The organism is Geobacter sp. (genome assembly GCA_009684525.1).
GTDB lineage: Bacteria > Desulfobacterota > Desulfuromonadia > Geobacterales > DSM-12255 > Geoanaerobacter.
Map to the genome: position 1 here is coordinate 229350 of WKKR01000005.1, position 56601 is coordinate 285950.

The following is a 56601-nucleotide window of genomic DNA, read 5'->3' on the forward strand; positions in this document are numbered from 1 at the left end:
CTGACACTATCTTACAGCGCGCCAAAGCCATTGCAACCGAACCTCTCTCATTGGCCAATGGGAGAATATCATTGGAAAAATTTCACCACTCCTGATATAGAGCTTTACAAATCGGCAATCTATTCCACAATTCCAACAGTATCATCCCAGTGCGCGACAATGCCGCCAGCCCCCGACACTCGGACCGGCATGCGGAATCCCGGCTGGCATGAGGAGGGAAATGCGATGCGATATCTGCCCCTGGCGGCAACAGTGTTGTTCTGCACGATCCTGAACGGCTGCTCCACCCCTCAGGGCATCTACAACGGGCGCGACGATATCATGGGGATCTATGCCGTCGGGTCAGACGGGAAGGTCTTCGACCGGAGCGACAGAAACGCCCGGATCGCCCTTGCTTCCGCCAACCGAACGATCCTGGAGACAAAATACGGCACGGAGCAACAGTTCCTGAGACGGAAAGGGGTCCCGCAACTCGGACTGTCCCTGTCGGGCGGCGGTACCCGCTCGGCCTCCTTCAGCATCGGTGTGCTCAAGGGGCTGACCGAACTCGGGGTAATGTCCGGGGTCGACATGGTTTCGGCGGTCTCCGGCGGGGCCTACGCAACCTACTGGTACTTCACCCAGAACTGTTACCTCAATCTCCCCGCCGGGGGTGCAGGCGCGTTCTGCGACCCGGCCGACCGCAACGACGAGGATCTCAGGCTGCTGGAGAAGGCCAGGAACAGCTTTACCCCCGACATCATCTTCGCCGCCTGGAACGACCCGTCCAACGGCACATCACAGCAAGAACGGAGCAATATCCGCGATCCCAATGACTATCGCTTCCAGCTCGCCCTGGAGGGAAGCTCGGACATCCTCACCTACCAGAAACGGGAGGGGATCGTCGGCTCGCTGCAAAACGCCTCCCAGCAGGCCGGCAATATCTTTACCCATAGCCTGATCACCCCCTTCCACTGGCTCTTCAACGGCCTCTTCGACTGGGACGTCAACCTCAACCCCTACCGCAGGTACTACCAGAACGGTCTGGAACGGACCTACGGACTCGTCCCCCTCACCTATGACTATAACCATTATGCCAACGACACCTCCCTGGTCTTTGCCGTCAATCAGCAGTACAGCCTCTCCAACCCGAACGAGCCCTTTCAGAACAGATACGATTCCCACGCCATCCGCTTCCCCCGCATCAATGCCCAGCAGGTCCCGCTCTCCCGCATGGCCGGCTATCTCAGGGCAAAAAAGGAGGAAGGGAAACCGCTCCCCTTCTTCATTATCAACACCACCGGCGGGTTTAGTCGTGCCTTCAAGAAGTTCAGCTCGGAAAAAAACCGGGAGGTCTGCGCCGCAAAACGTGAGGTATGCAACGCCGAGCCGCCACCAAAGGCTGGGCGCTGCAGCAACTACTGCGCCGAGAGCGAGGAGGTCTGCCTGCAGCGCAGGATGAGCAACGCCCTTTTCGAGTTCACCCCGCTCTGGTACGGCTCCAACCTGGTCGGATATTACCCCGTCGATTCCGCCCCCGAGCCGGTAAGCTTCTCCCAGGCGGTTGCCATCTCCGGGGCCGCAGTGGACAGGCAACAAGAGGCGGTCGACATCGCCGGAAACAGCCAGGGCTCGTCGGCCACGGTCGAGGCGGCAATGGATCTCCTGAATGCGGACATCGGCTACCGGATCTCCAACCCCAGGACCAACGGGTTCGTCCAGGTCCTGCACAAGGTCATGCCCTTCCCCCTCTATTACCTCCTCGATGCAGTGGAAGGGGACAGCGGGGCAGCGCTCCACCTGAGCGACGGCGGGCACACCGAAAACCTGGGGGCCTTTTCCCTGGTGCGCAGGGGGGTGAAGAAAATCATCATCGTTGATGCCGAACAAGACAACCGGTCGACCTTCAGCTCGGCGCAGCGGCTCAAGGTCCAGTTGAAGAAGGAGCTGGGGCTGGAGATGTCCTTCGACCAGGTGAAAACCGTGGATGTGTTCCATACCCCTCTTGAACAAGCGGTTTTTTTGGGAAAGATCAAAGGGCTCGTGGGGGAAAATGGTGCAGAAGAAGACCTGGAACTCTTGTATATCAAGCTTTCCATGGACCGGAACAGGCTGCAGCCCCCCGGCCATAACGACTCGATCCATTACCCCTTCTCGGTAACCGGTTATCAGGTACGGGACGAGGATTTCCCCCACAACTCCACGGTGGATGTCTTTTTCAGCCCCGAGCAATACCGCGCCTACCGGGACCTGGGATACAGCATGGTCATGGGGAACCGGGAGAAGATCCGTGCCTTTGCTACCGGCGGGAAAGCCCCGTGACGACGCTGCTCCAGGAGGGATAGCCATGAGCCGGAATGAGACGAAACCGTTACTACTGGTGGCCCTGGGGGGAAATGCGCTGATCCGTCCCGGTGAGGCGGGAACCGCCGAGGAACAGCTCGCCAACCTGCAGGGACCCATGCGCCAGCTTGCTGGGCTGGCAGATCCGTTCAGGCTGATCATTACCCACGGCAACGGCCCCCAGGTGGGCAATCTCCTGCTGCAGCAGGAGTGCGCACCGGAAGTCCCCCGCCTCCCCCTGGAGATCCTGGTTGCCCAGACCCAGGGGCAGATCGGCTACATGATCGAATCGACACTCGACTCGGCCCTTGCCGAGGCAGGCCTGAAGAAAAACCTGGTCAGCCTGATCAGCTATGTGGTGGTGGACGAACAGGACCCCGCCTTTGCCGCGCCCACCAAGCCGATCGGCCCCTGCTACAGCGCCGAACGGGCAGCAGCACTCCCTTTTCCCACTGTGGCGACCCCCTGCGGCTTCCGGCGGATCGTGGCTTCACCTCAGCCGTTGACCGTGGTGGAAAAGGAGGAGATCCGCAGACTGATGGAGATGGACTTCATCGTCACCTGTTGCGGCGGCGGCGGAATCCCGGTTATCAAAGAAGGACGGGCCTTTCACGGCGTCGACGCCGTGATCGACAAAGACCTGGCCAGCGCCTGCCTGGCGGCCGAGATAGGGGTGGATATCCTGGTGATCGCCACCGACGTGCCAGGGGTGGCACTGGGGTTCGGTACGCCGGAGGAGCGCTATCTCGACCGGATGACCCTGGCGGATGCCAGGCGCCTGCTGGCGGCCGGGCTGCTCCCTGCCGGCTCAATGGGCCCCAAGGTGGAGGCCATGACCCGGTTTCTCGACAACGGCGGGAAGCGGGGGGTGATCTGCCACCTGGACCGGATCGCGGCAGCCGTGGCAGGAGAAGCGGGAACGCAGTTCATCGGAGACTGATGCGGAGGATCGACATGGAACAGGCAGGAGAGCACAAGCCCCCCCACCACGGCAACGGCGCGGACCCCACCCGGGTGATCATCATGGGCGCCGCGGGCCGCGATTTCCACAACTTCAATTGCTGCTTCCGGTCGAACGGAGCCTACCGGGTCGTGGCCTTCACCGCGGCCCAGATCCCCTACATCGACCGGCGAAGGTACCCCGCAGCACTGGCCGGGCCGCTCTATCCGCGGGGCATCCCGATCCACCCGGAAGAGGAGCTGCAGGAGCTGATCCGCCGGCACCGGGTCGAGCAGGTGGTCTTTTCCTACAGCGACATCTCCCACCAGGAGCTGATGCATACCGCCTCGGCGGTCCTCTCCTGGGGAGCGGACTTCCGACTGCTAAGCCCTCCGGCCACCATGCTCCGGAGCAGGCGCCCGGTCGTCTCGGTCTGCGCCGTCCGTACCGGCTGCGGCAAGAGCCAGGTGGTCCGCTATCTCTGTCAGATCCTGCTGGAAAAGGGGATCAAGCCGGTGGTCGTCCGTCACCCCATGCCCTACGGCGACCTGGTGCAGCAGGAGGTGGAACGCTTCGTCGAATCGGCAGACCTGGAGCGCTACCAATGCACCATCGAGGAACGGGAGGAGTACGAACACCTGCTGGAATGCGGCGCCGTGGTCTACGCAGGGGTGGACTACGGAAAGATCCTGAAGAGAGCCGAAAAAGAGGCCAGGGTCATCATCTGGGACGGCGGCAACAACGACCTCCCCTTCTACCGGCCTGACCTGGAGATCGTGGTGGCAGACCCGCTCCGGCCGGGGCACGAGACATCCTACTTCCCCGGCGAGGTGAACCTGCGCCGGGCCTCACTGATCGTGGTGAACAAGGTGAATGCCGCGCTCCCCGCCGATCTGGCGCAGGTCGAGGATGCCATCCGGAGAACGAACCCTCAAGCAACGGTGGTGCGAACGGCATCGCTGGTCTCCTGCGCTGAGGGGGAACGGGCACGGGGGAAGCGGGTGCTGGTGATCGAGGACGGGCCGACCGTGACGCACGGTTCCATGCCTGCCGGCGCCGGACTGGCCGCCGCGCGGCAGTTCGGTGCAGCCGAGGTCGTCGATCCGCGACCATGGGCGGTCGGATCGCTCAAAGAGGTCTATGCCCGCTACCCGCATATCGGCAGCGTGCTCCCGGCCATGGGCTACCGGCCGGAACAGGTTGACGACCTGTCAGCGACCATCGATCAGGTCCCGTGCGACCTGGTGCTGGCGGCAACCCCCATCGACCTGGCGCAACTGGTCACAAGCAGGGAACCGATCCTGCGGGTCGGCTACGCGATTGCGGAAATCGATGGTACCCCGTTGCGGGACGCCTTTCTCCGCTTTCTCACCGCCTGCGACCCCGGCAAAACGGCGCCGGAAGCCAGATGAGCACACCCTGTGAAGCAGCACCCGGCAAGGCTTCGCAGGGCATGCTCGTTTGACACGGACAGCGGGCAGGCGTACTATAAACATGTAAGAGTGATCATTGACAAAGCGACGGTACCCAGGCAGCGCCTGACGCGCAGTGACGGCCTCATCCGCCTGAGCGTGAAAACCTCTTCAAAAAGGTGGAACTGAAGGGCCACTCTCCGCAAGGTCCCCTAAGGAGCGTGCGGGAAGCCTCCCGATACTAACACCGGCGGATAAGGAAAGAGTGCCGAGTAGGGTACCGCCCAAAAAAGCAAAAGCCCGGAAGCGATTCCGGGCTTTTGTGCGTTTCAGGATAGGCTGTTGCCTGTTGCAGCTCCTGCCTTCTCAGCTCATCTCCCCTGCCGCGGCTGGGTGCTCCGGGAGGATGCGCCACCGCTGCGCTGGTTCGTGCCATGCTGTCGCGGCTGCTGCCCGCCACCCTTTGCCTGGCCGGGAGCAGCTCCCTTGCCGGGGAAAGAGGAGGCATTCTTCTTCGCCCCGGCCTGCTGACCACCACGCGGGGGTCTTGGAGCACGGGAGAATTCCACGTCGGAACGGGGTGCCGGAACTGCGTAGTCAAACCCTTCCAGGGTCCGCCGCTCGATGGTATCGTGCAGCAGGCGCTCGATGGCACGGACCATGGCACCGTCTTCGGCAGTTACCATGGTATAGGCGTCGCCGCTTTTGGCCGCGCGGCCGGTCCGGCCGATGCGGTGGATATATGCCTCCGGAGTATCAGGGATATCGTAATTGATCACGTGGGAAATGAGTGAAACGTCAATCCCTCTGGCCGCGATATCAGTTGCCACCAGGATCTGGTAGCTGCCGTCGCGAAAACCGTCCAGGGCCGCCTGCCGCTTGTTCTGGGAGAGGTTTCCCTGCAGGGAGGCTGCCCGGTAGCCGGCCTTTTCCAGCTGCTCGCCGAGACGCTTGGCCCGGTGCTTGGTGCGGGTGAAGACCAGCACTGATTCGGTATCGGTTTTACGCAGGATCTCCAGGAGCAGCGGGGTCTTCAGGTGCTGTGTCACAGGGTAGAGGGCATGGCTGACCGTGGTTGCCGCCGTGGTCGCCCCTACCTGGACCGTAACCGGAGCGCGGAGGATCTCCTGCGCCAACCCCCTGATCTCGGTCGGCATGGTGGCCGAAAAGAGCAGGGTCTGCCGGTCAGCGGGAAGGCGCTGCAGGATGCGCCGGATATCGGGGAGAAAGCCCATGTCGAACATCTGGTCAGCCTCGTCCAGCACCAGGACCTCAAGCCGCGAAAGGTCGATGTTCCCCTGGTTCAGGTGATCGAGGAGCCTGCCCGGACAGGCCACGACAATCTCCACCCCCCGCTTCAGCTTCTGCACCTGGGGCGAAACACCGACTCCACCGTAAAGCGTCATGCTCCGCAGGCGGGTCTCCTTCCCCAGCGCCTCGAAGGCTTGGTGGATCTGCTCTGCCAGCTCGCGGGTGGGGGCGACGACGAGCGCCCGGACCGTGCCCCGCGCCCCTTTCATCAGGCGATGCAGGATCGGCAGGGCAAAGGCGGCAGTCTTACCGGTACCCGTCTGAGCCAGCCCCATCACATCCTCTCCCTTGAGAACGGGGGGGATCGCCTGAAGCTGGATCGGGGTCGGTGTCTGGTAACCGGCAGCCTTGATGCCGGCTGCGACCCTGGGGTCGAAGTTGAATTGCTGAAAATGCATGAATCCTTCTTTCTGTGTTCCGTACGAAAAAAGCCCCGGAGATTTTCCGGGGCTTACGAATGATTGGTCGTCTTCTTCCGGGAACAGCGGTTGTAGTTGTATGACCCTATCAGCATGCAGGTACCATTGTCAAGGCATTCCTCGCGCAGTCATTTCTTCGGGTCTCCAGCCGCGTCAACGGCATGGTGCGGCACAACAGGACGATTACCCCCCGGAGAAGGCCGGACTTCCTTCAAAACCGCGCAGGCACGATTTTATGGCATCGGTGATGCTCTGCAGCTCTGTTCCGGCATAGCGGTTGCGCCCGGACTGCTTAGCCTGGTAAAGGCAGCGGTCCGCCAGCGCCACCACGTCGTTCCACCCTTTCCCCTTCGACCCCTCGGCTGCCTGGCAGGCTATCCCGCAACTCATGGTCAGCACCTTGTGGGTGCTCATCTGATGGGGGATGTGCAGTGCAGCAAGCCCCTCAAGCAGCCTGCCGACCAGGATCTCGGCCCCTGCCAAGGGGGTTTCCGGCAGGAGCAACAGGATCTCTTCGCCGCCATAGCGGTAGAGCCGGTCCGACTTGCGGATGCGGATCTGGAGATGCTCGGCGACCTTGCGCAACGCCATGTCCCCGGCCAAATGGCCGTAGCAATCATTATAGGCCTTGAAGAAATCTATGTCGAAGAGCGCCACCGAATAGTCCCTGCTGTAGCGGACCGACTGGGCGTGGGAATAAGCCAGATCGACCTCCATGGCGCGTCGATTGCCGATCCCCATGAGCGGGTCCACCATGGAAAGCGCCTTGAGCTTCTCGTTGGCCTCCAGAAGCTGCCTGGTCCGGGCGGTAATGGAGTGCTCGATGATCTCCCGCTGCTTTTCATATACCTGGAAATGCGACTTGGCGAGATCGGTCAGCGTCACCAGCCCTGACAGCTTGCCATCGCCATCCACCACCGGAACATGGCGCACGTTGCGGGAGGTGATCATGACCAGCGCATCGAACAGCGTGGTATCTTCGCCAACGGCAATCAGCGGGCGGGACATGACATCACGCACCTTCAATGCCCTGATGGAGCGATCGTCCCGTTCCGCCAGCAGCCGGATGAAGTCCCGTTCCGTGACGATCCCCACCGGGACATCCTCGTCGGTGACCACCATGCAGGAATAGTGGCTGGCGAGCATGGTCTGGATCACATCCATCAGGTCCGCAGCCGGCGGGGTAACGGCAACCTCGGTGGTCATCAGACTCTTCACGAAAATGTCTTGCATTGCAACCCTCCCAAACACAGAGCATTTCGGCTGAATTAAGCCGTCATTCCCGGAGCGGATTGCTGCCGGATTCTCAACTTATCGGTACTACCTGAAATTACAAAAGCACCATATGCATATTTTTTTTGCAGTAAAACAATTCTCCCATGCCGGGGATTCATCCTGCTGGTCGACAATGATTGCAGGAACTTGAAGCTGTTTCCGTGACACGGCAACGACCGTAGCAGGCAGAGGTGTACCTCCACGCTTACGACGCGACTTGTGTGCATAAAAAACGGCTGCCTTTGCAGGCAGCCGTCCATATCGAAACGCCTCTTTCGTGCGTTTTGGCCTTCATGCACTTACCCTATGGGATTGCCATGGGTTTCAACGTCATAGATGTTGATCAGAGTTTCGGCAGTGTAGGGGCAGACGTTGGTGCTGACGCCCGATTTACCTTCATGGACCCATTCCACATCGTCTCCCGTCTTCCCGTGCACCCTGTGAACGCGATCTCCGCTCACCCGTTTCACCTCTCCCCACATCTCGCCCATGGTCAGCAGTTCAAGGCCGCCGATCTCCTCATCATCCGCAACCTTATCGGCAAACCGGTCGATCAGGTCGTAATCGAGGAAATCGTCCTCTATCCGCCACCATTTCACGAACTCATGTTCGCTGCTCCGCCGTTCGTTCAACTCGTTCAGGATTTCTTTGCCTTTCATGGTACACCTCCTCGCGATTGCCCCCATCTCCAAGGGAGCACCGCCTCACTCACTTCGATCACTATGCTCCTGTAATAATTATAGATCAGTCGCAGGATTTTGGAAATCACTATCAGGTCGAATAATGTCCGCAGGCTGCGACGCCTATTTTCTTGATCTTGCGGCACGGAACGGCTAACCTGGCGCCTGTACCGCAACATGGGGTCCAAAACCCGGGAGGAAAACCATGTGGCAGGAGATTCTGGACAAGGTCCGTGAGGGGCAGGAGCAGCTCGACCGGATGGGCAGTGACTGGTGCAATGGCTATACTGCCGGAGGGGGGCGAATCTTCTGCGCGAAGGGATGCCGGAGCTGCTGCAATCTCGTGGTGAATGCCACCTTTCCCGAAGCTCGCCGCATCGCAGAAACCGTGACCGAACTGCAGGCCAAAAGGATCAGGACCCATGTGGAGCGTCTCCGGGCTTGCGTCCAGGGGGTCACTGACCTGAAAGCCTATCTCCGGCTGCATCGGCAGCAGATCGGCTTCTGCCCGCTCTTGGATGACGAAGGTGCATGCGGCGTCTACCTGGATCGACCCTTTTCCTGTCGCGCCCTTCTCTCCACCAAGGAGAGCCGCTGGTGCGGCGCGGACTTTGCCGCACTCTCCCCGGCGGAGAAGTCCGCATACATCGACAGCCTGGACCGGGCAGCGGTATCGTTTCCCCTCCATTACGTGGCAGCAACGCAGGATGAAGGGATGCGACAGGAATCCACCATCCTGCGGGAGATGGCGGTTCGCTTCGGGTGCTCGCTCTACGGTAACCTCCCGCTGCTCGTCCACCTCGAATACGAGCACGGGCTAAGCGAATGCCTCTCCCGTGGCGGGGATGCGGCCGAACGGCTGCTGGAAAAGGAAGGGGTTGCTTCGCCGTTTCTGCTGGTGCTCGACCATCGCCAGGACTGACGCGGGGACAAAAGAAAACGCCCCGCTGAAAAAGCCGGGGCGCCAAGAGTACATCGTCGACAGGAATAATTAGATTTTGGTGACGTTTGCCGCCTGCAGCCCTTTGGGGCCTTTGACGATTTCAAACTGAACCCTGTCGCCTTCGGCAAGGGACTTGAATCCGTTGCCCGTAATGGCAGAGAAGTGCACGAAAACGTCATCGCCCTGCTCCTGCTCAAGAAAACCGAACCCCTTGCTGTCGTTGAACCACTTTACTTTTCCTGTCGTCATGCCTCTTTCTCCTTCTGCTGCTTTGTGTAATGCACCCGTCAGGTGCGGGTGTCGCTGAAGCGCTTACGAACCGGCCAGACCCTTGTAATGCCCCGCCGGGAAAGAAATGCCCCTGGAAACTTTCAAAGTACCCCAAGGGCGAAATCTTCAAAAGATAGTGTATACTACCACACATTTTGCAATCTGGAAGCAAATAAACAGCAAGAACTCAAATATGCGACAAACAATCGACAGACTCCCCTGACTGAACCGGGTGAAATCCTCTCATGAAATGCTCAAGCAGCAGAGATACTGACTCACTTGCCAAGATCTGCCACTCTGATTATAGTGTCACTGATCGCCACCATGCGACAAGGAGGTTTGACTATGCCGGTATATGAGTTTTATTGCAGCGACTGTCACATGATCTTCAACTTTCTCTCTCGCCGGGTGAATACCGACCGGCAACCGGACTGCCCCAAGTGCGGCAGACCCGCACTGGAACGGCAGGTATCCCGCTTTGCCGTCTCGAAAAACCGGCCGGAGAATACCGGCGACGGGATGCCGGACATTGACGAGGCCCAGATGGAAAAGGCCATGCAGGCCATGGCCGGTGAAATGGAGGGGATGGACGAAAATGATCCCCGTCAGATGGCCCGACTCATGCGAAAACTGTCCGAAGCAACCGGCCTGAACCTGGGTGACGGCATGGAAGAGGCGATCAGGCGCCTGGAAAAGGGAGAAGATCCGGAAAAGATCGAAGCCGAGATGGGGGATCTGTTCGATGAGGAGAACCCGTTCGGCACGGGAGGAATCAAGGGGGTGCGCCGGAAGTACATCCCGCCGGCCCACGACGACACTCTCTATACCCTCTGAGAGCAGGAATAGGGTCGACGCATGGAAAGTTGCATGTATACCCAGCCTTGATACACTTATTCCTGAAGGCTTGCCTGACCGAAAGGAGGTTGGATCATGGCTACAACCACCAAGAGGACTGGAGAAAAAGGGAAACGGACGGCCCGCAGCACCAACCCCTACCAGGTGCAGGGAAGCGCAAAAGGGGCAACAGCCTGCATCGCATGCGGAGCAATCTACCGCAACAAGAGATGGTATCCCGTCGAAGAGGCCGGTAAGGGGGAAGGGGCCGGGACGCTCACCTGCCCTGCCTGCCGTCGGATCTCCGACAAGAACCCCGCTGGCATCGTCACCCTGAGCGGCACCTACCTGGCTGCCCATGAAACCGAGATCAACAACCTGATCAGGCACGCCGAAGCCACCACACTGGCCAAGAACCCGCTCGGCAGGATCATGACGACCTCCTCGGAAAAGGGGACCATCGTCATCTCCACCACCGAGAGCAAGCTGGCACAGAAGATCGGCCGCGACATCTTCAAGGCCCATGGCGGCGACCTGCACTACCGGTGGAGTTACGATCAGGACCTGGTGCGGGTGAACTGGTCGCGCGAGTGACGGGAAAAACGGCACATGCTATTCCCCGGCACGGTAAAGACCAAGAAACACGGCATGCTGCTGGATCAGCCTGCCGATGACGATGACCGCTGCAGAGACTGCGACGGGGCCTGCTGTAGGGCATTCCCGAGCGTCGACCTCTCATGGGGCGAGTACGAGCAGCTCAGGATGCTGGGTGCCACTCGCCTCCAGTTCTCCATCTTCGGCCCGCACAAGCTGATCATCGACAATGGCTGCGAATTCCTCGTCAATGGCAGGTGTTCCATCTACGCGCATCGCCCGGACGTCTGCCGGCGCTTCATCTGCACCGACGAATGACCGGTTCCCGCGGATCGCGCCTCTTTTCCGGGCTCTCCGGCAACGTGCTGGTGCTGGGTGTGGTGAGCTTCCTCACCGATGTCTCCAGCGAGATGATCTACCCGCTTCTCCCCCTCTTCCTTACCACGGTCCTGGGGGCCGGCCCCGCCTTTCTCGGCATCATCGAAGGGGTTGCCGAGTCCACCGCCGCATTCCTCAAGCTCTTCTCCGGGGTCGTGACCGACCGCACCGGCAACCGCAAGGGACTGGTGCTGTTCGGCTACGGGATCTCCTCCCTGGCCCGGCCCCTGGTCGCCTTTGCCGGGTCGGCCGCCGCGGTCCTCGCCATCCGCTGCACCGACCGGGTCGGCAAGGGGATCCGCACCTCGCCGCGGGACGCCCTCATCGTCGACTCCGTCACCCCCGACAGCCGCGGCCTGGCCTACGGCTTTCATCGCTCCATGGACCATGCCGGGGCCCTGGTCGGCCCCCTGCTGGCCTCCCTCATCATGTACACCCTGACCCGGGACCTGCGCACGGTCTTTCTCTGCGCCTTCATTCCCGGCATGCTGGCAGTGGCGCTCATCGCCGTGAAGGTCCGCGAGGTGCCGCGCCAGCTCCCTCTCACCAACCACCGTGCCGTGCTCTCCACCCTCCCGGCCGGCAGACTGCGGAACTACCTGGCCGCCATTGTCATCTTCACCCTCGGCAACTCCTCCGACGCCTTCCTCCTCCTCAAGGCCTCCCAGGCCGGGATGCCGGCGACGCGCATCGGCCTGCTCTGGTCCTTCTTCCACCTGGTCAAGATGGCCTCCTCCCTCCCCTTCGGCTCCCTCTCCGACCGGATCGGGCGGCAGAAGGTGATCGTCGCGGGGTGGGTGGTCTATGCCACTGCCTACGCCGGCTTCGCCCTGGCCGCGACCGAGGCGCAGATATGGCTCCTGTTCGGCCTGTACGGCCTCTTCTACGGATTCACCGAGGGGACGGAGAAGGCCTTTGTCGCCGATCTGGCCAGGGTCGAAGAGCGGGGGGCCGCGTTCGGCTGGTACCACTTCTGCGTCGGCATCGGCGCCCTCCCGGCTAGCATCCTCTTCGGCGCCGTCTGGCAGACCCTGGGAAGCCGGGCAGCCTTTGCCATCGGCGCCCTCCTGGCGTTGGCGGCCACCGTCGTCCTGGTGGCGGGGGTACGGCCGCAGCGGGACTGTACCAGCCGCTGATCGCCGCTCCCACCTCACCGCTGCCGGCCCTGCATGAAAAAAGGCCCGCGGGTGCGGGCCTTCCGGACGACAACGAAGGGAAGTGCGTCAGACGACCAGCACTCCGGCCCCGCGCAGTTGGCCGCTTCGCAGGGCATTTAGCGCCTCGTTTGCCTGCTCCAGCGGGAAGCTCTGCACCTCGGTATGCACCGGCACCCGTGGCGCCAGGGCCAGGAATTCCTCGCCGTCGCGGCGGGTCAGGTTGGCCACTGAACGCAACACCCGTTCCCCCCAGAGCAGATCGTAGGAGAAGGCCGGGATCTCACTCATATGGATGCCGCCGCAGACCACGATCCCCCCCTTGCCCACGGCCCGCAGCGCCAACGGCACCAATTCGCCGGCAGGGGCAAAGATGATGGCGCTGTCGAGCTCCTCCGGCGGCAGGGAGTGGGCGTCTCCGGCCCAGCAGGCGCCCATTTCCAGGGCAAACGCCTGGCCGTCGCGGTCGCCGGCACGGGTGAAGGCGTAGATCTCCCGCCCCTGCCAGCGCGCCACCTGGGTGACTATGTGGGCTGCCGCACCGAATCCGTAGATCCCGAGCCGGCGCCCCTCGCCGGCCATGACCAGCGACCGGTAACCGATAAGACCGGCACAGAGGAGCGGCGCAGCCTGCAGATCCGGGTACCCCTCCGGGATGGGGAAACAGAACCGGGCATCGGCAACCAGGTACTCGGCAAATCCGCCGTTGCGCTGATACCCGGTGAAGATCGCCTGGTCGCAGAGATTCTCCCGCCCTTCGCGGCACTGGCGGCAACTCTGGCAGGTCCCCCCCAGCCAGGGGATGCCCACCCGAGCACCAACGGCCGGCATTGCCGGGCCAGCCCCGCACGCAACGACCCTCCCCACCACCTGATGACCGGGGATAAGCGGCAGACGCGGTTCCGTCAACTCGCCATCGACGATGTGCAGGTCGGTGCGGCAGATGCCGCAGGCGCTGACACGAACCAGGACTTCACCAACGGCCGGTTCGGGAACCGGCATCTCTCGCACGACCAGCGGGGTACCGCTCTGCTCCATCACCATGGCTCGCATGAGGATCTCCTTCAAGGGCAACGGTTCCGGCCTCGATGCGGCCGGTACAACCCTGCTCAGCAGCAACAGGTGCAGGGATTCTATACCACCCCCCGCATCCTGCGCAACTGTTTGAATATGCGCTCATGAACGGCAACCGCAAATAATGCTTGACCATACCCACCCCGCTTCGGGTACAAAGAAACCATCACATCACTCTCGCCCCGGCAGAGTGCAACCCGGATCAACTACGGACAGTCACGATGACCACCCCCATTGCGGAAGACAACAACGAATCATTTTCCCTCTGCAGCGCGTGCGGCGGCGAATGCTGCCGGACCAAGCCGGGGATCGAGTCGCCGGAACGTTTCATCCTGAACGGCGACCTCGAAGAGGAGCTCTGCCGGGCGCTCGCATCGGGGGAATGGGTCCTTGACCGGCACATGGGGCTTCCCGTAACCGCCGAAACGGCAGGGATTCCCGACCGGATGGACCGGATCACCCTCTACCCGCGGCCGGCAACGGTCGATGAGCGGGCCAAGGGATCCGTCCTGGCCGGGGAAGGTGGCGGGATCTGCACGTTCCTTCAGGAGAACGGCTGCCGGCTCTCCTTCAGCGAAAGACCCCGGATGTGCAGGGCGCTGGAGCCGGATGGCAACTTTCACTGTACCACCGGCTGGGGCAGGCCCGACGCGGCCCTGGCCTGGTTTCCCCTGCAGGAATTGATCGGCCGTATCCTCAACCGGCTGCAGGAAGACCGCTTTCGTCAACCGTAGCGGCTTCAACCCCAAAAAGGCATGCAAACGGCCCTCTCCCGAGTGATTCCACGCAGATCGTATACACTTCATCTTGACCTTGCCCCCTCTCTGTGGTAAAACCCGTTCGTTAAAATTATCTTAAAGGAGGCAGCATCGTGAAAAAAGTATCTCTCGCACTCGCCACCGTCCTGGCAGGCGCCCTTTCCTTCGGGGTGGCCCTGGCATCTTCTCATGCACCGGCACCGGCTATCACACCGGCGGAATCGTTGCAAAAGCTCATGGACGGCAACAAGCGCTATCTCTCGAACCAGATGACCGGCGTCAAGTCCGGCGATGCGGCTGCCCGCACGAAGCTCGCCGGCGGCCAAGCACCCTACGCCATCATCCTCTCCTGTTCCGATTCCCGCGTCCCCCCCGAACTGATCTTCGATGACGGGCTGGGCGAGATCTTCGTCATCCGGGTCGCCGGTAACGTCGTCGATCCGGTCGTCCTGGGGAGCATCGAATATGCCGCCGAGCACCTGGGGACCCCCCTGATCATGGTCCTTGGCCACGAGCGCTGCGGCGCGGTTACGGCGACAGTCAATGCCAAGGGGAAGGCGGACGGCAACATCGGCTCCATCGTCAAAGCAATCGCCCCGGCCCTGAAGAAGGCGGAAGCCGCAAAGAAAGGCGCAGCAAAGGATAAGGCTCAGTTCGTGGAAACCGTCATCGACGAAAATACCAAACTGGTGAAGGCCAACCTGACCAAGCAGTCCAAGGTCCTGGCGCACCTGGTAAAAGAAGGAAAGATCAAGATCGTAACCGGGAAATACGACCTGGACGACGGCGTCGTTTCCGTTGTGGAAGGCCTCTAGCAGTCGATTGGTGGATCGCAGAAAAGAAAGGGCCTGCTCTCCGGAGCAGGCCCTTTCTACGTTTAGCAGGTTGTTCAACAACCTGTAGGCGCCGGCAGCGTGCCGGCTATCCTTTCAAACGGACACACAGGTCATCGAAGACCTTCCCCCCCACCTTCAGTTCCACCGGCTTGCCATTCTCCTGAAAGCCGATGGTAACAATCCCGCCCAACAGCTGATTCTCCATCTCGGCAAAGAGCACTGCGCGGGGGTCGAGGAACAGGTTCCCCGACTGGAGAAACCCCCTGCCGAGCAAGTCGGCGGCAAATGCTTCCTGTTCCGCCCGGGAGACCCTTTTGAACAGCTGCTTGCGGATGGCTCCGCTGTCAAACCAGGCATCGATCATCCGGCTGTCGTCGGTTACCAGGGGGTTTTCCGCAGGAGTGGTCAATTGGGCCGCCACAATCCGCCCCGTATTGATGTAGCGCATGGTTCTCTCCTTTCGCCGTATCGCTTCTGCGAACCGCTGCTGACACCGTCTGTGCAGCCAATTCTACTCTAATGAGCCCTAAATACAAGGCTTCACAACTGCCATATTATGCGGTATCTTTAACATTGCGGATATTATTCGACAAATCGTTAAATTTTTCTTCATTGGTGCCGATATGCAGTACGTACCCTCGTTCGACGACCCTTGAATACAGGCTCTTACTCCATGTCCAACGACCAAAGCTGCGAGCAACAACGATCGAAGCCGACCTTGCACCGGCTCATCAGCAGGCTGCCCATTCGTCTGCAAATGACCTGCATCATCATCACCCTCTTCCTGCCACTCCTCCTTCTCTCCACTCACCACTATATTGCCGAAATCGACCGAGTAACCGCTGAAATAGACAGATCTGCCCAGCATGCCGCCCTCGACGTCGCCACCAACCTGGAAGGCCTCATCAACGAAACCGTCGGCATCCTCAAGACGCTTGCCAATCATCCCGCGGTGATCTCCCAGGACAAAAGCGCCAGCCACAGGCTGTTCGACGGCCTGTTGCCCCACTATCCGCAAAGGCTCAACATCATCGCCTCGAACATGGCGGGAGAGAACGTGGGGAGCGCCATCCAGCAGCTCTCCCTGAACGACGGCTCCGTTTCCGGCGAGGAATGGTTCGAACTGGCCATAAGGGGTGAGGAAGAGGTCATCGGTACTCTCTATACCTGCAGCCTGTTCCGCAGGCCAGCGCTCATGATCGCCCAGCCGGTATACTCGGCCCAGGACCAGGTCATCGGTGTCCTCAGCATCCCCCTTGACCTGCAGCAGATATCCCAGAGTCTCGTCAGTTGCCTGCCTGAACAGGGCCGGTGCGATATCGTCGTGGTGGATGCGCGTGGAACCGTCATCATCGACACCTCCGCAGGGTCGTTGATCGGCAAGCAGCTCAAGGATACGCCGCTGGCGCCTTTCCGGCTCACACAGGCAAGGGGGAGCGTTACCGGCCAGGGCAGCGACGGTATCACCCGCCTGGTCGGCACTGCCGCCATCGGCGACAGCGGCTGGCGGGTTCTCGTCTCCATCCCGTCACACGTGATCGACGCCCATGTGTCTAATACCCGATCGGCACTGCTCATCAACCTGTTCGCCTGCCTTGCTGCCCTGGCGCTGGCAATCCTCCTCGGTCGCAGCATCACCGGAAGGATCGGCAGCCTGGTCCAGGGGCTCAAGGAGATCGAACAAGGGAACCTGGCGTATCGGCTGCGGCGGTCCGGCAATGGAGAGATCGACACCATTGCCACCACATTCAACGCCATGGCGAGCCGTCTCCAGGAAGGGGAACAGACCATCCAGCGAATGAAATCTGACCTGGAGCTGCGGGTGGCCGAGCGGACCGCCCAGCTCGCATCCACCAACCATGAACTGGAATCGTTCAGCTACTCCGTCTCCCACGACCTGCGCGCCCCGATCAGACACATCGATGCCTACGCCAGGATCATCCTCGAAGAACACAACGAGCGGCTCGACCCCGACGCTGCCATCTACATGCAACGCATCCGTCGTTCTGCCGGCAAGATGACCGGACTCATCGAGGCCCTCCTGAGCATGGCCGGACTGGCCCGGCTGGATATCTTCCGGGAATTGATCGATCTCTCGGACATGGCGCGGGAGATCGCCGGGGAGCTGCAGAACTCTGCACCGGAACGCCACGTGGACTTCATCATCAGCGACGGGATGACCGTCTACGCCGATGTGCGGCTGATCCGGATCGTCATGGAAAACCTGATGGGGAACGCCTGGAAATACTCGTCCAAAAAGGAACGGGCGGTCATCGAGGTGGGCAGCGCCGAACAGGACGGCAAGACATGCTTTTATGTCCGCGATAACGGCGCCGGTTTCGACATGGCCTACGCCAACAAGCTCTTTGCCGCCTTCCAGAGGCTCCACACGGAGCGCGACTTCGAGGGGATCGGCATCGGCTTGGCCACGGTGCAGCGGGTCATCCATCGCCACATGGGAAGGGTCTGGGCCGAGGCTGCCCCCGGTGTCGGCGCCACCTTCTGGTTTACCCTGAACTGAAATCTCCCCGGTACAACCATGTTGCCAGACTCAAAAAGCCCCGGACCGATGATCCGGGGCTTTTTCAATGCCATCCTTCCACTATCTCCTGCCGAAAACGGAGCGCAGCCGTTCTTGTCAACGAAGGTTTTTCCGCATGTATTCGCCACGCTGCTGTGGGGGCAGCTCCCGCATCTCGCTCCGGATCCGCTGCCGCTCCTCACGGGAAAGACCCCGCCACTTCTGGCGCAGTTCTTTACGCTCTTCGGGAGGGAGCGACTTGAACCATTGATAACGCTCCCTGATCCGCTGCTGTTCTTCAGGGGGAAGCTTGCGGAACTCGTCGTACCGTTTCTTCAGCTTCTCGCGTTGATCAGGGGGGAGTTCGCGTAATTTCCGGTAGCGCTCACGGGCTTTCTGTCGCTGTTCCGGAGGCATGCTGCGCCACTGGTCCGCGTCCCGGCGCAACCGTTCCTGACGCTGGGGCGACAGCCCCTCCCACCGGTCGGCATAGGGTTTGAGCACCTGCTGTTCCTCGCCGGAGAGGCCGTCCCAGGGGATTTTCCCCGTTTCTGCAGACGCCACGCCGCTCCAGCCGATAAACAGGGCCACGATGACGAACCTGGCAATGCTAGTCATGCTTCTGCCCTTTTTCCGCCAGCCAGAGGTAAAAGTCCAGGTCTTCATACATATCCAGGTGATCCTGGGTGCTGACGATCTCCAGATCGTCGCCCGGCAGGGTGGCCGGCTTCTCCTGGCGACCGGAGAACCAGATGGAGGAAGCGATCACCAGCACTGCCGTCGTCGCCAGCCCTCCTGTCGTGACCCAGCGGGGGATGAAGAAGGAGGGAAACCACCGCTTCTCCGCAACGCCCACCGCATGCCGGCGCGCATGTGCCAGCCGCGCCAGGACTCCCGGTTCGAGCCGCTCTGCCGCGGCATCCAGCTCCCGTACCAGACGTTCAGGGATCTTTTCGTTGTCCAATCGCTCTCCACGCATCACTGATACTCCTCCAGAACGTTGCGCAGGGCCGTGACGGCCCTAAAGTAATGGGTCTTGACACTCCCTCCCGAACAGCCCATGGCTGCCGCCGTTTCCGCCACATCCAGTCCTTCCCATGCCCGCAGCAGAAAGGCCTGTTGCTGGCGAAGCGGCAGTCCGCGAATCGCCTTGTCCAGCTTCACCCCCAGTTCCCGGTTCAACAGGAGCGAGGCAGGTGTTGTCCCGATGGGATCGGCCACCTTCTCCAGCGGGCATTCCTCCTCCTCGCCATCTTTGGACCCGAAACCGAACCAGATGCGCAGGCGGTTGCGCACCAGGCTGCGCCGGTGCCAGTCGGTGATGCGGCTCTGCAGGACACGGTGGAAGAGCGGCGGCCACTCATTCTCCGGCTTCTTCGTGTAGCGTCTGACAAAATCGAGCATGGCATCCTGCACGATATCAAGGGCATCGTCCTGGTTGCCGGTGGCGAGGTACGCCATCCGATAGGCCCGACGCTCCACGTCGGCAAGGAAACGGTTGAGTTCTACGGATGCTGCCAGCGGAAACTCCCTGTACGGCACAGAAGGTGATATGGGTGCCGATTGATTAATATAACGCAGCAGGCCCTGTCCGGTTGACAGGCATCTGGAGGGACAATCGGGAAAAGGGGGAAAATCAGCGGGTAAAGCGTCGCACCAGGTCGCTGCTCTCCGGATAGGCCCTGCAGAGTTCGTCGGCAGTGGGGAGCTCGAAATCGGCAAAATCGAAGCCGGGAGCCACCAGGCAGGCAACGAAGCTGAAACCGGCCAGGGGGCGGGCCGCCTGAACGACCGCAGCCGGCACCACTGCCAGCGGCTCGCCACCGCTGCCGACCGGTCCGAGCAGGGTCAGCTGCGGTTCGTCACCCAGCATGACCAGCTCCAGCGGGCCGCCTGCCAGGTGCAGCCACGCCTCCTCGCTCCGGACCCGGTGGAATGCGGAGAATTCGCCCGACTCCAGCAGGTAATAGATGGCCGTAAGGGCCACCCGCACGCCGGGATAGCCGTACAGAAGCCCAAGCGAATGGTTCGAGCGGTGCACCTCGCGGAACCATCCCCCCTCGGGGTGGCGCTCAAGATGATAGGCGGCGATGAGTTGGGCAGCGGTCACGGGGTTCGCTCCGATTCCTGGTTGGCCGGCTTGCAGTAGATACAACCGCCATACTTCCAGGGACTGAACTCGCCGCAGGCCAGGCAGTGGCGGAAATGGCCGGGAACCTCGGCTAGCGGCTTCTTGAAATAGAGGACAAAGACGAAGACCGGCAGGATGCTGCTGACGAGCGCCCATGCCAGAGGGTTGCGCGCCCGACGCCGGGCGAAGACCCAGGAAAGGGCCGCGGCCGTAATCCCCGGAATCCCGAATACGATGATCACGCCGAGAAATGGCTTGATGGATTCCATCATGTTGTCTGTCCTTCCGGATGATATTTCAGTCTAGAATTCCGCATGCCGTGGTGTCCGCGGAAAGGGGATGACATCGCGGATGTTCTCCATGCCGGTCAGGTACATGATGAGCCGCTCGAAGCCGAGCCCGAACCCGGCATGGGGGCACGATCCCCAGCGCCGGCTCTCCAGGTACCACCAAAGCCCGGCCGGGTCGATCCCGGTCTCCTCCATCCGCTGCACCAGGAGATCGTGGCGCTCTTCGCGCTGGCTGCCGCCGATGATCTCCCCCACTTTGGGGACCAGCAGGTCCATGGCGGCAACGGTCCTGTTGTCGTCGTTCTGCCGCATGTAGAAAGCCTTGATGTCGCGGGGGTAGTTGACGATGAAGACCGGGCCTCCCACCACCTGCTCCGACAGGTAGCGCTCATGCTCGGTCTGCAGGTCGAGCCCCCAGGAAACCGGGTACTGGAACGGCACCGGCGCCTTTTCCAGCCGGGCGATCGCCTCGGTATACTCCATCATGGCAAAGGAAGAATCCGCCACCCGCCGGACCCGCTCCAGGAGTGTATTGTCCACGTGCTCGCAGAAAAAGGCCAGGTCGTCGGCGCACTCCTCCAGCACGAACCGGCAGAGATAGCGGAGGAACTCCTCGGCCAGGGCCGCGTCGGCAAGGAGGTCGGCAAAGGCCATCTCCGGCTCGATCATCCAGAATTCGGCAGCATGGCGCGGGGTGTTGGAGTTCTCGGCGCGGAAGGTGGGACCAAAGGTGTAGATATCGCTGAAGGCCAGGGCGAACAGCTCCCCTTCCAGCTGGCCGCTGACCGTGAGGCCGGTCGGCTGGCCGAAGAAGTCGGCGCCGAAATCAACCCGCCCCTGTGCGAGCGGCGGCGACTCCATCGGGAGCGTGGTGACGCGAAACAGCTCGCCCGCCCCCTCGCAATCGTTGGCAGTGATGATCGGGGTATGGACATAGAGGAAGCCGCGCTCGGCAAAGAAGCGGTGCACGGCCTGGGCCAGGGCGGACCGGACCCGGAACACCGCACCGAAGGTGTTGGTCCGCGGCCGCAGATGGGCAATGGTGCGGAGGAACTCAAAGCTGTGCCGCTTCTTCTGCAGCGGATACTCCTGGTCGGCCACACCGACGATCTCCACCCGGTCGGCATGCAGCTCCACCCGCTGGCCCGCTGCGGGCGATGCGGCCAGGACACCCCTGACCCGGACGCTACTGCCGGTTCCCAGCCTGCAGACCTCTTCGTAATTGGCAAGGCCCGGCTCCACCACCACCTGCAGGCTCGCCAGGGCAGAGCCATCGTTCACTGCCAGAAAGGTAACCTCTTTGCCGACCCGCACAGTCCGCACCCACCCGGCAATCGCCGTTTCCCCGCCGGCCTCGCCCTGGGTCAGCAGCGCCGCTATCCTGTTTCTTCCGCCCATGTCGCCTCCAGCCGTCCGCATTGCATCCATTGTAGCACACCCCCCTGCCGGCACAATCCCGCAGCAGCGCTGTAGACCCCTTTTTCCTTTGACAGCACCTTCAGGTGAGGTATCATGATACCGCGATCATGGCCAGACTTTTTCTCTTCCTCATACTCTGCATACTGTCCGGGACAACAGTCGCCCGGGCCGCCGACAGTGCGCGGAACTTCGGCGGTGTCGGCATCGACGGCGTACCGTGGGCAGACGGTCAGATCGTGGTCCGCCAACTGGTTGCCGGCGGCCCTGCCCACTTGGCCGGCATCAAGGCAGGCGACATCATTACCCACATCGACGGCAAACCGACCAAGGGGAGCGTCTTCAAGCAGATGGTGGAATTCCGCCTGCGCGGCCAGGCAGGGACCACGGTCCAGCTGACCATCCACCGACCCGGCCAGGAAAAACCGCTGCACTTTTCGCTGATCCGCAGAAAGCTGATCGTCGGCGCGGGAAAAACACCTGCCCCCTGACCGACGGGACCACAGACCAAAAGGAGTATTGCCCATGATCCGGCGCATTCTCATCTGCACCCTGCTGTTCGTCACCGGCCTGACAGCCACGGCAATCGCCCAGGAACCAGCCGACCAGTCCATCGTCACTCCGCCTGCCAAGGGGGCACAGACATACCCCTCCGTGGTCATCTACACCCTCTCCACCTGCCCGCACTGCGCGGCAGCCAAGGAGTATCTCCACCAGCACAACATCCCCTTCTCCAACCGCGAAGTGGACACCGACGAAACGCAGATGGCCGAGCTGATGAAGATCTACGACGAGATGGGAGTCCCGGAAAAGAAGCGGGGGGTCCCGCTCCTGGTCATTGGCGGCACTATCAGGATGCAGGGGTTCACCCCGGAAAAGTTCGAAAAAGCGATGCAGGAGGCGAAATAGGCCTGTCGCCGGGGGAGGGATAAACGAAAAAAAGGGGAGCCGCTGCACGGGCTCCCCTTTTTTCAGGTGTGCGGTTCCACGGCTTTCAGACAGTGCTGCTCTTGGTAATGAGCATCACCCCGACGCAGACCAGGGCAATGCCGGACCAGCGGAGCGGCGACACGTGCTCGCCCAGGTAGAACTGAGCCAGAAGCGCCACCAGCACGTAATTGAGGGCCTGCATCGGCAGGGCGACCGACAGGTCTTCCCAGGAGAGCACGGCCAGCCAGAGAAAGAAGAAGATTGCCAGCATGGCAGTGCCGATGATCAGCTTCGGCGTGGTGAGCGCCTGGAATGCGACATTGAGGATGCCGCGCAGGTTCATGGCCGAGAGGTCCCCCATCTCCTTCATCCCCTTGGCCAGCAGGATATCGCCGACAGTTCCGGCGGTCACCGCCAGGATCATGATCACGAGCGTCTTAAACATGCTTGGTTTCTCCACGATAATTGCGCAGGGCAATGCCCAGTGATTGCAGCTTCTCCTTCACCCGCGGGCTGACCAGTGCTGCCAGCTCCTCTTCGTGACGGTAGTCGGGCATCCAGTAGCGAAGTTCCTCGTCGGGGTGGCAGCCGGGATGGAAGTAGATCTCCGTCACCCCCTCCTGCAGCAGATCCAGCGCCTTCAGCAGGTATTCCTCGGTCATCCGCCCCGAATTCAAAAGCCCCTTCACCTCAACTGCATGCGAGATCCCCAGCCGTCCCAGGGCAGGCCGGCAGCGCTTTGCCAGCCGGTCGAAGATGAAGGCGTCGGCCGTCTTCCCCAGAAAACGGCGGCGGGCCAGGGAGAGGTCGACCGAAAGCCGCTCCCGCGACAGGCGGAAGCTGGTGATGCCATGCTTCGGCATCACGTCACTCAGGATATCGAAGACCGTCGGGTGCATATGAATGTTGAGGTGGCCGTCCAGATGGGAGAGCGGCAGCCCGGTCTCGCGAAAGGTCGCGATCTGCGCCTCGATCTCCGTGACGAGCTGTTTTTTCAGGGACTTGATGAAGAAATAGCGCATACCGGCATGCACCGGATCGTTGGAAAAACCGCCGGTATGGTCAACCAGCGAGGGGAAGCCGGGATGGGACGCCACCGCCCGCCCCTGCACCAGGGTGAGGTGCAGCCCCACCTGCAGGCCGGGGTTCTCCCTGGCCAGCGCCACGGCCTCGTCAAAGGCCTTGCCACCCACCATCAGCGAGGTGCTGGTAAGGATTCCTTCCTGCCAGGCCCTGATAATAGCACGATTGGCGCCACTGGAGAGCCCGAAGTCGTCTGCGTTGACAATCAGCTCTTTCATTTACACTGCTGCGAGGCTTTCCGCTTCTTCATGTAGTCCAGGTACTGCTTCCCCTCTTTCAGGAGACGCTTCCGCTCGCCGCTGTCGGTCAGCATCTTCATGACGCTGCGGGCAATGTACTTGGGCCGGAAGTAGAACTTGTTGTAGAACTCCTCCACCGAATTGAAGATCTCGGCATTGGTGAGGTGGGGGTAGTTGATGACGCAGTTCTGATGCCCGGTCTCGTCGATATAGCTCTCCGAGGCGATCCACCCCTCCTCCTTGCACAGGTCCCAGAACTCCGTGCCGGGATAGGGGGAGGCGAGCGACGCCTGGATGGAGTTGAGATCGAGTTTCTTGGCGAACTCGATGGTCTGCTGGATGGTTTCGCGGGTCTCGCCCGGCAGCCCCATGATGAAGGCGCCGTGGATCGAGAGCCCCAGCTTCTTGCAGTCCTTGGTGAACTGGATCGCCTGTTCCCTGGTGACCCCCTTCTTGATGTTCTTCAGGATCTGCGGATCGCCCGACTCGAAGCCGACCACCACGTGGCGCAGCCCGGCCTCGCGCATGATCTTCAGCGTCTCGTAGTCGCAATTGGCCCGGGCATTGATGGTCCAGGAGATCCCCAGCGGCTTCAGCTTCTGCGCCACGTTGCGGGCGTGCTCCCGGTTGGCGGTAAAGGTATCGTCGTCAAAGGAAATCTCCCGCACGCCGGGGATATTGTCGATGATCCACTTCACCTCCTGGTAGACGTTCTCGGCGCTGCGGCAGCGCATGGTCCGGCCGGAGAAGGTCTGGGGCCAGAGGCAGTAGATGCACTTGGACGGGCAGCCGCGGCTCGAATAGATGGAGACGTAGGGATGGAGGAAATGGGGGATGACGTACTCCTCAACCGGAAGATCCCGCTTATAGATGGGAGCAACAAAGGGGAGTGCATCCAGGTCCTGGATCGGCGGGCGGTCCGGGGTATGCACGACCGTGCCGTTCCGCAGGAAGCTGATGCCGTCGACCTTGTCCCACTCCCGACCTTCGCAGAGCTCCTTGATGGAATAGTCGAACTCGCCGCGGCAGACGATGTCCACCGCTCCGGCGGCAAACTTCAGCGACTCCTCCGGCAGCACCGAAACATGCGGCCCGGCAAGGACCGTCACCGTCTCCGGCTTCTGCTCCTTTATCTTGCGGGCAGTGGCCACATCCAGGGCCAGGGTCGGGGTCGAGGTATACATCAACACCATGTCGAACCCCTTGGCAATCTCCAGGCAGGCGGCCAGGTCGAGGCGCTGCACCGGCGCGTCGACCACTCTGCTCCCTTCGATCATGCCGGCGGGAAAGCAGAGCCAGGTGGGATACCAGAACGAGGTCACCTCGCGGGATGCCTGATAGCGGGCACCCGCGCCACCGTCAAAGTCCTCGAACGTGGGGGGATTCAGGAACAGCGGTTTCATAACTACTCCTACGCAAATGATCTGAAACAGGCAAAAAATAAACTGTAACATTAGGAGGAGGAGGGGAATTTGTCAAGGCGAATGTGGGTAAACAGGGCAGAGCAGCCGGTCTGACCACGCCCGCCCGGCCAGCCGGCAGCAGAAACCTGCCCCCGGCCTCGCCACTTGACGCGCCCCAAAGTATGACATATCATCATACCAGAATCGTAAAGGAGGCTTGTCATGGCAAAAGCGAAACTGGCAGTCACCATGGACGAACAGACGCTGGCCGAGGTCGACGCACTCGTCAGGCAGCATAAATTCCCCAACCGCAGCCAGGTCATAGAACTGGCGGTTCGGGAGAAGCTGGACAGGCTGAGCAAGAACCGTCTGGCCGAGCAGTGCGCACTGCTTGATCCGGACTTCGAAGAAGCCCTCGCCGAAGAAGGGATGGGAGAGGAGATCGACCAGTGGCCCGCATACTGAGAGGCGAGATCCGCTGGGCCGACCTGAATCCCACGCGCGGCAGCGAACAGGCCGGCCTGCGGCCGGTGCTCATCATCAGCCACGACGTCTTCAATGCCCGTTCCGGAACAGTCATCGCCGTGGCCATCACCAGCCAGCCACAGCGGGCAGGGTTCCCTCTCACCCTGGAGCTCGAATCCTCCGCCCTTCCCAAGCAATCCTGGGTGAAGATCAGCCAGGTCCGCACCCTCTCCGTCGAGCGCATCGGCAGAAAAATCGCAGAGGCCGAGCCGGAAGAGCTGGCAAAGGTGATCGAAGGACTCAATGAGATTGTAGGGTAAGCGTCCATCTGCATTCGACTTGCACGGGCAGCAACGATCCGCACCCAATAATGTATTGCCAATATGGCGCCATTTTGCTACCGTTATCACGGAGGTTCACATGGCAAAAACCATTGCTGAAGAACGGATTCCCGCCCGGATGCCAACAGCGGTCTACGAAAAGGTCGTCGAAGCGGCCCAGGCGGTAGGTGCCACGCTCAACCAGTTCCTGGTGCAGTCGGCCCTGGAAAAGGCCAATGCCGTTCTGGAACAGGAGCGGATTATCAGCCTGTCGTCGGCAGCGGCCAAGACGGTCTTCGACCTCATGGACATCCCGCCTGAACCGGCCGACACCCTGAAAACCGCCATGCAGCGGCGCAAGGAGCTTTCGTGCCCCTGATCGTCCCCCTTTCCCGCGGGCATGACCGGGCCGGTTTCGATTGCGGCGTGGCCGAACTCAACGCCTTTCTCAAGGCCACGGCCCGGCAGCACGGCGAGAAGGGGATTTCCCGCACCTTTGTCCTCACCGAAGGGGACGCCAGGATTCTCGGTTTCTTCACGCTGACCCTCTGCGAAGTCCACGTGGAGAGGCTGCCAGCGGGATATGCCAGAAAATACCCTCAGCACGGCCTGCCCGCGGTGCGCCTCGGCCGGCTTGCCATCTCCCGCCGGCATCAGGGCAAAGGGTACGGCGAACTGCTCCTTGCGGAAGCAATTCACCGCACCCTGCTGATCGCCGACCAGGCCGGACTGATCGGTCTGTTCGTCGATGCCAAGGACGACAAGGCCTGCTCGTTCTATGAACGGTACGGCTTCATCCCCCTCCCCTCGCATCCTCTGCATCTGTTCCTGCCGATTGCGACCCTGCGGGCAGCCCGCTAGACAAACCGACCACACATGACGGTTCATCCCCGCACCTGCGGGGAACACAGCTGGCGCTTTTTCTTATCATATTAAAGACACGGTTCATCCCCGCGCCTGCGGGGAACACGGGGCCAACTCATGTACGGCTGCGGTCTCCGTCGGTTCATCCCCGCGCCTGCGGGGAACACTCGACCGCGGGCGTGACAATATGGGCGGCAATCGGTTCATCCCCGCGCCTGCGGGGAACACATCGAGATTAATGCAGATCCGCCGCGTGATCCCGGTTCATCCCCGCGCCTGCGGGGAACACACCTTGTAGGCGTTGTTCATGCTGGGCTTGCCCGGTTCATCCCCGCGCCTGCGGGGAACACCGGCACGGTATTAAGCACATTACAAACGGGTTCAGTTTATCCCCGCGCCTGCGGGGAACACCTGTTTGAACATGGGGCAAACTATAACCTACACGGTTCATCCCCGCGCCTGCGGGGAACACCTTAAAAGCGCCGGTGTCCAGACCTGGGCCAGCGGTTCATCCCCGCGCCTGCGGGGAACACGGCGGCTTCCTCGCCTGCGCGTCGATGATCGGCGGTTCATCCCCGCGCCTCCGGGGAACACAAAAGAAATCGCGATCGCACCGGCAGCCAGCGCGGTTCATCCCCGCGCCTGCGGGGAACACTCCTCCTCAATGCGCTGCATCGATATGCCGTGCGGTTCATCCCCGCGCCTGCGGGGAACACTGCTGCCTGTCGCAGCTCATCCGCATGGTCTACGGTTCATCCCCGCGCCTGCGGGGAACACAGCATCTTCCGCGACCGGCGACAGGTCAGCATCGGTTCATCCCCGCGCCTGCGGGGAACACGGTCCACTTAATATGAAAACGTTTTTTTGCTACGGTTCATCCCCGCGCCTGCGGGGAACACGTTTTGTTGAGTTCACTCTCCACCCTCTGTATCGGTTCATCCCCGCGCCTGCGGGGAACACTTTCACAGCCGTTATGCCCTACGGCGTTTCACCGGTTCATCCCCGCGCCTGCGGGGAACACGGCTTCGGTCAGGTCGGATCCGAACAGGTTGGCGGTTCATCCCCGCGCCTGCGGGGAACACGGCTCAAGGTTGTCGGCAATCCGCATCTCATTCGGTTCATCCCCGCGCCTGCGGGGAACACCGTCGTACCCATTGGTTACAGCCTGCCAAGTGCGGTTCATCCCCGCGCCTGCGGGGAACACATTATCGGTTTGAGTAGGGTTTCCCATGATTACGGTTCATCCCCGCGCCTGCGGGGAACACGGCAGCGGGCGGTTAAATGTGCGCTCAATCGCCGGTTCATCCCCGCGCCTGCGGGGAACACGGGATGGCGTCGAGTTCTTCGCGCATGGCGGCCGGTTCATCCCCGCGCCTGCGGGGAACACGCAGGGCGTCGGGTTGAGCGCGTTCCAGAGGACGGTTCATCCCCGCGCCTGCGGGGAACACGCCTCCTGTGCCTGCAGCCTTTCCTTCAACAGCGGTTCATCCCCGCGCCTGCGGGGAACACCATCGTGGAAGGCGCGAACGGTATCCCCGTTCCGGTTCATCCCCGCGCCTGCGGGGAACACGCCGTATCCGCGCAACATGGCCCAATAGGTCTCGGTTCATCCCCGCGCCTGCGGGGAACACTTTTTCGAGGTCGCGCAGTCTCAGTTCCTGGTCGGTTCATCCCCGCGCCTGCGGGGAACACAGGTACTCATGCGGTATGCGGTTGTCAATCCCCGGTTCATCCCCGCGCCTGCGGGGAACACGGGCTGGCAGGGATAGTCTACCAGCAAGAGCCCGGTTCATCCCCGCGCCTGCGGGGAACACCAGGTATCAGCGACAGGAACGGGAGCAGATATCGGTTCATCCCCGCGCCTGCGGGGAACACTGCCGATGTTCGCGGGTTCTGTTCTTTTCAACCGGTTCATCCCCGCGCCTGCGGGGAACACGGGATCTGCCTGTGGTGCCTGAAAGTCGAATTCGGTTCATCCCCGCGCCTGCGGGGAACACAGATTACCGGCATACCATACGGCATTGATGACCGGTTCATCCCCGCGCCTGCGGGGAACACAATCGGCATCCTTTCCATTCTGGCAATCATCTCGGTTCATCCCCGCGCCTGCGGGGAACACATGAATTACCTCCCCGCCGCAATCAACTCAACCGGTTCATCCCCGCGCCTGCGGGGAACACACGTACCCGATCTCTTGCGCCGGAATATCCCGCGGTTCATCCCCGCGCCTGCGGGGAACACGACTTGGCAAACGCCTTGAGCATGGTCAGCATCGGTTCATCCCCGCGCCTGCGGGGAACACACCGCCCTCGATCAGGACCGCGACCAGAACGTCGGTTCATCCCCGCGCCTGCGGGGAACACTGCGTCATGGAGCAGTAACGCCGCTCATAGAGCGGTTCATCCCCGCGCCTGCGGGGAACACCGGGCTGGGCTGGTATCAACCACCGATCCGCGCGGTTCATCCCCGCGCCTGCGGGGAACACGTTTCCATCTCCATGTGCAGGGCCGGGTCTTTCGGTTCATCCCCGCGCCTGCGGGGAACACTGATTGCATACGGCAAGGAAAACGCCGATCGGCGGTTCATCCCCGCGCCTGCGGGGAACACTACCGGCAGGGCCGGTTTTTGTCGCTCCCGGTCGGTTCATCCCCGCGCCTGCGGGGAACACCATGTCGTTCACCGGGACATGCTGCATCCACTCGGTTCATCCCCGCGCCTGCGGGGAACACGCCTGGGCCGCGGCTTCGACGCAGATCCCGACCGGTTCATCCCCGCGCCTGCGGGGAACACCACGAAGCCGGCATGTGGGCGCGGGCAATCATCGGTTCATCCCCGCGCCTGCGGGGAACACCTCTACTCCGCAAGCGTTGCAAGCATAGCCGACGGTTCATCCCCGCGCCTGCGGGGAACACTGCCCTTTCATCTCCTCGTAGAACTCTTTGGCCGGTTCATCCCCGCGCCTGCGGGGAACACCGTAACGGGCAACAAAACGTCGTACCGTAAGTCGGTTCATCCCCGCGCCTGCGGGGAACACGCTCATCAACCTTGGCCAGCGAAGCTGCACGCCGGTTCATCCCCGCGCCTGCGGGGAACACCATCTCGTCATCGCTGAACAATCCAGTGGACACGGTTCATCCCCGCGCCTGCGGGGAACACCTGAACCTTCTGCATAGCCAGATCTGCTTCACCGGTTCATCCCCGCGCCTGCGGGGAACACCAACCACCACCGGAGGAGGTCAGATTTATGAACGGTTCATCCCCGCGCCTGCGGGGAACACCTCCCGCGCCTCAATCCACCGGATGACATTGACGGTTCATCCCCGCGCCTGCGGGGAACACTTTATAAATGGTATTAGCTCTAATAGCGTCAGCGGTTCATCCCCGCGCCTGCGGGGAACACCTATAATGTCTCGCAATAAGCGGCCAAGCCGCCGGTTCATCCCCGCGCCTGCGGGGAACACCATCTGTTCGGCCAGTATCGGCACCGGGAGATCGGTTCATCCCCGCGCCTGCGGGGAACACGCCCGACTTTGTTGTGACGCTCACTGTTCAACCGGTTCATCCCCGCGCCTGCGGGGAACACCTCGAAAGGCGTAAAAATCCACATGCCAATCTCGGTTCATCCCCGCGCCTGCGGGGAACACGACGTCACCAAATTTCGACATCATTCGCACGGCGGTTCATCCCCGCGCCTGCGGGGAACACCCGGTAACGGCGGTTTTTTGATTACCGAGAAACGGTTCATCCCCGCGCCTGCGGGGAACACGCCAAGGATGTGGTTGCGCAGGACGCCGGCGGCGGTTCATCCCCGCGCCTGCGGGGAACACGAAAACCCAGAACCAGCCCCAATCAAAGGGGGCGGTTCATCCCCGCGCCTGCGGGGAACACGTTCAGACGGCATAATCCACCTAACGGAACAACGGTTCATCCCCGCGCCTGCGGGGAACACATTTACCAGAACCTGGAGCGCCATCTATTACTCGGTTCATCCCCGCGCCTGCGGGGAACACACCTCGTGGTTATTGGTGACCGCAGTGTTTGACGGTTCATCCCCGCGCCTGCGGGGAACACATGCCGGGGGGTGGGATCATTTACTCTGTCTCCGGTTCATCCCCGCGCCTGCGGGGAACACTGGTCCCTCAAAACTGAATAACACTCTTACCACGGTTCATCCCCGCGCCTGCGGGGAACACAGTAGTTACGCATTGTACGGCACATAAGATATCGGTTCATCCCCGCGCCTGCGGGGAACACACGATCTGCTGGGGGCCAACAATGCCGCGCTGCGGTTCATCCCCGCGCCTGCGGGGAACACTGCTCGATGGCGGCCACGGCCCAGCGCCATGCCGGTTCATCCCCGCGCCTGCGGGGAACACTTTGATGCATCGTTTATTCTGTTGTCGCAAAGCGGTTCATCCCCGCGCCTGCGGGGAACACTGCTGGCCCTTCACACTGGCAATCCTCGCGTTCGGTTCATCCCCGCGCCTGCGGGGAACACGTATTTTGCCGACCGCTACCCGGCCATGATCGAGGTTCATCCCCGCGCCTGCGGGGAACACATTATCGGTTTGAGTAGGGTTTTCTATGATTACGGTTCATCCCCGCGCCTGCGGGGAACACAACTGTATCACTGTCAAATATCCTACGTGCAACGGTTCATCCCCGCGCCTGCGGGGAACACGCTATAATTCAAATTCTGTTGTCATGCAATATCGGTTCATCCCCGCGCCTGCGGGGAACACTTCCTGATTATTCTCTTAATAATATTGTTGCTCGGTTCATCCCCGCGCCTGCGGGGAACACCAGGTATTCATCCTCGGACGGGGCAAGTTCGACGGTTCATCCCCGCGCCTGCGGGGAACACAGCCCGGCCCCAATGGTCATGGCAGCCAGCGCCGGTTCATCCCCGCGCCTGCGGGGAACACCGTATTCGAAACCGTACCAGACGAGGACGACCCGGTTCATCCCCGCGCCTGCGGGGAACACTTTTTTCAACATTTCCTGTTCATAGACTGTCACGGTTCATCCCCGCGCCTGCGGGGAACACCAGTATGTGGCCTCGGAGCGTACTGCATGTACCGGTTCATCCCCGCGCCTGCGGGGAACACCTGGTAAATAAACTATTGACAATTTTATTTGGCGGTTCATCCCCGCGCCTGCGGGGAACACGCCTCGATGGCAGCCTGACCGATATGTGGGAGCGGTTCATCCCCGCGCCTGCGGGGAACACTGCTGCAGCAGGTACTCGATGATATCAATGAGCGGTTCATCCCCGCGCCTGCGGGGAACACAGTGCGGTCAAACTGTTCGCTTTTATTATCGCCGGTTCATCCCCGCGCCTGCGGGGAACACATCATCCGCATATTGTTGGCCCATACCTCGTCCGGTTCATCCCCGCGCCTGCGGGGAACACTAAAAAGCGCTTTAACATGTGTTTACCCCTTTCGGTTCATCCCCGCGCCTGCGGGGAACACAGCGCCAGAGCTCCCTTGAGGGTGTGAATCAGCGGTTCATCCCCGCGCCTGCGGGGAACACCGATGATGCGCATTATCCTGTGCATACTGCTGCGGTTCATCCCCGCGCCTGCGGGGAACACTGGTATTATCCTCCTGGTGATTAAGATGCCCCCGGTTCATCCCCGCGCCTGCGGGGAACACTCATACGATATGCCTAGAATATGCGCGGCATCCGGTTCATCCCCGCGCCTGCGGGGAACACGGTTAGCTTCTATGCACAATGGATACATAAAACGGTTCATCCCCGCGCCTGCGGGGAACACCACCCGCCCGCAATTGGGGCATAGTGCCGGGTCGGTTCATCCCCGCGCCTGCGGGGAACACTAGGATGGTGAGTAGGGCTAGATTTAACATCCCGGTTCATCCCCGCGCCTGCGGGGAACACAGTAGCCCCAATCAGAATCTCGACACATGATGCGGTTCATCCCCGCGCCTGCGGGGAACACCACGAGGGTCTCCTTTGTTTGAGGTTTATGCGCGGTTCATCCCCGCGCCTGCGGGGAACACCTCTAGCAACATATCAGTGAAATCAGAAAACTCGGTTCATCCCCGCGCCTGCGGGGAACACCCGGGATAACCCTTGCTCAAGCAGAAGCAAAACGGTTCATCCCCGCGCCTGCGGGGAACACCGCAACCCATTGCTGTACGGTGAAGGCGTGAGCGGTTCATCCCCGCGCCTGCGGGGAACACGAGTTTCAAAGTCGGCCGCGGTGATGCGGGCGCGGTTCATCCCCGCGCCTGCGGGGAACACCCGGGGCGATTTCATGGCTATGCGACCATATCCGGTTCATCCCCGCGCCTGCGGGGAACACGCACTAAACACGTCATCAACACGCTATATACGCGGTTCATCCCCGCGCCTGCGGGGAACACGAATTTCCGATCTCATGATGCGGCTGGAAATTCGGTTCATCCCCGCGCCTGCGGGGAACACCTCATGGCGGTAGACTCTGAGATTGTCGATCGCGGTTCATCCCCGCGCCTGCGGGGAACACTTCATCTGCCCGACGTGATTACATACGTGGCACGGTTCATCCCCGCGCCTGCGGGGAACACCATTCGCCTGGATCTGTCGGCACCATCCGGGGCGGTTCATCCCCGCGCCTGCGGGGAACACCAGCTCAACGCCGCCAAAGACGAGCTCAAGCTCGGTTCATCCCCGCGCCTGCGGGGAACACTATTCGTGGGCGAAGGCGTTCTGCCCTTCTATCGGTTCATCCCCGCGCCTGCGGGGAACACATGTTGCCGGAGGCGCTGGTCTCCATTTCCTTCGGTTCATCCCCGCGCCTGCGGGGAACACATTTCTGCGGCCTTATTGACTGATTCGATACGCGGTTCATCCCCGCGCCTGCGGGGAACACGCCGAGCCCCATGGCGCGGGCTTTGGCGCGGCAGGTTCATCCCCGCGCCTGCGGGGAACACATTTCTGCGGCCTTATTGACTGATTCGATACGCGGTTCATCCCCGCGCCTGCGGGGAACACGGCAAACCCTCCAATAAACGCGACACCTACTACGGTTCATCCCCGCGCCTGCGGGGAACACGGTATACGGCGGGCCGGGTGGGGTGGCAAGAGCGGTTCATCCCCGCGCCTGCGGGGAACACACTTCTTCTACTTCCTCAAAATAATTGAGGTAATTGCACTGCAAAAATTCCACCGACTGCACCACCCTCTATACGCCCTTACAACGGGGGTTTAGCCACTCCTTCCTCTTGCGGAGGCAGGAACGACACCAGCTGGATGCCGTCCATCTCCACCGGAATCCTGCGATTGGCGCCGAGAGTCAGGAAATCGAACCCCGATTCGGTGTTGGTGCTCCACGCCATCACGGCATTCCCCTCATCTATCCCCTTCTCGATATTATCCCAGATCATCGCCCGAACCCGCTTCGAGACATCGCCAACGTACACCCCGGCCCGTACCTCCACCAGCCAGAGCCCCAGCCGCCCACGCAGTCGGGGCGGCACATTTTCAACCACGATGACCAGCATCGCCAAGCCCCTCCTTGTTGGGTATCGCCATTGTCACAGCCTCTTCGTGCGCCTTCGGCACTTCAATGCCTCCGGCAGCCAGGACCTCTTCGATGGTGGGAACGATCCTGTCCAGCAGTTTCGTCTGCCGGAAAGCATCGCGACAGGCCAGCCGCACCTCCCGCTCCGGGTCGCGCGGCTTTTTTGCGGCAATCCGGAACGCCACCGGCACCACGGTCTCGAACTTGAAGATGTCGGCTATGTCGTAGACGAACGACTGCGGCTTGCCGGTATGGATGAACCCGACCGCCGGTGCATAGCCCGCGGCCAGGATCGCCGCCTCACAGATGCCGTAGATGCAGGCGGTGGCCGACGACAGACAGCGGTTAGGGATATCGCCGCTCTCCCATTCGGTGTGATCGTAATTGCGCCGCTTCCACTCCACCTTGTACTGCCGGGCTAAGAGGTCGTACATCTTGCGCACCCGTACCCCCTCTATGCCACGCAACTGCTCCACACTGCGCCGCTCCGGCGGCTCCTCCCTGAAACGGAGCGCATACATCCTGCGGACGACCTTGAGCCTGGCCGTGTCATCCAGGGCCAGTTTCGCCTGGTACAACAGCCGGTCCGACCGCGCCCCGCCCGGCTGGCCGGCGGCATAGAGACGCACTCCCGCCTCACCGATCCAGACCAGGAGGCACCCTACCCGCGCCGCCAGGACCACCGCAGAATGGGAGACGCGCGTCCCCGGTTCCAGCATAAGGCAGGCCACCGTGCCGATGGGGATCTGGGTGCGAACGCCGGTGACGTCCACCACCACGAAGGCGCCGTCGATGACGTCCAGGTTTCCCCGCTCCACGTAGACCACGGAGATACGGTCCTTGATGGGAAGGGGCTTCAATGGGGGGAGAATGGGTTGGGGCATGGCTCGGCCTCGTTACTTTACCTTATTGTGAAACCCGCGCTGGCATGCTGGTGCGGGCATCCCTGGATCGCATCGCCGCAAACCCGTGAACAGGGGCGGGGAACCCCGCCCCGATTCCGCAAATGCACCCAATGAATTGACTCAATAGTTCAAACCCGCGCCAACGACAGCAGACCGCAGCCGAAGGCCTTGGCTGGGCCGATGCCGGTATGCACCAGCACCGTTATTGCCTCTGCATTCTCCACCTGTATTACTCCTTGAAAACTGACTTGCTGTATCTTGCCGGCCCGGCCTTCCCCGCTCTTTCTGAATCTTAACGGGAACACCGGATCAATCGTCAACACCTCCAATGATGCTGCATCCTCCAGCTTCCGCTCGATCCATGCCCGTTGGTCATTCTCTCGGACCAATGGCACGCGGCACTTCTTCACCTCTCCGGCGGCATTCATCCGTCCCCCTTCATCGTTGATCATCTTCACAGGATTGGCCACCAGGAGGAAACGCAACCGCTGTCCAGTTTGCAGGCTCAACGGATACTCCTTGCTAGCCAGGATGCGTGCCGAATCGGACGACTTCTCCGGTTTACGCAACGATTGCATCAGCACTTCAGCACCATGACGATCCGACTGACCGACACGAAAGAGGAAGTCGCGCTCCGCCTCCGCATCCTCCGGAAACAATCGCCACAAAACGCGATGAATCTCGTAGGGGTTACGAGAGACAGCGCCGCTTATCATGATCTTACTCAGATACATGGTCACCTCCCAGCATATAGAGGTTGCGCCCGGCGAACTGGCGCGGCTGATTGATCAACGGCACGTCTCGCACCCGCTTCATCTTGTCGCTGATCTTCTCCTCGCTGTAGATCGTGCCCCCCTGCGGCGCAACCTTCTTTAACACCTCCACCTCGTTTATCTCCGAAATACGCGCATGGAAGAGCGGACGGGCAAGCGGGCAACTGCGCCGCCCCAGGTACGGCGTGAAAAACGGCTGTTTCACCGCCCGTTCCAGTTCATCAAGGGTTGGCGCCGCTCCGGAGCGATTCCAGAGTGCCACGGTAAACTCGGCGTCATACAGGTATTCGCGCCAGGTCTGGATGGTTTCGTGGCTCTTCAGGCCGACGTAATCCTCTCGCGCACCCTTCACCGTGTGGTAGTCGGTCATCTTGACCATCCGCAATCGCCGGTCAGTACCGTCTTTACGGGGAATACGGCGTTCATCCACCCGCACCGCCATGCCAACGTTGTCGGCAAGTGCCTGCAAGCGCCCTCGCTCGGTACGTCCAATGCCGAGGCAGGCCCCGAGCAGTCCCAGAAGACCGCTTCTGGTCGGGAAATTCGCCGACGGCCGCAACCCCTCGAAGGTATGCTCACCCCAAGCCTGCATGGGGCCGTGGAGTTTGAGAATGAGATAGTCTCCCATGGTTTACCCCTCTCCGTTGTTGCGTACCCATGCCTTCAGTTCGTCCAGCGTTTTTGCAGTCTTCACCCCTTCCAGTGTGCTTGCGGCAATTGCGAACTGGGCACACCGCTCGTCAAGTCCGTAACCGGTGTGGATCGCCTTCCAATAGTCTTGAAGTGCTTCTACGGATGGCTTAAGGAATCCCTTGGTTGCCTTAACCGGCTCTTCAAAGGCATTCGCAAGGGATACGGGAATATCGGAAAACGACACCATAGCCAAGTCGGCCAGGTTGTGGGCGGCAAAGCTTTGTTGCTTGGCAGAGGGGACAACCGTCGCCATCAGGTGCAGTACGTGAGCGGCGATCTCAAGCGCCTTCTCGCGCGGAACGTTCCCGAGATTCGCCTGCAACTGGGCAACGTTTAGGCTGGCGTAGCGATAGAAGACTCCACTGGAGAATTCCTGGGTATCCAGGTGGCCGGAGCCCAGTTCCTGCAAATCGTCAACGGCGGTAAACCAATCGATGTCGGCATCGACGGTATGTGTGGTAATGGCATGAGCAACGGCAAGGGCGCCATCTACCTTGCCGAGTTCGCTCATAAGTCCCGAGGTAGCCATGCGTCCGGAAAGGGCGATATCGAGCCCCTTTGCCAGCGCCTGACGCATGGCTTCGGCCTGTTCCTTCAACTGCTTCGTCAGCGCCTTTTCGTCCAGTTTCTGTTCTTCCGCCTTCTTTACCTGCTCACAGAACCAGGCAAACTCTTCCACCGCCCAGGGAGCCACGGCGTCGCCTTCCACAACCGCTTCCGCATTTAGGTCCTTGGCGGTAAGAAGCGTCATGGTTTTGCCGATAAGCTCGGCATCAAAGCGCCTGGAAAGTGCCTTAACGAAGAGTTCTTTCAAATCGGAGAGATGCTTCGTGCGGACAGTCGCCTCCCCCAAATGCTCGGCATAATAGGGGCTCTTACGCATAGTCCGTTTCAGACTCTGGCTGGAGACGCGCACCCGGCGCTTGCCACCGAAGATGGCCGATTTCTGCATGTTCATGTCGTCGCGATTGAGGCAGGAAGGGCTGTGGGAAATAAGGATGTGGAAGTTCACAAAATTCTTGTTCATGGCAATGTTCCTTTCTTTGTATGAAGATTTTTATTTCGATTGATTGATGAAATAGTCTTCCAGCAGGTCGCGCTTGCTCCGATCATTCCAGTACCAAAGAGTATTCGCAACTTTTGACCAGTTAGCAGTAGGCTCAGTCATTTGCAGGATGCGACGCAACTGAACCATGTCGTTTGGTTCGTCGGAGCGTACCACTTGGAACAGTCGTTTTTCACTGACGCCCTTGCCTTTAGTAAGTGCCTTGCCAAGTCCCACGTCGTCTGTGCCGTGATTGATGTAGGGCAGGCAGAATATCAGACGTTGGTATGCGCGTTTTTCCCATTCCGCATGGGCCTTGCCGCTGTACAACCGGTAAAATGCCGGCACATCCAAAAGCTCTTCCGGCTTGGCAACCCGCCGGAGTTCAGCCTTTGCCCCATTGGACAACTGCTCCCAGGCGTGGTAAAGCATCATGAATTCAGGGTGTTTCTGCGGTTCCATCGTCCCCTCCTTTATTCTGTTGTGGCTCAAGATTATTGAGATGTTTGTAAAGAGTCCGCTTGGCAACGGCTAACGTGTGTATCAACTGGGGATCGTTCAGATATGGCCGCGTCGTTTCCTCGAAAAGTTCCGTTGCGATTGCTTTAAAGGCTGCACGCATCCGGGTCAGTTCCGGTGCCGGGTCAGCAAAATCGATCCGCGCCAAAGTATCCTCGATGGTCGGTTCGGAACGGCGGTAGAATTGAGCATCTACAGCGATGGCAAGTTTTAGCCTGGCGCCTTTAACATCGGTCACGCCATTTATGAAGACATAAAGGGCTTTTTTCACCAAGGCATCTCGATATCCCTGCCCCAATGTGACCAGATCGTTAATGACTTTTGTATGTTTGTCCCAGCCGTGATTAAGGGTAAACACCTCGTGACGCCGCTCCAGGACCGACGCCTGATTGTTGCGATAACCGCCGACCAAAAGATGCAACGTTTGCATTGGTGGCGGCAGGATCTTACGTGACTGAAGGATGACGGCGGCGGGTTGCTGACCTTCTGTGTCCTTGTCGATCTGCTGTTGCAACACAAACCGGCTTAATTGCGTCCAGGCCGGTGCCGTTGTGGTGAATGCGGCAAACTTCTGTTCAATCTCCCCCTTTTTGCTGGTCATGATCCGGGGAGAATGGGGATGGGGCCAGGTTCCGGAAACGGTGTAGTTGAACTTTGCTTTATTGAAACCGGTGTAGGCTATATCCGTCTTGCAGCCGCAGCAGGAACAGGCTTCGGCGGGCACCGGCGGCAACAACTCGATGTGCGCCGGCTGCCATAAAAGGCCGCGAATGACGCCGATCCACTGGGCCGGTATCGTCTCGCCCACCTTGATCGGCTCAATCCAGGTGGGCTTTTGGGAAGCGGTCTCCCGGTGCCATGGAAAATTTTGATCAAGCATCAACTCCTCATCACTCAACACATTGAGCCAGACGGTCCGCCGCAGGTGATCCCCCTGCCCTAGCGTGGTAATCGGCGAGCTGCCGCGCAATCCGGCCTTGAAGCCGCCGCCGAAGCTCGGGGCGCACGATGCCTGATTGAAGAGCGCAATTGCCACGCAGCCGCCACACAAGCCGTCGGCAAGACCAGCCTGATTGACAAAGCAACTGTTAGTGGCACCGGTTACCCCTGCCAATAGCTTATCCATCGGTGTTGGGTCTTTGGCCGCCACCCCGCGTACCTGCATGAACGGCTGCTGCGGATGATCTACCACAAACCAGTCGGCGACATCACGAGTTGCTGCGTCGTATTCCTCCGCTGCAATCGGCCGGGCAATGCGACTTAACAGCCCCTTGCCATCCTTTGGCGTCAGCAGCGCCTGCACCATGCAGATCAGCAACTGCATTGCCGCAAGTTCCATGTCGTCGCGCGGTAAGCAGAGTTCCCATTCCTCACCGCCGCACAAGAGTTCACTCAAGGCAATTTTTTGCACCGTACCGCTCCCTTTAAGCAGGCGCACCGGTATCCATTGATCGGTCAGCAGATTCATTTCTCTTTCTCCAATCCCAAGTCTTTGTGATAGCGAAAGGTCGTTCCATTTGAAATACCCCCATAGCCTTCCCCTTCCCGCCCCATCTCCAGCCAGAACCTCCCTTCGTCAGAATTGCCCAAAGCGCGTCGCCAAGATTGCGGCACGCCGACGCTGTTCAGCGACAGGCACTCAGGCCTCCGATATTCGTCCAGCGTCTCGAACAACGTCCCATCCATCAGCATCCGCCCCTGCGGCGTTGTGCAGAAGGGCACGACAGTAAGGTTCATTTCCCCGTCCCGCGTAACGGCAGTAACGTTTTCGTCCGAATCCGGCAAAGGAGTTATAGCCATGGAGATCATCTGTAAGGCCTTGTAACGACTGACCGAATGTTTTATTTCGTATTCGTCGAATTGTCGCCGAATCTCTGTTGGTTCGTTTACCCATGCATCATCCTGATAAACCGACTCGATCCAGTCGCGATACGCGGCAGGAAATACTACTTCGCAATTCGGCGTAGACACCAGCAACTCCTGCGTCCGCCAGAGGGCGCGGGTATTGGCATAGATGTGACCGTGCAAGCCGAAATCGTCATCAGTCGGCAGTAGCACCGTGCAAACGGGCAGCTCGAATCCCGACGGGCGGTCATTCCGCTCATGCCGGTGCAACCGTCCCATCCTCTGGAACAGCAGATCAACTGGGCAGAGCTGGGTGATGAGCCAGTCGAAATCCACATCCAGCGATTGCTCCGCAACCTGCGTTGCCACCAGAATTCGTCCCCTTCTGCGCTTTCCTTTCAGGCCGAACCTCATGATGACGCGCTTTTCTTTCCGTTGCCGGTGGGCAAAGCAATAGCGGGCATGAAACAGGTCCACCGGCAGTGCCGTCATGGTACGCAATGTGCGGGCCAGACCCTGGGCAATGTCAACCAGGTTACAGACAACCGCTACCTGCGCCCCGGCCTCGGCTGCCGCGACAATCCGACCGAGCAAAGCGTCGTCGGGCACCATCGCATCAACGCGTACCGCCTCGACCTTGACTCTTCTCGTTACCGGTCTCTCCGAAGGATCGAGTTCGTAGGGTACTATGCCACTGTCGCCAGCCTTGGTGATCAAAGGATAGGGGGTGGCTTCCCCCTGTTTTTCCAGTGCAACTCCCCAGGCATCGCAGAGCTGCTGCCGCTGCTGCTCTGGCAGAGTGGCTGACAAGAGGATAGCCGCTCCGCCCGCCTCTTTCTGCTGTCGTAGCACCGCTTCCAGAAGCCCGTACATGTAGGCATCGTAGGCATGCACCTCGTCAACGATCAAAACACTCCGGCCAACACCGAAGCCGCGAACGAAACGGTGCTTCACCGGCAGCGCCGAGATGAGCACCTGATCCACGGTACAGACACCCATCTGTCCGAGGAATACCCGCTTGCGACTCTCGGCCAGCCATTGGCTGCACTGGACCCAGCCGTCTTCCTCAGGGTCGTACCCATCAATAGCGACATGCTTGATTGCGGTAAAGGTGTCGTTGAAGCGGGCCATACCATGGGCCAGTAAAAGATTCGGATTGTCGGCGAACAGCAGCGGAGCGATCCGCTGCAGTCGCCCGAGCATGGCGTTGGCAGTAGCCTGGGTCGGCAAGGCAAAGACGATGGAGTCGGCCAATCCAGCAGCGACAAGACGCCAGGCATAGGCCATCGCCGCTTCGGTCTTGCCGCTGCCGGTGGGCGCTTCCACAAGGGTGAGCCCGGCTTGTAGGGGGAGCGCGTCCACCAATGTCTGTAGCGAACGAGGAGTATCGCCTTTCCCCAGAAGGGTAACGACTCCGGAATATGCATGGGGATGTCCGATCACCCCGGCAAGTTTGAGTATGCTTGGCGCATCATGGGAGAAACGCTCCTTGAAGTAGGTGCGCAAATCCATCGGCTCCCGGCAGAAGCGAAAATGCTCATCGTCACACCGGGAACCGAGCCAGTCGGCAACCGAGCAGAATCCGGCCAGGAAAATCTGTGAACATGGTGGCGGGGAATCGGAAAGGGAGAGCCCTACCGGCTGAAGGAAAAGTGATTCAAGACAGGACCGCCATGCGTCGCGCGCCGAACGGTCGATCTGCGCAAAACGCCGGTCGCAGCCGATGGGCAAAGACGCATCCGGGACGAACGTGGTCCTGATGTGTCCGTGATGCCCCGCTACCGCCTGAATCCACGGCAACCATGATTCCAGTGAGCCATCTGACGAGGACACACAGTCAATGGAGTCCCAGTTGAAACCTTTGTTGGGCTCAGTGTCATTCAGACAGGCAAGACGATCCTGTTGAAACCAGTAAAGACCACCGTCGCCATGTTTGTAGTCCTTGCATTGCTGGAAACTGGGGAGAGGAGCATAAATATTGGCATCGGGGTAGAGCAACCGCCAAAGCGGCATCATCCGCTGCTGAAAACGGACATCGAATTTGCCGCAGTCATGCATGGCGACGAAGAAAAGTACCCAGGCTCGAAGTTGAGCTTCCGGCACATCGGTATTCAACTGCAAACCACGACGAATCGCGGGCGAGCTATCCCACCATACCGCTGCCACCGCCGCCACATCCAGACTGTGATAGGGCAGCAGGTGATAACCGCCACCTTCCCGTTCTGCCTTCCCCCAATACCGAAAACACCCCTCCATCAAATCCCTCCTAAAACCGGGCGCGGCAAGCAGCGCCCCTACGGACATCATCAACCGGGCGGACACGAGGTTCGCCCCTACGGTGCATATTCCTCGTCATCTGCCCAATTCGCCGGGTTGGCGGCGATGTATTCCCGGATTGCAGCCAATTCCGCCTCATCGCGGACGATCCGCTCGTAATAATTGACCACCCCGCGTGTAAAAAAATTTTACAGTGTAAAGTATTTTTACACGGCAAATCAGCCAGTTACAGCATTAATCCCATACAACCCCGGCACATGCAAGGACTTTAATCTTTTCGTAGGGAGACTTCGACCAGGATTTGTCACGCAATGGATAGTGTACAGAGGATTACGACAGAAAATGTCACAATTGGGCGGGGAGATGAAAAATTTTTATTGAGGAGTAGTGATACGCCAGGAGAGCTCAGCACCCCTGCAGCGCCAGCCAGACCCGCGCCGTGAGGCGGGCGTCGTCCAGGGCGCGGTGGAGGTGGCAGTCTGCGGGGATGTCGCCCAGGAGGTGGCGGGCAACGGTTTCGAGCTTGTGGTTGGGGAGATGCGGGAGGCGCTTGCGGGAGAGACGGACGGTGCAGTGCCAGGGATTGGGGAGCTGCAGGCCGAGGAGGGCGAGCTCGTGACGGACGAAGCCGCTGTCGAACGGCGAGTTGTGGGCAACGAGCGGGGATTCGGCGAAGAAATCCAGGAACTGGGGCCAGACGTCGGACGGCGACGGCTTGCCGCGGAGCATCTCGCGGGAGATGCCGTGTACCCGGAAGGCGCCGTAATGGATCGGGGAGCCGGTGTCGATGAGGGTGCCGAGTTCGGCGACGATCGCCCCATTTTCGACGGCAACGGCGCCGATCTCGATGACCCGGCCGCCGTTGTTCGTCGACATGCCGGTGGTTTCCACGTCGACGATGACCTGTCGCGCCGCTCCGCTCACCCGAAGATCTTTCTGAACAGCCCCTTCTTCTCCGCCTGACGGCGCTCGGCGATCAGCTGCATCCCCTTCTGGGCCAGGCTGTCGCGGGGGTTGAGCCTGAGGGCCTTCTGCAGCTCACCCTCGGCCAGACCGTCGCGCCCCTCGTCGAGGAGCATCCAGCCCCGGAAGGAGTAGGCCTCGGCATGCTTGCCGCTCTGCAGCGAGCGGGAGAGGAGGGTTCGCGCCTTTTCCTGGGCAGACCGCGCCCCCTGGTTGGCGGGGTTACGGTAGATCGCCCAGGCGAGGTAGGCGGAGTGCAGCGGGTTCTCCTGCTCCAGGCGGTAGGCGTCGGCCAGCGCCTTCTCGGCATTGGCGAACTCCCCCATCTCCAGGAAGACCTTGCCCGACTGGAACTGGACCTGGGCCTGCAGCTTGTCGTCCTGCTTGCCGTCGATCCCGACCTTTTCGGCATTGAGCAGCTCGTCGTAGCGCTCCTTGGAGACGACGCTGGAAAGGGTGTTGTAGGCGGTGGAGAAGGAGGAGAGGACCTCCTGGGCGCTCTCCAGGGTGGCTGAGGAGAGCTCCATCAGACGTTCCGGGGCGTAGGGCCTGGTCCGGGTGAAGTACGACTCCTTGAGGGCATTGAAGGAGAAGGAGCCGGGGGTGAGCCCGAACAGCTCGTAGTAGTTCTTGTCCTTGATATAGGCGGCATCACGCTGTACCTGCTGCTCGAAGCTGATCTCCGCCGACGAGAGCGGCGCTGCCATGCCGTGGGAGCCGACCGCAAGCTCGACCGAGCCGGAGACCTCCTGCACCAGGTCCTCGAACCCTTCGGATTTCTCCTCCGCTGCCTGTTCTTCCTCCAGGGGGCGGTTGTAGAGGGTCTTGAGCGGGAAATCGGCCCGCTCCTCCTCTGCCGGCGCGGGGTGCAGCTCGATGAGACGGAACAGCCGGAGGAAGTGGCAGAATCCGGTGGCGTCGTTGCGGACCGCCCCCTGCTCCACGATCTCGTGCAGGGTGCGGCGGCCGTTGATCAGACCGAGGGTGGCGATGTCCTCCTGCCGCATGGCCACGAAGTTGCTCTGCCGGAAGAAGCGCGCCGTACGGCCGGGATAGAGGTGCCCGTACCGCGACAGAAAGGCATCGGCATTGAACGAGAGGGAATGGCTGGTAACCGCCTCGTAGATGAACTCGGGAAGGAGCAGGGGGACCAGCGGCAACTCCGGCTCCACGCCGCCCGGCACGAACTCGGCTGCGGCATTGACGCGCAGGCTGTCCAGGAGGGTTTTCGCCAGGAACTGGCGCGATTCGGCAAGCAGATCCTCATAGGGGAGCAGGCCGGACTGGGTCAGGAACAGCCGCTCCTCACCGCTGTTGACAAAGAGCTGCTGCTCTTCCGGGGTCAGCCTCCCCCGCGCAGCGAGGAAGGCGGTGAAATCCCGGCTCCCCCGGGAAACGAAGGAATAGGGGACCCCCTGGGAGATCGCCACGGACGGCCCCTGGCGGAGCTTGAGCAGGCCGCTCTGCCTGCCGTAGTGGAGTTCCACCAGGAGGGGCAGCAGGGTGTTCGGCGCTGACCGCTTCTCCGGCGTGGCAGCAGTGGCCGACTCGACGGCGCGGAGAAAGGCCTGCTGGCTGAACGGTTTTTCCAGGTAGTGTTCGACCCCCAGGGCGCGGGCCGCCTCGGCGTACTTCCCCCCCCGGTAGTACCCGGTCATGATGATCACCGGCAAGTTGTGCCCGCGCTGGGTCTTGCGGAGCCGCTGCAAAACCTCGATACCGTTTATCTCGGGCAGCCGCAGGTCGAGCACCAGCAGGCCGATCTCGTGGGCCGCCAGCACCCGCAACGCATCGGTGCCGCTTTTCGCAGCCAGGACTTCGTACCCTTGGGCGGCGAGAAACCGCACCAGCATGTGGGAAAGGGCTTCGTTATCTTCGGCCAGTAAGACTCGGGTCGTCATTGCGGTACCCCGTTGCGCGCTTCCCGGCTGCCGGTCCTCCGGCAGCTCACTTCAGATACGTTGTAACAGCACTGTTGTGCTGGTCAAGCGTGGTGGAAAAAAAGTGGGTGCCGTCCTTCTTGGCAACGAAATAGAGATAAGGGGTCCGGGCAGGCGCAATGACCGCCTGGAGCGCCTCGATGCCGGGGTTGCCGATGGGGCCGGGAGGGAGGCCATCGATCTGGTAGGTATTGTACGGGTTTTTGCGGCGCACGTCACTGGAAGAGACGTTGCCGGCAAAGGCCCGCACCCCGTAGACCGAGGTCGGGTCGCTCTGCAGCCGCATCCCCCGCTTGAGGCGGTTGTAAAAGACCGAGGCGATGATCGGCCGTTCGCTGGCCTCCACCGCCTCCTTCTCCACCAGCGAGGCCAGGGTGACCAGCCGGTGCCGTGCAGCAGCCTGGCCGCGGCCGGCAGCGCCGAAGCGCCCGGCATAGGCCCGGTCGAACTGGGCCACCATCATCCGGATCACCTCGGCGGGCTTCATGGCGGGTGTGATCATGTACGTCGCGGGGAAGAGATACCCCTCCGCGCTCGGGCCGGGCAGACCCATCTCCCGGAGAAGCTGCCGGTCTGAGCAGGCTGCCAGGAACTCCTGGCGGCTGAAGATCTCGCGCGCCTCCAGCAGTTCGGCCAGCTGGTAGATGGAATACCCTTCGGGCACGGCAAAGCGGTGGGCATAGACCTCGCCCGCCACCATCTTCCGCAGGATCTGAAGCGGCGTCATGTCGCCGCGCACCTGGTAGGTGCCGACCTTGATCTTGTCGTCGACGCCCCGCAGCCGGGCCAGAAGGACAAAGACCCGGGCGCTCCGGATCACCCCGCGCCTTTCCAGGTCGGCTGCCACCCGCTGCAGGGGCGCCCCTTTCACGCAGTCGACCAGTTGCGCGGTATCGCCGCCAACTGGACGCATGAGGAGCGCAAAGCCTCCCAGGGCAAGGATCAGGACGACCGCGACCAGTGCGAACACCAGCCGGTATTTTCTGCACAGCAGCGATCCCGGCATATTCATGATTTTTTGAACTTACTCTCCGTGCCGAGCCGCAGGCGCTGGATGTTTTCCCGGTGCCGCCAGATCACCAGCAGGGCGATGAGGCCGGACATGAGGAAGATCAGCCCGCGCCGGTCGATCAGGGCCACCAGGAGCGGCATGGCAGCGGCAGCGGAGATGGAGGCCAGCGACACATAGCGCCATTTCCAGAAGACCAGCCCGAAGACCGCCAGGGCCGCCAGCACCGAAAGCGGCGTCATCGCCAGAAAGACCCCCAGGGCCGTGGCAACCCCCTTCCCCCCCTTGAAGCGGAGAAAGACGGTATAGATATGCCCGGTAAACGCGGCAAGCCCGGTCAGGGCCAGCCACCCCTCGGTGAAGCCGAGGCGGTACGCCAATAGCACCGGCAGAACCCCCTTCAGGCAATCGCCGACCAGGGTCAGCACCCCCACCTTCCAGCCCAGGGTGCGGCTGACGTTGGTGGCACCGATGTTGCCGCTGCCGGTGGTGCGAATGTCAACCCCCCCCACGAGCCGGGCCAGGACCAGACCGGTGGGGATGGAGCCGAGCAGGTAGGCGGCAATGATCAGTATCAACTCGTTGGACACGGGCAACTCCGGAAAAAACGATGCAAAACGGGGCGCATTCTAGAGCATTTCGGCGCAAACTGCAAGCAGGGTCACGCCGCGGAACGCCGCCAGTCCTGCCAGATGACCAGGCCAGCCATTGCCATGAAGACCAGGTCGCGGCCGATGGCCATGAGCGGCGGGTCCGCGGCTCCCGGCTTGAAGCAGCCGCAGTTGATCTCCAGCCCCCGGATGAGGGCGGACAGGAGCGCTGCCGTAAAGAACAGGTTCAGGAGCAAGATCATGAAAGCCGCGGGACGCGCCCGCCAGCCGGTCACCAGCACGACGCCGCAGATGACCTCCAGCCAGGGGAGAACGGCAGCCACCAGGTAGTTGAAGAAATAGGGAAAGAGCCGGTAGGCCGCGATGCTGCCGGCAAAGGCCGTGGTGTCGACAATCTTGAGCATGCCGGCATAGAGGAACACAGCCCCGAGACAGATCCGGACAATGGCTATGCTGTGCTTGATGAGGGGATTCTGCATCTGATCTCCACTTTTGGCTCGTGACGCGTCGCGTGACATTGCTTATGGCCTCCGTGCAATCGGGTACCCGGCATCGCGCCAGGCAGGAAAACCGCCGTCGAAGTAATAGACCGTGGTGTAGCCGATGGCGAGCAACTGCCTCCCCACCTCGATGCTGTCCTCGCAGGCATAGCCGCTGCAGTAGACGACCAGGGTGGCGTTCTTGGGCACACGATTGCCGAATTCGGGAATCGCCGTTGCCGTATCCATGAGCGGCAGGGAGATGGCCCCCTTGATATGGCCGCTGCCGTAGGCGACACGGTCGCGGGAATCGATGAAGGTCGCCTCCTTGCGGTCATAGAGCTCCTTGACCTGCATGAGCCCCAGCGGCAAGGGGATTGGCGCCGATATCCCTGCGGCGGCCTTCGGCGCCTCGGAACTCTTTCCCGTCCAGGCATTCACCAGCAGCCGGTAATTCCAGGACACGCCGATCACCGCTGCCAGCGCCACCATGATTGCCATCTCGATGGCAAGCCGCATCATCTCCTGTTTCGTTAACATCTTCTTCTCCTGGCAGGCTGTTGAAAAACAGCCATCTCGCCGCCGTCCTCGTCACTCCCTTCGTGCGGCGTAGCGCTGCTACGCCTCCTCGGTCGCTCCTGCGGGTGCGACGATCTGACTGCTTTTGAACAGCCTGAGTTTTTTGCTACGCTGAAACTTCGTTTTCAACAACCGGCTAGAGGTTTCGCGCCAGACGTTTCAACAGCAGCGAATTGGTAACCACCGATACCGACGAAAAGGCCATGGCCAGGCCGGCGAATTCCGGTTTCAGGGTGATCCCCAGCGGATAATAGAGAACGCCGGCTGCAACCGGAATCCCCATGATGTTGTAAAAGAGCGCCCAGAAGAGGTTCTGCTTGATCTTGGCCAGGGTCGCCCGACCCAGGCGGACCGCCCGCACCACGTCGTAGGGATCGCTCTTCACCAGGATCACATCCCCGGTCTCCTTTGCCACGTCCGCCCCGCCGCCGATGGCGATGCCGACGTCGGCCTGGGCAAGGGCCGGCGCATCGTTGATCCCGTCCCCCACCATTCCGACGACCCGCCCCTGCTGCTGGTATTCCTTCACCACCTGCTGCTTCCGTTCGGGAAGCACGCCTGCCTCGAAGCGGTCGACCCCGGCTTCGCGGGCAATGGCCGCCGCCACCAGCGGGTTGTCGCCGGTAATCATGCAGGTCTCGATCCCCAGGGCCTTGAGGGCGGCAATGGTCTGCCGGGCATTCTCCTTGAGCGGGTCGCTGAAGGATGCCAGCCCCAGAACCCTGTCATTGGCGGCAACATAAATCAGCGACTGGCCTTGGCCCGCAAGACGCTCGGCATCTGCGGCCAGCGGAGACAGGTCCATCCCGGCATCCCTGATGAAGCGCTCGCTCCCGGCCAGGAGCTGTTCGCCCTGGAGGTTGCAGGAAACCCCGTAACCGCTTCTCTCCCGGTAGTCCGATACCGGACCGGCAGAGATACCCCGCTGCGCGGCCCCGGCCACAGCGGCACGGGCAAGGGGATGATTAGAAGAGCCTTCCGCTGCGGCAAGCGCCATGAGCAGTTGATATTCGTCGGCCGGCGCCAGCGGCACGAGCGCGGCAAGCGTCGGCTCTCCCCTGGTCAGGGTGCCGGTCTTGTCCAGGAGCGCCACCTGCAACCCGGCGATCCGCTCCAGGGCAGAGCCCCGCTTGATCAGGATGCCGCGGGCGAGCCCCACCCCGCTGCCGACCATGATTGCCGTGGGCGTGGCAAGCCCCATGGCGCACGGGCAGGCAATGACCACCACGGCGATGGCCAGCTTGAAGGCGAAGAGGAATTCCTGGTGCAGTGCGCCGTACCAGACCATGAAGGTGACGAGCGCCAACAGGAGGACCACCGGCACGAAAATGCCCGAGACCCGGTCGGCAAAGCGCTGGATCGGCGCCTTGTCGCTCTGGGCCTCCCGCACCATCCGGACGATCTGGGAGAGGAGCGTCGCCTCCCCTACCCTGGTCGCCCGGACCGTCAGCACGCCGGTCCGGTTGATGGTGGCACCGGTGACCATCCCCCCCGGCTCCTTCAGGATCGGGAGCGATTCCCCGGTCACCATCGCCTCGTCCACGGTGGAGGAGCCCTCCAGCACCTCACCGTCCACCGGGATCGTCTCACCGGGGCGTACCAGCACCAGGTCGCCGACCCGGACCAGGGAGGCGGCGATGTCGCGCTCTTCGCCGTCGACCACCAGCCGTGCCCGGTCCGCCTGCAAGCGGAGGAGCTTCCTGAGCGCCTCCCCGGCCTTGCCCCGTGCGCGCGCCTCCAGGTACTTGCCGAGCCGGATAAAGGCGATCAGCATGGCCGAGGTCTCGAAGAAGACCTCGCCATGACCGCCAGCCTCTCCGAGAAAGGCCCAGAGGGAATAGCCGTAGGCCGCCGAGGTTCCCAGGGCCACCAGCACATCCATGTTGGCGCTCCGGTTTTTCAGGGCGTACCAGGAGCCGCGGTAGAAGGTGAGCCCGGCACTGAACTGCACCGCAGTGGCCAGGCAGAGGTTCATCCACCCCACCGCGCGGTTGCCGTGGAGCAGCATGGTGGCCATGATGGGGAGTGCGGCGCAGAGGCTGAAGACGAACCAGGCCCTCTCCCGCGCAAACCGCTTCGCCTCGTCGGCAGCGGCATCCTCCGCCACCGGCTGGTACCCTGCGGCCGTCACCAGGGCAAAGATGCCGGCTTGGCCCAGTTGCGCCGGGTCGTAGCGGACAAAGGCCTCTTCCTGGGAGAGATTGACCACGGCAGCGCTCACTGCCGGGTGCTCCGAGAGCTTTTTCTCCAGGGTGGCCACGCAGGAGGCGCAATGAAGCCCCCTGACGCCGAAACGGAGCTCGCCGTCGCCGGCCAGCTCCTTGCACCCGTAACCGAGCTGTCGGACCAGTTCGGCGATTGCCTGAGCCGTGACGCGCTGATCGTCGAATTCGACGCTCAGCTCTTCCAGCGGGAAATTCACCGTGGCCCGCTCGACGCCGGGAAGCTCCGCCAGCGACTTCTCGATCCGCGCCGCACAATTGACGCACGACATGCCGCTGACCCTAAATCTGGCCTGTCCCGCCATCGTCCCCTCCCAGCATGAGTCCATGGATATCTTCGCTGCAGATCTGCACCACTGCGGTGAGCGGCACTGCCAGCACCACCCCCCAGAAGCCCATGATCTCCCCCAGTGCCATCAGGGCGAAGATCACCGCCAGCGGGTTGAGCTGCAGGGCGCTGCGCATGAGCAGCGGTTTGATCAGGGTCCCCTCGACCACCGTATTGATGATGAAATAGACCGCGCAGACCTTGGGAATGATCATCAGGTCGCCCCCCTTCAGGTATCCGATGAGCGCCGGCGGGATGACCGCCAGCATCGCCCCGAAAAACGGGATGATGGTGGCAAACCCAGCGATCATGCCGTTCAGGATCGGGAATTCGATTCCCATGAGGTAGAGCGACAGGGAGCAGAGGATGCCGACCAGGAAGCAGTCGATGAACATGGCGTAGAGAAAGCGCTCCAGAGTGCGGTTGATCCGGTTCCCAAGCGTGGTGATCTCGTCGCGGTACCCCTCCGGCACCAGCCGCATCAACCCCTTTTTGGCGACCTCCTTGTAGTAGAGCAGGAAGAAGACCAGGATCGGCGCCAGGAGCAGGTCGAACAGGGCAAAGCCCAATCCCTTCAACCGCTCGTACCCCTTGCCCGAGACATCGGTGGCAGCCTGGTTGAGAACCTCGACGGAGCGATCGACCAGCCAGGAGACATCCTCGGCGCTGTAATACCGGGAAAGCTCCCTCTGCCAGGAAACCGCGGCCTCCTGCAGGTTCTTCACATAGCCCGGCAGCGACAGGGTCAAGAGCTGTAGCTGCTGGCCCACATAGGGGATCAGGAAGAACGTCGAATAAAAGCAACCGACAACCAGAATGCCATAGAGCAGCACCAGGGAGAGGCCACGGGGAAAGCCGCGTGCTTCGAGATATTTGAGGAGCGGATTGACGAGGTAGGCGATGGCCAGAGAAGTGAGGACTGCGGAGACGGTATGGCGCAGGAACAGGCTCGCCAGGAGCAACAGCAGAAATGCGAATGCCCAGAAAGCGTATATCCTGCCGTGGGAGCCCATGGTGACCCCTCAGGGTTCCCGGAAGTCGCCGCTGCGAACGTGCTCGATGGTTATCTTCAGAGCAGCGGCAATGGGAATGGCCAGGAGTATCCCCCAGAACCCCATCAGTTCGCCCAGCGCCATGACGAAGATAATGGTGACCAGGGGGTTGAGGTTCATCGCCTCCTTGAAGACCAGCGGCTTGATCAGGTAGCCCTCGATGAAATAGATGATGGAAAAGGCGGCAATGACCTTCAACAGGGCCACGCCGCTCTGGAACTTGACATAGGCGAAGAAGAGCGGCGGTATGGTGGCAATGATCACGCCGATGAAGGGGAGGATAGAGGCAGCTCCTGCAAAGAGGCCGTTGAGAATAGCGTAGTCAACGTCCAGGATGTAGAGGGCAATCGCCGACAACACGGCAACGATGAGTGACACGATCAGCTGGCCGCGGATGTACCCCCCCACGCTCCGGTTGATCTCGTTGCCGATCTGGAGGATCAGATCCCGCCGCAAGGGGGGGAACCACCTGAGCAGCTCGCGTTTGATCGCCTCCTTGTAATAGAGCATGAAGAAGACCAGGATCGGCGCGAGCATGAGGTTGAACAGGTTGAAGGCGACCCGCGAAGCCGCGACATAGACCCCGGCACCGAATTTCCCGGTTACCTTGTCCAGGTTCCCGGAGAAGGAATCGATGAGCCACTGCCACTCTGCCGCGCCGTAGACCGGCGTGTAGCGGTGTTTGAGCTCCAGGGACATGGATTTCAGCTTCTGCAGGTAGAGGGGGAGATTGTGCAGCAGGTCCTGCCAGCGACCGGTGAGGAACGGAACCAGGAAGGCGAAAAAGAAGACCGAAAAGATCGCCAGAATGGCATAGAGGATGATGATCCCCACGATGCGCCGCTGGCCGCGCCGCTCGATCCCCACCACGATCGGGTCGAGCAGGTAGGCGAACACAAAGGAGAGGAGGAAGCACGAGAGCGTGTGCTTCATGGAATAGCCGGCGATCACCGCAAAGGCGATCCCCAGCAGTACGGCGGTCCACCTGGTTACTGCGTTGATCCCCATCATCTGCTCCCTGATGCATCATCAGCAACGGCCATGCGCCGCAGCATCACAGTATATCACTTTCGAAGATGTCGTGCTCTTCCAGCCAGCGTTTGATCCGCTCGGAGAGATGCGACTCCCGCAGGGCCTCCAGGTGATCCATCTCGTCGGGGTAGAAGGAGAGGATCTCCTCCACCTTGCCATAGGGGAGCTTGCCGGCATAGGCACGGGTGAGCATGTCGCGCAGGTGGGGGTTGTCGATCTCCTGGATGAACTGGTAGAGCAGCAGCCTCTCCTGCTCGTAATCGAAACCCGGTATCGACAGGTACTGGTCGCTGTTCTCCGCAACCTCCTGCCAGAAACCCTCGTCGTCATAATCCGCCGGCACGAGATATATCTCGCCGGAAAGCCGGTCCAGAAGGTAGACCAGTTCCGGGTCCCGGTTCTCGAAGGCATCCAGGAGCTCTTCCCAGATAATGTCCACATCACGCATCACGCCCAACGGCACTCTCTCCCGCAATGTCTCATCCGGTGTTTCCGGATGGGCACTCTTTTCTCCCCGGCCTTTACCTGCGAGGGCTTTTTCGTTATAGTGTGGCAATGCGTTCACTCTTCATCGCCGATGCCCACCTGGAGCGGGAGTCAGATCCCGCCTACCGGGCCATGCTCCGCTTCCTCGCCGAATCGCGCGGCACCACCGGGACCCTGTATATCCTGGGAGATTTCTTCGAGTTCTGGATCGGCTATCCGACCGTCCCCTTCACCCACTACCTGCCAGTGCTGGAGGCGCTACGGCAGCTTGCCGACAGCGGCACCGCAATCGTCTTCTTCGAAGGCAACCACGACTTCCACATGGGTCCCTTCTTCACCGATACCCTGCGGGCACGGGTCTTTCCGGGACCGGCCGCCATGACCCTGGACGGGCGCCGGGCCTATCTCTGCCATGGCGACCAGGTCAATGCCAAAGACATCCCCTCCCGCCTTTTGCGCGGCATCCTCCACTCACCCCTGACCCGCTGGCTCACCCACGTGGTGCCGCCGGGAGTGGCGGGAACCATTGCCGAACGGATGGGACGGTCGGGGAGACAGAATCTGCACTACAAGGGAGAAAACCCTGCCTGTCGGACGATTCTCCGGGATTTTGCCGCACAACGCTTTGCCGACGGGTACGAGCTGGTCATCACCGGCCATTTCCACCTGCCGTTCACGGAACCTGCGCCGGACGGGTCGGGAAAACTGCTGGTCTCGCTCGGTGATTGGGCCACCCGCTTGTCTTACGCGGAGATGGTGGATGGGGAGATCACGCTTCAGACCTTCCGCTGACCTCGACAGGGGCGGCAGCCAGCCCGAACAGCCGCAGGTAGTTCGCTACCCGCTCATCCAGCGTCGGTGCCGTTATCAGACCGCACAGGTCGTCGGGACGGTAGCTGGCGCAGACAGCAGGCCTCGTTGCATAGATGTCGCAGAGCCCGGTGGGGAGCAGGTGCCGACATCGCTCACCCAGTGGTTTGTCCAGAGCCGAGATATCCGGTGCCACGCAACAGGTCCCGCATTGCCGGCATGCCATCGTGCCCTCCCGTGGAACCGGGTTACTTGAAAAACGCCTCTAGCGCCTGCTCGCCCAAAAGCGAAGCCTTTATCCGCCACTTCTCGCCATTGACGATGAGGGCAGCCAGAGCTATCTGCGGGTCATCGATGGGCGCATAGGCGGCAAACCAGCTGTAATGGCCGGGCGGATCGGTCCCGTTGATGGAGCCGGTCTTGGCGGCAATATCCACGGCGGCGAGCTTCGGCCGGCCCCGACGGTCGCGGAACACCTTGCGCGACGTCCCCTGGCTCACGGTGGTGGACATCATCGTTGCCAGCTGGTCGGCGGTTTCAGGCGAAACCACGCGCCGCACCGGTTTCGCCTGGTCGCTGAAGAGGATCTTCCCCTTGCTGCCGCGGATCTCGTCTGCCAGCATCGGCTGCAGCATCATACCCTTGTTGGCGATAGCCGCCATCATCAGGGCGGCATAGAACGGTGAGATCTTCACGTCGCGACAGAGGCCGGCCCCCATCCGTTTCAGCTCGCCATCGTCCTGGGGCGTCACACTGCTGCAGGGAGTGATGGGGGTTCCGGGAAAAAGGAGCTGATTGAAGCCGAACCGCTCCATCCCCTGCATGATCCCTTCCTTCCCCACCACATCGCCGGCCAGACGGCCGAACAACGGATTCACCGACTTCCCCATGGCCATGGTCAGGCTCATCTCCTGATTGCCGCGCCGGTTCCCCACCGACCAGTAACGGGGGTTTTCGGACGTCAGCCCGCCTCGGAATGGAAGAACGGTCTGCGGGGTCACCTTCCGCTGCTCCAGGGCAGCCGAAGCCGTGATGATCTTGAAGAGCGAGGCCATGGGATAGAGGTTGTAGGGAGCCTGGGCCTGCCAGGCCGAGTCTTTCTCCGAGTGGGCGGCCAGCGCAAGGATACGGCCGCTCTTGGGCTCGACAGCCACAAAGACCCCGTATGGGACCCGATATTCAGCCATGACCGCCTTGACACGCGCCTGCAGCTCGGGGTTGATGGCATAGACCACGGTCGTGCCGTCCTGCAGCGGCGCCAGCAGCCGTTCCCCGTCAAGCTTAGCCGACGGGAGCGATTCATTGGCAAGTCGGAACGACTGTGCGAAATCCAGCTCCCCCCGGAGAGCCGTCGGACGGACAGAGCGGGCACTTACACTGGAGATGGCGTTTTTGGCCGACACCAGCAGATGAAACAGGGGATAGGCGGCAATCAGGCATGCCAGCAGCGGCAAAAGCACCTTGAGCCGGCGACGGCGCTCCGGTGTTTCAGGGGCGGGTCGCCTGAAGGCGTTCCGCGGGGCATGCTGCTTGCGCCCCAGGGGGATGATCCGCCTGAACCGTCCGGTATGTTTGGTTGTAATATGTTTTATGTCCTGCATGGGCCTAGGTGATGTGTTGCCAGCCGGTATCGACATGGGCAGGAATAACGAGCTTCAGGCTGAGCGGAAGTTGAGGCACTATATGTCATTTGACGCAGGGTTGTCAATGCTGTCGGCTCTCCAGCTCTCCTGCGCTGCCGTCAGCGGAAAGCCGGGCAAGGTCGCGCAGGGTCATGCCGGCAAGCAGCTGCCCGGTCCCCTGCTGCAGCCGCTCCATGAGCCGCGAAACCGCATCCTCCCCCTGGGCGCCGAACTCCCCGGAGCACCCCTCCCCCCCATACTCGCGCAGGGCCGCCAGGACGTCACTAACCAGGACCCGGTCGATATCTCGGCCGGGCAGATAGGTCTTCGGCTCACCGGCACCTTCGGCCAGCATACCCCGTGAAGCATAGAACGAGAGCAGCCCGCGCACGGTCCGGGCCGGTACGTCCAGCTCTTCTGCCAGCTCCTCCTCGTTCGGGGGCGGATCGCCCGCCACGAAGACCGCCGCGATCCTCCTCAAGAGCGACAGGGCAAGATACTCGTGCAGGGAATGACTGGAGCAGAGCCGCAGCCCCCCCCGCCACCCGCGCAGGGTCTGATGGGCGCAGACCACCTCGCCGCCGAAGAGGATGATAGTCCAGCTGGTGTAGACCCAGACCATGATCAGTGGGACCAGGGCCAGCGTCCCGTAGATGGCGTTGTAGCGGGCAACTCCCACCTGGAAGTGGATATAGCCCCACTGGGCAAGCTGCCAGATGGTACCGGCAAATATGCCGCCGACCAGCGCCGACCTGAACCTGACCTTGGTGTTGGGAATGAAGATGTAGAAGCAGATCAGGGCCAGCCAGACAATCAGATAGGGGATCAGCCGGAAGACAACGAGCAGGAGATCGCCCAGGAATTCGATGGAGAGGACCCAGCGGACCAGGACCTGGCTCTGCAGGCTGGTGGTGATGCTGGTGGCGGCAAGCAGCAGAAGCGGCGCCACCAGGGAGACGCTCAGATAGTCGGAAAACTTGCGATGCAGGGAACGGGTCTCGCTAACCCCCCAGATGCCGTT

At 61.4% G+C, this 56601-nt stretch carries 54 protein-coding genes and 1 CRISPR repeat array (1 of these 55 cut by a window edge); of the genes, 18 read left to right on the forward strand and 36 right to left on the reverse strand.

All coding sequences use genetic code 11. The features are described from left to right. Positions 1-57 precede the first annotated feature (57 nt). From GJT30_15895 to GJT30_15905, 3 genes are read left to right on the forward strand one after another with little or no spacing between them, the layout of a single operon-like run. Positions 58-2301 carry a hypothetical protein gene (locus tag GJT30_15895; GenBank protein ID MSM41098.1) on the forward strand — a complete coding sequence of 748 codons (2244 nt, stop codon included), beginning with the start codon at positions 58-60 and terminating at the stop codon, positions 2299-2301. Positions 2302-2326: 25 nt separating this feature from the next. Further along, positions 2327-3262 carry a carbamate kinase gene (locus GJT30_15900; protein MSM41099.1) on the forward strand — a complete coding sequence of 312 codons (936 nt, stop codon included), beginning with the start codon at positions 2327-2329 and terminating at the stop codon, positions 3260-3262. A 14-nt stretch (positions 3263-3276) separates the two neighbouring features. Further along, complete coding sequence (locus GJT30_15905) at positions 3277-4674, forward strand: GTPase (GenBank protein MSM41100.1); 1398 nt, start codon at positions 3277-3279, stop codon at positions 4672-4674. Between the two features lie 371 nt (positions 4675-5045). Here GJT30_15905 and GJT30_15910 read toward each other — a convergent pair whose 3' ends face one another. From GJT30_15910 to GJT30_15920, 3 genes are all read right to left on the reverse strand, one after another. Next, positions 5046-6383 carry a DEAD/DEAH box helicase gene (locus GJT30_15910; protein ID MSM41101.1) on the reverse strand — a complete coding sequence of 446 codons (1338 nt, stop codon included), beginning with the start codon at positions 6381-6383 and terminating at the stop codon, positions 5046-5048. A gap of 204 nt (positions 6384-6587) precedes the next feature. After that, the gene (locus tag GJT30_15915; protein ID MSM41102.1) at positions 6588-7637 is read right to left on the reverse strand and encodes a diguanylate cyclase; all 1050 of its coding nucleotides are present in this window, start codon (positions 7635-7637) and stop codon (positions 6588-6590) included. Positions 7638-7978: 341 nt separating this feature from the next. Beyond that, positions 7979-8338, reverse strand: coding sequence for a hypothetical protein (locus GJT30_15920; protein ID MSM41103.1), 360 nt, complete (start codon positions 8336-8338; stop codon positions 7979-7981). A 226-nt stretch (positions 8339-8564) separates the two neighbouring features. Between GJT30_15920 and GJT30_15925 the strand changes: the two genes are divergently transcribed. Continuing rightward, the gene (locus GJT30_15925) at positions 8565-9281 is read left to right on the forward strand and encodes a zinc/iron-chelating domain-containing protein (GenBank protein MSM41104.1); all 717 of its coding nucleotides are present in this window, start codon (positions 8565-8567) and stop codon (positions 9279-9281) included. Between the two features lie 69 nt (positions 9282-9350). Here GJT30_15925 and GJT30_15930 read toward each other — a convergent pair whose 3' ends face one another. After that, the gene (locus GJT30_15930; GenBank protein MSM41105.1) at positions 9351-9551 is read right to left on the reverse strand and encodes a cold-shock protein; all 201 of its coding nucleotides are present in this window, start codon (positions 9549-9551) and stop codon (positions 9351-9353) included. Between the two features lie 366 nt (positions 9552-9917). On the opposite strand from GJT30_15930, the gene GJT30_15935 reads away from it, so the two are divergent. The 4 genes from GJT30_15935 to GJT30_15950 all read left to right on the forward strand — a co-directional run bounded on the left by GJT30_15935 (position 9918) and on the right by GJT30_15950 (position 12514). Beyond that, entirely contained in the window at positions 9918-10406 is a 489-nt protein-coding gene (locus tag GJT30_15935) for a zinc ribbon domain-containing protein (GenBank protein ID MSM41106.1), read from the forward strand. A 96-nt stretch (positions 10407-10502) separates the two neighbouring features. Further along, complete coding sequence (locus GJT30_15940; GenBank protein ID MSM41107.1) at positions 10503-11000, forward strand: hypothetical protein; 498 nt, start codon at positions 10503-10505, stop codon at positions 10998-11000. 15 nt (positions 11001-11015) lie between these two features. Then, positions 11016-11318: a YkgJ family cysteine cluster protein gene (locus tag GJT30_15945; protein MSM41108.1), complete on the forward strand. Its 303-nt coding sequence runs from the start codon at positions 11016-11018 to the stop codon at positions 11316-11318. Beyond that, complete coding sequence (locus tag GJT30_15950; GenBank protein MSM41109.1) at positions 11315-12514, forward strand: MFS transporter; 1200 nt, start codon at positions 11315-11317, stop codon at positions 12512-12514. The genes GJT30_15945 and GJT30_15950 overlap by 4 nt, the downstream gene beginning before the upstream one ends. An 87-nt stretch (positions 12515-12601) precedes the next feature. Here GJT30_15950 and GJT30_15955 read toward each other — a convergent pair whose 3' ends face one another. Beyond that, on the reverse strand, positions 12602-13585 hold the full coding sequence (locus tag GJT30_15955) for a zinc-binding alcohol dehydrogenase family protein (GenBank protein ID MSM41110.1): 984 nt from the start codon (positions 13583-13585) through the stop codon (positions 12602-12604). A gap of 242 nt (positions 13586-13827) precedes the next feature. On the opposite strand from GJT30_15955, the gene GJT30_15960 reads away from it, so the two are divergent. Then, positions 13828-14340: a hypothetical protein gene (locus GJT30_15960; GenBank protein MSM41111.1), complete on the forward strand. Its 513-nt coding sequence runs from the start codon at positions 13828-13830 to the stop codon at positions 14338-14340. Between the two features lie 260 nt (positions 14341-14600). Then, on the forward strand, positions 14601-15179 hold the full coding sequence (locus GJT30_15965; protein MSM41112.1) for a carbonic anhydrase: 579 nt from the start codon (positions 14601-14603) through the stop codon (positions 15177-15179). A gap of 106 nt (positions 15180-15285) precedes the next feature. On the opposite strand, the gene GJT30_15970 is transcribed toward GJT30_15965, so the two are convergent. Next, positions 15286-15648, reverse strand: a complete 363-nt coding sequence (locus GJT30_15970) for a hypothetical protein (GenBank protein ID MSM41113.1) — start codon at positions 15646-15648, stop codon at positions 15286-15288. Positions 15649-15873: 225 nt separating this feature from the next. Between GJT30_15970 and GJT30_15975 the strand changes: the two genes are divergently transcribed. Then, a complete protein-coding gene (locus GJT30_15975) occupies positions 15874-17721 on the forward strand; it encodes a HAMP domain-containing protein (protein ID MSM41114.1) in 1848 nt (615 codons plus the stop codon). 117 nt (positions 17722-17838) lie between these two features. Here the strand turns inward: GJT30_15975 and GJT30_15980 are convergent, their stop codons facing one another. From GJT30_15980 to asnS, 6 genes are all read right to left on the reverse strand, one after another. Then, on the reverse strand, positions 17839-18339 hold the full coding sequence (locus GJT30_15980) for a DUF3106 domain-containing protein (protein MSM41115.1): 501 nt from the start codon (positions 18337-18339) through the stop codon (positions 17839-17841). Beyond that, on the reverse strand, positions 18332-18700 hold the full coding sequence (locus GJT30_15985) for a DUF3619 family protein (protein MSM41116.1): 369 nt from the start codon (positions 18698-18700) through the stop codon (positions 18332-18334). Before GJT30_15985 ends, GJT30_15980 begins: the two co-directional genes overlap by 8 nt. After that, positions 18700-19263 carry an RNA polymerase sigma factor gene (locus tag GJT30_15990; GenBank protein ID MSM41117.1) on the reverse strand — a complete coding sequence of 188 codons (564 nt, stop codon included), beginning with the start codon at positions 19261-19263 and terminating at the stop codon, positions 18700-18702. Before GJT30_15990 ends, GJT30_15985 begins: the two co-directional genes overlap by 1 nt. A gap of 94 nt (positions 19264-19357) precedes the next feature. Beyond that, positions 19358-19831 (reverse strand): hypothetical protein, encoded by a 474-nt coding sequence (locus tag GJT30_15995; protein MSM41118.1) that lies wholly within the window; start codon positions 19829-19831, stop codon positions 19358-19360. Beyond that, a complete protein-coding gene (locus GJT30_16000; protein ID MSM41119.1) occupies positions 19828-20121 on the reverse strand; it encodes a hypothetical protein in 294 nt (97 codons plus the stop codon). Before GJT30_16000 ends, GJT30_15995 begins: the two co-directional genes overlap by 4 nt. 33 nt (positions 20122-20154) lie before the next feature. Then, a complete protein-coding gene (asnS, locus tag GJT30_16005; protein MSM41120.1) occupies positions 20155-21540 on the reverse strand; it encodes an asparagine--tRNA ligase in 1386 nt (461 codons plus the stop codon). A gap of 128 nt (positions 21541-21668) precedes the next feature. On the opposite strand from asnS, the gene GJT30_16010 reads away from it, so the two are divergent. Then, positions 21669-22049, forward strand: a complete 381-nt coding sequence (locus tag GJT30_16010) for a PDZ domain-containing protein (GenBank protein ID MSM41121.1) — start codon at positions 21669-21671, stop codon at positions 22047-22049. 34 nt (positions 22050-22083) lie between these two features. Next, positions 22084-22467 carry a glutaredoxin family protein gene (locus tag GJT30_16015; protein ID MSM41122.1) on the forward strand — a complete coding sequence of 128 codons (384 nt, stop codon included), beginning with the start codon at positions 22084-22086 and terminating at the stop codon, positions 22465-22467. Between the two features lie 85 nt (positions 22468-22552). Here the strand turns inward: GJT30_16015 and GJT30_16020 are convergent, their stop codons facing one another. From GJT30_16020 to hpnJ, 3 genes are read right to left on the reverse strand one after another with little or no spacing between them, the layout of a single operon-like run. After that, positions 22553-22933, reverse strand: a complete 381-nt coding sequence (locus GJT30_16020) for an EamA family transporter (GenBank protein ID MSM41123.1) — start codon at positions 22931-22933, stop codon at positions 22553-22555. Then, positions 22926-23789, reverse strand: a complete 864-nt coding sequence (hpnK, locus tag GJT30_16025) for a hopanoid biosynthesis-associated protein HpnK (protein MSM41124.1) — start codon at positions 23787-23789, stop codon at positions 22926-22928. The genes GJT30_16020 and hpnK overlap by 8 nt, the downstream gene beginning before the upstream one ends. Continuing rightward, positions 23786-25213, reverse strand: a complete 1428-nt coding sequence (gene hpnJ, locus GJT30_16030; protein ID MSM41125.1) for a hopanoid biosynthesis associated radical SAM protein HpnJ — start codon at positions 25211-25213, stop codon at positions 23786-23788. Before hpnJ ends, hpnK begins: the two co-directional genes overlap by 4 nt. Before the next feature lie 222 nt (positions 25214-25435). On the opposite strand from hpnJ, the gene GJT30_16035 reads away from it, so the two are divergent. The 4 genes from GJT30_16035 to GJT30_16050 all read left to right on the forward strand — a co-directional run bounded on the left by GJT30_16035 (position 25436) and on the right by GJT30_16050 (position 26859). Then, positions 25436-25678: a ribbon-helix-helix protein, CopG family gene (locus GJT30_16035; GenBank protein MSM41126.1), complete on the forward strand. Its 243-nt coding sequence runs from the start codon at positions 25436-25438 to the stop codon at positions 25676-25678. Then, positions 25663-25998: a type II toxin-antitoxin system PemK/MazF family toxin gene (locus tag GJT30_16040; GenBank protein MSM41127.1), complete on the forward strand. Its 336-nt coding sequence runs from the start codon at positions 25663-25665 to the stop codon at positions 25996-25998. The genes GJT30_16035 and GJT30_16040 overlap by 16 nt, the downstream gene beginning before the upstream one ends. 100 nt (positions 25999-26098) lie before the next feature. Further along, a complete protein-coding gene (locus tag GJT30_16045) occupies positions 26099-26377 on the forward strand; it encodes a DUF1778 domain-containing protein (GenBank protein ID MSM41128.1) in 279 nt (92 codons plus the stop codon). After that, positions 26368-26859, forward strand: coding sequence for a GNAT family N-acetyltransferase (locus tag GJT30_16050; GenBank protein ID MSM41129.1), 492 nt, complete (start codon positions 26368-26370; stop codon positions 26857-26859). The genes GJT30_16045 and GJT30_16050 overlap by 10 nt, the downstream gene beginning before the upstream one ends. A 19-nt stretch (positions 26860-26878) precedes the next feature. After that, positions 26879-33983: a CRISPR direct-repeat array (repeat unit 29 nt; unit sequence CGGTTCATCCCCGCGCCTGCGGGGAACAC). Between the two features lie 78 nt (positions 33984-34061). Here GJT30_16050 and GJT30_16055 read toward each other — a convergent pair. From GJT30_16055 to GJT30_16140, 18 genes are all read right to left on the reverse strand, one after another. Next, positions 34062-34370, reverse strand: a complete 309-nt coding sequence (locus GJT30_16055) for a type I-E CRISPR-associated endoribonuclease Cas2 (GenBank protein MSM41130.1) — start codon at positions 34368-34370, stop codon at positions 34062-34064. Beyond that, the gene (gene cas1e, locus GJT30_16060) at positions 34351-35274 is read right to left on the reverse strand and encodes a type I-E CRISPR-associated endonuclease Cas1 (protein ID MSM41131.1); all 924 of its coding nucleotides are present in this window, start codon (positions 35272-35274) and stop codon (positions 34351-34353) included. Before cas1e ends, GJT30_16055 begins: the two co-directional genes overlap by 20 nt. 149 nt (positions 35275-35423) lie before the next feature. Beyond that, positions 35424-36029, reverse strand: a complete 606-nt coding sequence (gene cas6e, locus GJT30_16065; GenBank protein ID MSM41132.1) for a type I-E CRISPR-associated protein Cas6/Cse3/CasE — start codon at positions 36027-36029, stop codon at positions 35424-35426. Next, entirely contained in the window at positions 36016-36696 is a 681-nt protein-coding gene (gene cas5e, locus GJT30_16070) for a type I-E CRISPR-associated protein Cas5/CasD (protein ID MSM41133.1), read from the reverse strand. The genes cas6e and cas5e overlap by 14 nt, the downstream gene beginning before the upstream one ends. Before the next feature lie 3 nt (positions 36697-36699). Beyond that, positions 36700-37788 carry a type I-E CRISPR-associated protein Cas7/Cse4/CasC gene (cas7e, locus tag GJT30_16075; GenBank protein ID MSM41134.1) on the reverse strand — a complete coding sequence of 363 codons (1089 nt, stop codon included), beginning with the start codon at positions 37786-37788 and terminating at the stop codon, positions 36700-36702. 30 nt (positions 37789-37818) lie between these two features. Continuing rightward, positions 37819-38268 (reverse strand): type I-E CRISPR-associated protein Cse2/CasB, encoded by a 450-nt coding sequence (gene casB / locus GJT30_16080; GenBank protein ID MSM41135.1) that lies wholly within the window; start codon positions 38266-38268, stop codon positions 37819-37821. Then, positions 38246-39793: a type I-E CRISPR-associated protein Cse1/CasA gene (locus tag GJT30_16085; GenBank protein MSM41136.1), complete on the reverse strand. Its 1548-nt coding sequence runs from the start codon at positions 39791-39793 to the stop codon at positions 38246-38248. Before GJT30_16085 ends, casB begins: the two co-directional genes overlap by 23 nt. After that, the gene (locus GJT30_16090; GenBank protein ID MSM41137.1) at positions 39790-42426 is read right to left on the reverse strand and encodes a CRISPR-associated helicase/endonuclease Cas3; all 2637 of its coding nucleotides are present in this window, start codon (positions 42424-42426) and stop codon (positions 39790-39792) included. The genes GJT30_16085 and GJT30_16090 overlap by 4 nt, the downstream gene beginning before the upstream one ends. A gap of 426 nt (positions 42427-42852) precedes the next feature. Next, a complete protein-coding gene (locus GJT30_16095) occupies positions 42853-43323 on the reverse strand; it encodes a 3'-5' exonuclease (GenBank protein ID MSM41138.1) in 471 nt (156 codons plus the stop codon). A gap of 44 nt (positions 43324-43367) precedes the next feature. Then, positions 43368-45311: a response regulator gene (locus tag GJT30_16100; GenBank protein MSM41139.1), complete on the reverse strand. Its 1944-nt coding sequence runs from the start codon at positions 45309-45311 to the stop codon at positions 43368-43370. A 46-nt stretch (positions 45312-45357) separates the two neighbouring features. Further along, complete coding sequence (mltG, locus tag GJT30_16105; protein MSM41140.1) at positions 45358-46362, reverse strand: endolytic transglycosylase MltG; 1005 nt, start codon at positions 46360-46362, stop codon at positions 45358-45360. Continuing rightward, positions 46359-46949 carry a glycerol-3-phosphate acyltransferase gene (locus GJT30_16110; GenBank protein ID MSM41141.1) on the reverse strand — a complete coding sequence of 197 codons (591 nt, stop codon included), beginning with the start codon at positions 46947-46949 and terminating at the stop codon, positions 46359-46361. Before GJT30_16110 ends, mltG begins: the two co-directional genes overlap by 4 nt. A gap of 71 nt (positions 46950-47020) precedes the next feature. Further along, positions 47021-47449, reverse strand: a complete 429-nt coding sequence (locus tag GJT30_16115; protein ID MSM41142.1) for a DoxX family membrane protein — start codon at positions 47447-47449, stop codon at positions 47021-47023. Positions 47450-47491: 42 nt separating this feature from the next. Beyond that, entirely contained in the window at positions 47492-47989 is a 498-nt protein-coding gene (locus GJT30_16120; GenBank protein MSM41143.1) for a rhodanese-like domain-containing protein, read from the reverse strand. Positions 47990-48164: 175 nt separating this feature from the next. Continuing rightward, entirely contained in the window at positions 48165-50555 is a 2391-nt protein-coding gene (locus GJT30_16125; protein MSM41144.1) for a copper-translocating P-type ATPase, read from the reverse strand. Beyond that, positions 50533-51591: an AI-2E family transporter gene (locus GJT30_16130; protein ID MSM41145.1), complete on the reverse strand. Its 1059-nt coding sequence runs from the start codon at positions 51589-51591 to the stop codon at positions 50533-50535. Before GJT30_16130 ends, GJT30_16125 begins: the two co-directional genes overlap by 23 nt. A 9-nt stretch (positions 51592-51600) precedes the next feature. Next, positions 51601-52641, reverse strand: coding sequence for an AI-2E family transporter (locus GJT30_16135; protein MSM41146.1), 1041 nt, complete (start codon positions 52639-52641; stop codon positions 51601-51603). Positions 52642-52684: 43 nt separating this feature from the next. Continuing rightward, a complete protein-coding gene (locus GJT30_16140; GenBank protein MSM41147.1) occupies positions 52685-53119 on the reverse strand; it encodes a hypothetical protein in 435 nt (144 codons plus the stop codon). A gap of 98 nt (positions 53120-53217) precedes the next feature. Here GJT30_16140 and GJT30_16145 point away from each other — a divergent pair, with 98 nt between their 5' ends. Further along, on the forward strand, positions 53218-53940 hold the full coding sequence (locus GJT30_16145) for a UDP-2,3-diacylglucosamine diphosphatase (protein MSM41148.1): 723 nt from the start codon (positions 53218-53220) through the stop codon (positions 53938-53940). Here the strand turns inward: GJT30_16145 and GJT30_16150 are convergent. From GJT30_16150 to GJT30_16160, 3 genes are all read right to left on the reverse strand, one after another. Further along, positions 53918-54184 (reverse strand): YkgJ family cysteine cluster protein, encoded by a 267-nt coding sequence (locus tag GJT30_16150; GenBank protein ID MSM41149.1) that lies wholly within the window; start codon positions 54182-54184, stop codon positions 53918-53920. The two genes, GJT30_16145 and GJT30_16150, sit on opposite strands and share 23 nt — an antisense overlap. A gap of 22 nt (positions 54185-54206) precedes the next feature. Next, on the reverse strand, positions 54207-55559 hold the full coding sequence (locus tag GJT30_16155; protein ID MSM41150.1) for a penicillin-binding protein: 1353 nt from the start codon (positions 55557-55559) through the stop codon (positions 54207-54209). A 103-nt stretch (positions 55560-55662) separates the two neighbouring features. After that, a protein-coding gene (locus GJT30_16160) for a YihY family inner membrane protein (protein ID MSM41151.1) crosses the window boundary here: on the reverse strand, positions 55663-56601 show its 3' portion. It continues 441 nt past the right edge of the window; only the last 939 of its 1380 coding nucleotides appear in the window; its start codon lies off the right edge, out of view; its stop codon occupies positions 55663-55665.

What these genes read in the sequence shown, in the direction of transcription:
- GJT30_16155 (MSM41150.1), bottom strand. Translation starts at nt 55,559, where the DNA reads ATGCAGGACATAAAACATATTACAACCAAACATACCGGACGGTTCAGG.
- GJT30_16015 (MSM41122.1), top strand. Translation starts at nt 22,084, where the DNA reads ATGATCCGGCGCATTCTCATCTGCACCCTGCTGTTCGTCACCGGCCTG.
- GJT30_16045 (MSM41128.1), top strand. Translation starts at nt 26,099, where the DNA reads ATGGCAAAAACCATTGCTGAAGAACGGATTCCCGCCCGGATGCCAACA.
- GJT30_15985 (MSM41116.1), bottom strand. Translation starts at nt 18,700, where the DNA reads ATGCGTGGAGAGCGATTGGACAACGAAAAGATCCCTGAACGTCTGGTA.
- GJT30_16115 (MSM41142.1), bottom strand. Translation starts at nt 47,449, where the DNA reads ATGCAGAATCCCCTCATCAAGCACAGCATAGCCATTGTCCGGATCTGT.
- hpnK (MSM41124.1), bottom strand. Translation starts at nt 23,789, where the DNA reads ATGAAAGAGCTGATTGTCAACGCAGACGACTTCGGGCTCTCCAGTGGC.
- GJT30_16010 (MSM41121.1), top strand. Translation starts at nt 21,669, where the DNA reads ATGGCCAGACTTTTTCTCTTCCTCATACTCTGCATACTGTCCGGGACA.
- mltG (MSM41140.1), bottom strand. Translation starts at nt 46,362, where the DNA reads ATGAATATGCCGGGATCGCTGCTGTGCAGAAAATACCGGCTGGTGTTC.
- GJT30_15940 (MSM41107.1), top strand. Translation starts at nt 10,503, where the DNA reads ATGGCTACAACCACCAAGAGGACTGGAGAAAAAGGGAAACGGACGGCC.
- GJT30_15945 (MSM41108.1), top strand. Translation starts at nt 11,016, where the DNA reads ATGCTATTCCCCGGCACGGTAAAGACCAAGAAACACGGCATGCTGCTG.
- GJT30_15955 (MSM41110.1), bottom strand. Translation starts at nt 13,585, where the DNA reads ATGCGAGCCATGGTGATGGAGCAGAGCGGTACCCCGCTGGTCGTGCGA.
- GJT30_16130 (MSM41145.1), bottom strand. Translation starts at nt 51,591, where the DNA reads ATGGGCTCCCACGGCAGGATATACGCTTTCTGGGCATTCGCATTTCTG.
- GJT30_16145 (MSM41148.1), top strand. Translation starts at nt 53,218, where the DNA reads ATGCGTTCACTCTTCATCGCCGATGCCCACCTGGAGCGGGAGTCAGAT.
- casB (MSM41135.1), bottom strand. Translation starts at nt 38,268, where the DNA reads ATGGAACCGCAGAAACACCCTGAATTCATGATGCTTTACCACGCCTGG.
- GJT30_15950 (MSM41109.1), top strand. Translation starts at nt 11,315, where the DNA reads ATGACCGGTTCCCGCGGATCGCGCCTCTTTTCCGGGCTCTCCGGCAAC.
- GJT30_15960 (MSM41111.1), top strand. Translation starts at nt 13,828, where the DNA reads ATGACCACCCCCATTGCGGAAGACAACAACGAATCATTTTCCCTCTGC.
- hpnJ (MSM41125.1), bottom strand. Translation starts at nt 25,213, where the DNA reads ATGAAACCGCTGTTCCTGAATCCCCCCACGTTCGAGGACTTTGACGGT.
- GJT30_16150 (MSM41149.1), bottom strand. Translation starts at nt 54,184, where the DNA reads ATGGCATGCCGGCAATGCGGGACCTGTTGCGTGGCACCGGATATCTCG.
- GJT30_15915 (MSM41102.1), bottom strand. Translation starts at nt 7,637, where the DNA reads ATGCAAGACATTTTCGTGAAGAGTCTGATGACCACCGAGGTTGCCGTT.
- cas5e (MSM41133.1), bottom strand. Translation starts at nt 36,696, where the DNA reads ATGGGAGACTATCTCATTCTCAAACTCCACGGCCCCATGCAGGCTTGG.
- GJT30_15900 (MSM41099.1), top strand. Translation starts at nt 2,327, where the DNA reads ATGAGCCGGAATGAGACGAAACCGTTACTACTGGTGGCCCTGGGGGGA.
- GJT30_16095 (MSM41138.1), bottom strand. Translation starts at nt 43,323, where the DNA reads ATGTCGACGAACAACGGCGGCCGGGTCATCGAGATCGGCGCCGTTGCC.
- GJT30_15965 (MSM41112.1), top strand. Translation starts at nt 14,601, where the DNA reads ATGGACGGCAACAAGCGCTATCTCTCGAACCAGATGACCGGCGTCAAG.
- GJT30_15905 (MSM41100.1), top strand. Translation starts at nt 3,277, where the DNA reads ATGGAACAGGCAGGAGAGCACAAGCCCCCCCACCACGGCAACGGCGCG.
- asnS (MSM41120.1), bottom strand. Translation starts at nt 21,540, where the DNA reads ATGGGCGGAAGAAACAGGATAGCGGCGCTGCTGACCCAGGGCGAGGCC.
- GJT30_15970 (MSM41113.1), bottom strand. Translation starts at nt 15,648, where the DNA reads ATGCGCTACATCAATACGGGGCGGATTGTGGCGGCCCAATTGACCACT.
- cas6e (MSM41132.1), bottom strand. Translation starts at nt 36,029, where the DNA reads ATGTATCTGAGTAAGATCATGATAAGCGGCGCTGTCTCTCGTAACCCC.
- GJT30_15910 (MSM41101.1), bottom strand. Translation starts at nt 6,383, where the DNA reads ATGCATTTTCAGCAATTCAACTTCGACCCCAGGGTCGCAGCCGGCATC.
- GJT30_15895 (MSM41098.1), top strand. Translation starts at nt 58, where the DNA reads ATGGGAGAATATCATTGGAAAAATTTCACCACTCCTGATATAGAGCTT.
- GJT30_15920 (MSM41103.1), bottom strand. Translation starts at nt 8,338, where the DNA reads ATGAAAGGCAAAGAAATCCTGAACGAGTTGAACGAACGGCGGAGCAGC.
- GJT30_15935 (MSM41106.1), top strand. Translation starts at nt 9,918, where the DNA reads ATGCCGGTATATGAGTTTTATTGCAGCGACTGTCACATGATCTTCAAC.
- GJT30_16035 (MSM41126.1), top strand. Translation starts at nt 25,436, where the DNA reads ATGGCAAAAGCGAAACTGGCAGTCACCATGGACGAACAGACGCTGGCC.
- GJT30_16135 (MSM41146.1), bottom strand. Translation starts at nt 52,641, where the DNA reads ATGATGGGGATCAACGCAGTAACCAGGTGGACCGCCGTACTGCTGGGG.
- GJT30_15930 (MSM41105.1), bottom strand. Translation starts at nt 9,551, where the DNA reads ATGACGACAGGAAAAGTAAAGTGGTTCAACGACAGCAAGGGGTTCGGT.
- GJT30_16090 (MSM41137.1), bottom strand. Translation starts at nt 42,426, where the DNA reads ATGGAGGGGTGTTTTCGGTATTGGGGGAAGGCAGAACGGGAAGGTGGC.
- GJT30_16125 (MSM41144.1), bottom strand. Translation starts at nt 50,555, where the DNA reads ATGGCGGGACAGGCCAGATTTAGGGTCAGCGGCATGTCGTGCGTCAAT.
- GJT30_16085 (MSM41136.1), bottom strand. Translation starts at nt 39,793, where the DNA reads ATGAATCTGCTGACCGATCAATGGATACCGGTGCGCCTGCTTAAAGGG.
- GJT30_15975 (MSM41114.1), top strand. Translation starts at nt 15,874, where the DNA reads ATGTCCAACGACCAAAGCTGCGAGCAACAACGATCGAAGCCGACCTTG.
- cas7e (MSM41134.1), bottom strand. Translation starts at nt 37,788, where the DNA reads ATGAACAAGAATTTTGTGAACTTCCACATCCTTATTTCCCACAGCCCT.
- GJT30_16120 (MSM41143.1), bottom strand. Translation starts at nt 47,989, where the DNA reads ATGTTAACGAAACAGGAGATGATGCGGCTTGCCATCGAGATGGCAATC.
- GJT30_15980 (MSM41115.1), bottom strand. Translation starts at nt 18,339, where the DNA reads ATGACTAGCATTGCCAGGTTCGTCATCGTGGCCCTGTTTATCGGCTGG.
- GJT30_16100 (MSM41139.1), bottom strand. Translation starts at nt 45,311, where the DNA reads ATGACGACCCGAGTCTTACTGGCCGAAGATAACGAAGCCCTTTCCCAC.
- GJT30_16055 (MSM41130.1), bottom strand. Translation starts at nt 34,370, where the DNA reads ATGCTGGTCATCGTGGTTGAAAATGTGCCGCCCCGACTGCGTGGGCGG.
- GJT30_16000 (MSM41119.1), bottom strand. Translation starts at nt 20,121, where the DNA reads ATGGAATCCATCAAGCCATTTCTCGGCGTGATCATCGTATTCGGGATT.
- GJT30_15925 (MSM41104.1), top strand. Translation starts at nt 8,565, where the DNA reads ATGTGGCAGGAGATTCTGGACAAGGTCCGTGAGGGGCAGGAGCAGCTC.
- cas1e (MSM41131.1), bottom strand. Translation starts at nt 35,274, where the DNA reads ATGCCCCAACCCATTCTCCCCCCATTGAAGCCCCTTCCCATCAAGGAC.
- GJT30_16020 (MSM41123.1), bottom strand. Translation starts at nt 22,933, where the DNA reads ATGTTTAAGACGCTCGTGATCATGATCCTGGCGGTGACCGCCGGAACT.